A 56,004-nucleotide genomic window follows, 5' to 3' on the forward strand; every position below is an offset into this window, starting at 1 on the left:
GCGGTGGCAGCACTTGAGGGGTTTCGGGCCGACACATTCTATGGCGCGGCTGGCGATATCGGCAATCTGTGCGGCCCGGCCGAGGGGCGCGAGCGCCACCCGACGCTGACCATGACCGACAAGCGCGGCCGGGTGCGCGCGGTGACCGTGCCCGGGCCGCTGCCTAAGCAGGGGCTTGCGCCCGGCGAATGCCTAGATGCGCCAGACCATGTCGACGACCTGGTGCTTGTCGCCGATGGCGACAGCGAGCCGGTGGAAACCGCCTTTGCCATGGCGCGGGCGGAACGGCGGTTTACCCGGCCGGAGCGGGTGGTGGCGACCGCGTGGCCGCCTGAAGGGGCAGGGGACTTTTCAGAAGTGATGACGGAGGCCGATTTTGCCTGAGAACAAGAAGAAGAAGGGCGGGCTTTCGCCGGAGGCGGAAGAGGCGATTGCCAAGCGGGCGGCCGGCCGTGCTGCCTATCTGAAAAACCCGGACCCTTTGCCGGTGCTGGAGGCTGAGGAGGAGGACTCTGTCCTTGATCTCTCGGCCGAAGAGATCACCGAAGAATGCGCGGCGCTGCCCGAGACCGACATTGGCAATGCCAACCGGTTTTTGACGCGGTATGGCGATCGGGTTCGCCATGTCACGCATGTCGGCTGGCATGGCTATGATGGGCGGCGCTGGCTTGAGGATCAATCCGGCGCGAAGGTTCGGGTCTGGGCGCATCGCACGGCCGAGATGATCGATGAAGAGGCCATCAGCCTTGATTGTTCGGAGCGGGAACGCGCGGACATCGATGCCGGGCGGCATGCGCGCGAGGAAATGCGGGAGCTTGGCAAGCGCGGCAAGGACTGGGATGCCGAGAAGCTGGCGAAGTTCGACAAGCTCCAGAAACTCATCGACGCTGGCGATCTGGCGGACAAGGAACGGCGCGGGCGGCAATCATCCCGGCATAACCATGCCAAGAGCTCGGCGGGATCTTCGAAGATCAACAATATGCTTGCCGAGGCGGCTCCTTATTGCTCGCTCTCCGTCCAGGACCTGAATACCGATCTCTATGCGCTGAACACCGTCAACGGCACTCTGCGCTTCTTCACCGTCACCTCCGCTGCCGGAAAACCGGTCTGGCAGTGTCGTCTGGACAGGCATCGCGCGACGGACCTGATTTCGAAGCTGGCAGAGGCGCAGGTGTTCTCCGATGCGGGGTGCCCGACATTCCTCCAGTTCCTCATTCGCGTGATGCCGGACCCGGACAGGCGTGCTTTCCTGCAACGCTATATGGGCTATTGCCTGCTTGGACTGACCGGCGAGCAGTGCCTTGTGTTCTTCTACGGCGCAGGCCGGAACGGGAAATCCACCTTCGTCGACCTTATGGTGGAAATCCTTGGCGACTATGCCGTTTCAATGTCGATCGACAGCTTTGCGGGCGACAGCCGCAGGGGCGGGGCCGAGGCGACGCCTGACCTTGCCAGACTGCCGGGCGCGCGCCTGGTGGCGGCTTCAGAGCCGGAAATGGGCGTTCAGTTGAAGGATGCGCTGATCAAGACGCTGACCGGCGGCGAGCCTATCGCGGTGCGGCGGCTGCATCAGGACTTCTTCGAGCTGATACCGCATTTCAAGATCATCCTTTCCGGCAACCACAAACCGCAAATCCGCGATGACAGCGACGGCATATGGCGGCGCGTTCATCTGGTGCCTTGGGAAATCCAGATACCGGAGGAAGAGGTAGACCGCGATCTGCCGCGCAAGCTGCGGCAGGAGCGCGACGGGGTGCTGGCGTGGATGATCAAGGGCGCGCTCGACTATCTTCAGAACGGGCTTCAGGTGCCGGACAGCATACGGCTTGCGACTGCGGAATACCGGGAGGAGAGCGACCCGATCGGGGCGTTCCTGCGGAATGCGTGCGATATCACGGGCAAGGATGACGATACGGAGCGGCCGGACGTGCTCTATGAGGCTTATTGCCGATATGCGAGCCGAGAAGGCTTGTCCGAGTTCAAGAAGGCGACCTTCACCAAACGGCTTCCAGATCAGACCAGGAAGACCTGGAAGGGTCGCGATGGGATGATGCACTCGTTTAGGAGGGCCCGTTCCAACGGGACGGTCTACTACGGCATTCGCATTGGCGAGGAGTGGCGTTCTGGAAGCGATGGCGGTCCACATCCTCTAAACGATGATTGGCCCGATGCATTTTGAGCGTGAAACCCGGACCCTTCGAAGGGCAGGCTGGGCATGTGCCGCCTTACTTGCCCTTGAGTTCATATCTGAGGGTGCGGACTTCGGACACATAGGACAGCAAAATCAGAGTGCTGGACAGGAAAGCCTCTAACAGAAGGTTCGGAAAATTGAGGATAATCATGGGCTTGATGCGCGACGGACAGGTAGGACAGCAAATCTGCATGTTTATGTGATGCGCGCGTAAATGAGAGAAAGAAAGTGGTGGTGGCCTCATCACGTAAACCTCACAATTTGCTGTCCTACCTGTCCTCTTGTTCATAAGTATATGTATTTGTTTGATTTATACGTCCTTCTTAAGGGCGTTCTACCTGTCCATTCTAAATATCCATCTGTCCTAGATGTCCAAAACGGCAAAAGGAGCCTGAAAAATGAAGAAAATGACCATTCAGCAGTTGCTGACCTGGGCTTTCACGGAGGAGCTCTGCAAGACGGAAGCGACGGGCGGGCGGATGTCGCCACGGCTGAGCAGCGCGAATGCCGGGCTGAACGCTGCCGGCGAGCTTGGCACGATCATCGCCCGGACGCCGAACGAATGGGGCGTGGTGCCTACATGGGAGGAGGGCGTTGCGCCTGACCCCGATGCGCTGATCGTGGGCGATGCCGTGAAGGCGCTCACCGGAACGGGGTTCGACATTCCCGAAGGCTGGCAGCCGTTTCCGGAATGGGCGAATGACGAGCACGGGCTGATCGCCGGCGAGGTTGACAGGGTGCTTGCCGAGGAGCGCGGACATGGCGTGCGGCGCACGGGCTCGCATGCCTTCAGCCTGATCGTCACATGCGCGGTGCTGAAGCGCGGGCCGGACTGGTATGCCGAGCGGCCGAAGGTGCGGATGGTGGAAAGGCAGGGCAAGCCGGTCTGGTTCATCGCCAAGCGCCAGAAGGACAGCTTCGGGCGCTGGCATGAGGTGGAGACGGATGGCTATGACCGGAAGGCGAAGCGACCGAAGCGCGGGGCTTATCGGAAATACGTGCTGTCACACGGGTTGCGCGGCGAAATCCAGTCTCGGATCGACTGGATCGTGTGGCAGGCGGCGCTGCAGATGCTGGAACGGGAGCTTGCTGGCAGGCTGGGCGAAAAACAAATCACCCCTATGCGCTTCGACATGTCGCCGTGGATGAGGGAGGTTCGCGCGTGAAGCGTTCGTTTATCGTGTTGATTTAGAAGGGGAAATGCGGCCTCATTTTTCCCTTGATTTGCGGCAGTGAGTTGACATACCTTGATAGCATAGAAAAGGTTTACGTAGACCCGCCAGCGGATAGCCCGCTTGGCGGGTTTTTGTTTGGCGATGATCTCCGCACATATTGATATCGATCTCACCCGTTTCGAGGCAAAGCTGACCTCGGCGCAACGTCGCGACCTGCCCAAGGCGGAAGTGATGGCGCTGAACTGGCTTGCCTATGATGGCATGCGGGAGGTTCGCGGACAGATGAAGTCGATCTTCGACCGTCCGACGCCTTACGCCGTTCGCGGTGTGGTCTACGATCAGGCCCGGTTGGACAACCGGATCGCGGCAGTGACTGTCACCGGAGACCGGACCAATGGAGGATTGCCGGCAACGGCTTTCCTTGGGCCTCATATCGAAGGCGGCATGCGTCGGCACAAGGCGTTCGAGAAGCAGTTGATCGGACGCGGTCTGATGAGGAGCGGCGAGGTTGCCGTGCCCGCAAGGTCTGCGCCGCTCGATCGCTATGGCAATTTGACGCAAGGCTTTTTGAACAAGGTCATGCGGGATTTGCAGATTGACTATCGCGGTGCAGGCGCGACCCGCGTCGCCAAGGGCACAGGCCGCCGCAAGCGGAAGGTCAAGCCAAACCAGTATTTCGTGCCGATAGGTCGCCCAGATCTCATTCGCGGCATTTGGTTTTCGGGACGCGAGAAGCGCGAGTTCTATCCGGTGATCCTGTTCGTCAGGGCCACGCCCTATTCGAAGCGCTTCAAGCTGAATGACATCGTGGAAAATCTGGTGCGAGAGAAAAAGAACCGCACCTTCGCCCGGGCATTCCGCAAGGTGTTCCCAAATCGGTGACCCCAATGGGTCGCAAAACCTGCGGGTCCTTCCTGCGGCCGACCGCCGCGCGGGTATTTGGCACCGCGCGGGTTCGGTAGTCTGAGGCCGATTTTCAAGCCTTAATTTGGAGCCTTAATTTTAAATTTGAGGCAAGTTTAGCGACGATGCAAGAGCAAACGGGATCGGTGAGCAAAGGCGACTTCGCGGCGATGATCTCGGTCTCGCGCGCTCGCGTCTCCCAGTTTCTGAAGGATGGCAAGATCCATGGCCCGGCGCTGGACGGCGAGGGGCATCGATCGCGAATTCACCCCGATATCGCAATCCGCCAACTCGGGATTTCCATCGATCCCGCTCAAGGTTACGGGGCAAACGGGAAGGCGGCGCTGGCACGACCGGCGAAGCAGGAAGCATTCCCGGTACCGGCCGGGCCGACAGCCCCGGTCACGGATGTCTTCGCCGACAAGCTCGCCCAGGAGCGGCTGAAACAGCAGCAACTCAAAACCGCCCAGATGGAGCGGGCCGAGAAGGCAGAGGCCGGAATATACATGCTGACCGCCGCCGCGCGCGCCGAAATGACCGGCGCGGTCTCGGATGCGTTCAAAGTGATGGAACAGGGTATCCCGGACATGGCGACGGCGATCGCAGAGGAATTCGGAATTCCGCAGCGGGATGCCCAGAAGACGCTTCTGCGGAAGTGGCGCGATATTCGCGCCCGCGCCGCAAAGGATTTTCGTGAACAGAGCGAAGGCGTCGAAGATACGTTGGTCACCATGGATGAGGGTGAAGACGCATGACGATGCTCTTCAATCCGGAACGCTTGCGCTATGACATCCTGGCAAAGGTCTGCGAGCCTCCGCCGCCAGTGGACTATCTGAAGTGGGCAACAGAAAACGTTGTTTTCTCCGAACGGATCTCGGCCTTGCCGGGTCCGTATCGGGAGGACATGTTTCCGTTCTTCTCGGAAATCCTGCGGGCGCTGTCGCCGGATGACCCTTGTTCGATCGTAACGCTCGCAAAGTCCGCCCAGGTTGGCGGCACGGTGCTTGCGAATATATTCCTGCTCGGGACACTCCATCTCGACCCTTGCGATTTCCTCTATGTCCATCCGACTGAGGAAAACGCTTCGCGGTGGTCGAAAACAAAGTTGATGCCGCTGCTGCGGGAAACAGCAGCCGTCCGCGCCTTGTTTCCCGATGGCAGCCGCGATGGCGGTAACTCGATCCTCTACAAGGAGCGGATCGATCGCCGCGGCGCGGTGCAGGCGGCGGGGGCCAATTCCGCTGCCGGTCTGTCGATGATCTCGCCGCGTTCGCAGGTTCAGGATGACCTTGCGAAGTGGTTGACGAATGAGGCGGGCGACCCTGAGGATCAGGCCGACAGCCGGTCGAAGGCGTTCTTCAACCGCAAGGTTTTCAAGATATCGACGCCGTTGATCGCACCCGGCTGTCGGATCACGACAAACTACCTGGCAGGCACGCAGGAGCGATATCATGTGCCTTGCCCGCACTGTCACGAACTGCAACCGCTCGAATGGGAAAACATGCGCGATCACATCGATCCGCAGCATCCCGAGAAGGCGCATTTCGTTTGTGTTCATTGCGGCTGCGAGATTCATGAGCATCATCGCCAGTGGATGGTTGATCCCGCCAATGGCGCTTCATGGGTTGCCAAGTATCCCGATCGGGCGCGCTACCACCGCTCGTTTCATATTTGGGTACCGTACTCGCCGCTCGAAAGCTGGGAAGCGATCGCCAGGGCTTGGCTGAAAGTGCAGTCCGGCGCGCCCGACGACAAGAACAAGGGCGCGGGCGCCGAGCAGGTCTTCTTCAATGACATGCTCGGCCTTGCCTTCGAGGCCGACAACAAGGCAATCGACTGGGAGGATCTTCGCGACAGAGCGGAGGAGACCGGATTTCGGCGGGGCGTTGTTCCCGCGGATATGCTGGCGCTTACGATGGGGATCGATGTCCAGGGCGATCGCGTGGAATGGTTGCTGCGCGGCTGGGGCCGGAACAAGTCCAGCGCCGTCATTGACTTCGGCGCAATTGACAATCGTGCCGGCAGTCACCTTCCGGGCTTTCGTGAGCATACCGGCCACATTTCCGAGCCGGAGGTTATGGCGGCGCTGGATCGCTTGATCGCGCGGACATGGCCCGATGAGAACGGAAAGCGCCGCGAAATAGATAGAATTGGCATCGACGGCAACGCCTATACAGAGGATGTCTGGTTCTGGGCCCGCCGCCATCCGCGCTCGAAAGTTATCATGGTGCGCGGCGACAACCGGGACGCTGCTCCGATGCTCTCGCATGTTCGCGAATACGACAAGCGCGGCAAGCCGAAGAAGCAAAAGTGGTCGAGCCGGTTTTACAACTTCAACGCCTCGGTGATGAAGATGGGAGTCTATCGGGACTTTCGGAAGGAAGACCCGGAGCAGCCGGGTTACATTCGGTTCGCGATCGGTCTCGGCGATACGTTCTATCAGCAGGCGACTTCGGAAGTTCGGGTCAAGGAAACAGACAGAAACGGCTATCCGCGCTGGAAGTGGAAGCTGCCGGATGGCCAGCGCAACGAGGTTCTCGACATGCTGAACCAGTCGAGAGCTGCGGCCATTAGGCTCGGCGTGCCGTTCTGGACGGACGAGGAATGGGACTTGAGAGCAGAACTGCTCTCCCAGCAGGAACCGGCCGCGCAGGGCGATCTTGAAGATATGATTGACGGCCTCGCATCCGTCACCGCAGCGTTGACCAAGCGGTCGCCGGACGAGGTTCGTCCTTCAACAGAAGTCCCGGTTTCAGACAGGGTAGCGGCGGCGATGCGCCGTGCCGAACGCGCCGCTCAGCGCAACAGTCAGGATTGATCATGGCGCTTACGACGGAAGAACGGCTCGCACTGGAAACGCGCCTTGGCGAGGCGAAGCAGGCGTTGCATCAACTCGAGATTGGCCGAAGCATCGCGACGATCACCTACGACGGTGAAACGCAGAGCTATAGCGCCGCCGAGCGTGGATCATTGCGGGCTTATATTCGCCAGCTTGAGACCGAACTCGGTATCCGGACGGCGAGTCGTCCGCGTGGCCGGGGAGTGATCTTCGGATGACAGTCGAAATTTACGGACCAGACAACCAGCCTTTGCCGGCGGGTTTGCGGCAGGCTGCGCGCGCAAAGGCGGCAGACAATGTCGCGCAACAGCACAGAAGCCGGGGTATGGTGAGCGTTTCAGGAGCTGCGATTTCGCGGTCGGCCTATCAGGGCGCGTCCTATGCGCACCCGTCTTTCGCCAATTGGCATGCAGGCGGATTTTCCGGCCAGTCCGCACTATCCCTCTCGCGCTCGACGCTTGTCGATCGCCTCAATGATGTGGCGCGCAATGATGGCTGGGGTGCGGCCGGAACGACACGCCTGGTTGACAACATCATCGGGGCAGGCTGGAGGCTCGCCGCGCGACCGAACCATACGACACTCGGGCTGACGTTCGACCAGGCCGAAGAAATTGCCACCCAGATCGAGGGTCTTTGGCGCGACTACACGCAGGATGTCGACATGTGGTGCGATGCGGAGCGCACCAAGAATATGGCCGGGATCCTCGGCCTTGCAGCGCGCAACCGCTTCGGTCCCGAGGGAGAGGCATTCGGCGTGATCATCTGGCAGGACGATGCGCCGTTGTTTCAGACAGCGGTTCATATGATTGATCCGGCGCGATGCTCCAATCCGAAAGGAACGCTCGACGGCGAATTTATGCGAGATGGCGTCGCGATCGACGCCTATGGCGCGCCGCAGGGCTACCACTTCCGAAGGAGCCATCCTGGCGACATTTACGCCGGCAACACCAACCTTTGGTCATGGGAATATGTGGAGCGGTCGACCGAATGGGGCCGCCCGATCGTGGTTCACACCTTCGATCCGAAGCGGCCTGGCATGACGCGCGGCGCATCCGACTGGGCGCCGATCATGCGGTCGATCAAACAGTCGACGGATTACGAGGATTTCGAAAGTCAGGCCGCGATGCTCAATGCCATCATGGCGGCTTTCATCGAAACGCCCTTCGATCCCGAAGAGATGATGAACGCTCTCGACGCAGACGGCGGCGATGGCACGCTTGCCAAGATCTATGGCGAGATATCGGCCGCGCAGTCCGCCTACTACGGCACGGCTCCGATCAATCTGCCGGGCGTCCGGGTGAATACGCTGCTGCCAGGCGAGAAAGCGACACTGACGAAGCCCGAGCATCCGAACGCCAATTTCGAGGTGTTCGTGAATGCAGCCTTGCGCAAGGTCGCCTCCGCAGTGGGGCTTACCTATGAGCAGCTCACCATGGACTGGAGCCAGGTGAACTATTCCTCTGCCCGTGCCGCGCTTCTGGAAATCTGGCGCGGGTTCACGGCAAAGAAGGGCGGGTTTGCTGCCCAGTTCATGGCGCCGATCTATCGCGCGTGGCTGGAGGAAGTCTTTGACAAGGGATTGATCGATCTGCCGGAAGGGGCGCTTTCCTTCGAAGCGAACCCGTCCGCATGGTGCCATGCCGACTGGATCGGCCCGGGTCGCGGCTGGATTGATCCGCTGCGCGAAGCCCAGGCGGCGGGCGAACGGCTCGACCGCAAGTTGACCACGTTGCAGCAGGAATCTGCCGAGCAGGGCCGCGACTGGAAGATGGATGCTGACCAGCTTGCTCGTGAGGCTCGCTATTATCGCAGTCTTGGCCTTGTGCATCCGTCGCAGCAGTCCGACGTCCTCGGTCACAATGGCGGTTCGCCGCTCGATGATGTCGACCAAGATACAGAGATTGAGGAAAGCGTGAACGGGCGCTCCGGGCAATCGGCGCGTGCGTCGCGCCACCGGCTCGGCATTCCGCAGATCGGAAGGCAAAAACGATGAATTATCCCGAAATCGCAAGCCGGATGTTTAACACGCCGCTGATGCTGCAGCCGGCAAAGGCAGAGACGATCGCGCGCGCTTTCGGTCCGCGCGTTCTTGGCCTTGACGACGCTAATGGTCGGCAGATGGGGATCGTCGGCGAAGGGCTGCGCGAGGAGGTCGACTGGTACGGCGAAAAAATCTATCGCGGTGCGCATCGCATCCGTGACCAAATCGGGCTGATCGAGATCGAGGGTTCACTGATCAACAAGGGAAAGTGGATCGGTCAGTCCTGCGGCATGACCACTTATGAAGCGATCGGCATACAGGCCGACGACTGTCGAACGGATGATGCAATCAAGGGCGCGATTGTCGAGATCGACAGTTTCGGTGGCGAGGTGACGGGCGCATTTGATTGCGCCGAAAAGCTCTTTGAGCTTTCCGCCGTCAAGCCGACAATCGCGGTGCTCACCGATCACGCTTGTTCTGCCGGATACCTCCTCGCCTCTGCCTGCCAACAGATCATCGTCCCCGCATCGGGCCTTTGCGGCTCGATCGGCGTGGTTTCGCTCCATGTCGATGTCAGCGGCTGGCTGAAGAAGGAGGGGTTGAATGTCACCATCCTGAAAGCCGGCGCGCACAAGGCCGACTTGAACCCTTACGAGGCGATCCCCGAGGATGTTCTCGCCCGCGAACTGGCGGAGCTCGAGGAGATGCGGGTAGAATTTGCAGCGACCGTCGCGCGTTATCGCGCCGGACGGTTGTCGGTCGAACAGGCTCTTGCCACGGAAGCCAGAGTCTATCGTGGCGAAAAGGCGGTTGAGGCAGGGCTTGCCGATGCCGTTGCAAGACCCTCGCAGGTGCTTGACGCCTTCGAGGCACAACTGGGCCTTTCGGCCTGATCCACCAGCAAAGAAGGAAGACGATATGTCGAACCTGACGCGCGGCGTGTCCGCCGGCGTGCTCGCTGCCCTGCGCGGCGGGAAGGCCAAAAACCGTATGGAAGACGATCCCGAAGAGGAGCTTCCGCCGGAAGAGATCGAAGGCGAGGAAGAGCCGGTCGGCGAAGACGACCCCGACCCCGCCGCTGAAGAAGAAGGACAGGAGCCGGAAGCCGAAGGCGATGAGGAGGACGACAAGATGTCGGCCCGTCAGGCGCGCGGAGCCGAGCGGCGCCGTATTCAGGCGATCCTGACGCACCCGAAGGCCTCCGCCTCAGCAGACCTGGCGGCGCATCTCGCCTTTTCCACGACGCATTCCGCAGCGCATGCGGGCGCGATCCTGAATGCCGCCGGCAAATCCGGTGGCGGAAATCGTCTGGCTGACCGGATGGCCGGCAAGACGCCCAAGCTCGGCGGTGGCGGCGCGCCTTCCGCCAAAACCGAAAAGCAGTCGCTGCTTGCCGCTGTGGGCAGCGCCATGAACGCGCGGCATCGCCGCAAGAGCAACGGAGATTGATCCCATGGCAACTGCCACCTATGCCCCCAATGACCTGCTCGTTTCCGATGTTCAGGTCATCACCCGCACCGTGACAATCGCGAGCGGGCAGACGCTTTCTCGCGGCGCAGTGCTCGGCGAGATCACCGCCAGCGAAAAACACATCCTGTCTCTTGCCGCCGCCGAAGACGGATCGGAAGTGCCGGATTGCGTGCTGGCCTTCGACGTGGATGCCTCAGGCGGCGATGTCGAGGCGCAGGCCTATTTCGGCGGCGCTTTCGATGCGTCGAAGATGACGTTTGGCACCGGTCATACCGCTGCCGCCGTCGAACAGGCGTTCCGCCGCAACGGGGCCGCGCTCTACGTGCGAACGCTCGCCTAGGCGTGAAGCCGCCGGGCGGGACCGTTCCCGCCGCCTTCTTAGCCATATCAGGAAAGGTTTTGAAACATGGCTGATATCCTTCTCAATACGGCGGAGCTGCTTACGGTTCTGCCGCCGCGCGACCGGCCCGAAGCCTTTCTGCGCGATCGCTACTTCCCTACTGTCGCGCTCTCTGACCAGGAAGAGATTGTCTTTGACAAGATCCTGCCTGATCGCGAACTCGCGCCTTTCGTCCATCCGGACGTTCCGGGCAAGGACTCCGCTAATCGCGGCTTCAAGGCAACCAGCCTGAAGCCGGCCTATGTCAAGCCGCAGAATACGCTTCGCCCGTCCGGCAACATGATCCGGATGCCGGGCGAGCGTCTCAGCGGCGAAGTCACGGCCGAGGAGCGCTACGCCTATAATATCGCGCAGATCCTTGACGATCAGGATCAGCGCATCACCCGCCGCGAAGAATGGATGTGTTCGCAGGTGCTTCGAACCGGCCAGGTGGTCGTCGAGGGTGACGACTATCCGACGCAGACCGTGAACTATCAGCGCAACGCCGCGCTTACTATCGCGCTCACCGGCGGCGCTCGCTGGGGGGAGTCCGGCGTCGATCCCTACGACAACGTTGAAGAGTGGGTTGCTCTGCTCGCCGATACCGACGGGTTTTCGGCCCGGGAAGTTACGCTCGGGCCGTCCGCTGCGGTTCTGCTGAAGAAATCGCCGCGTTTCCTTGCCGCACTGGAGAATCGCCGGGCCGCCGGCGGTTCATTTGAACTCGGCCCCGTTTCGAACGGAGCCGAGGGGAAATACTCGACGGTGCTCGGCTCGATCGGGGAGGTTACCTTCATTCAGTACTCGCAGAGCTACACCATCAACGGCGTGAAGCAGAATTTCTGGCCATCCTACGGCGTCGGGATTTTCGATCCCGCCGGCTTCATGGGGCATTTCGCCTATGGCGCGATCCTCGACAATCAGGTGCTGCGGGCAATGGAGCGTTTCCCCGATATGTGGACCGAGCGTAACCCGTCCAGGACGATTGCTCAGACCCAGGCGGCCCCGCTTCCGATCGCGCCGGAGCCCAACGCGAGCCTCTTCGCGCTGGTGCGTTGATCACTGACCCGAATAGACCGGCCGCTTGATTGGCGACCGGTCTGTATTTCCTACCATCGGAGTTTTGAACATGGCGACGACGAAACTGAATGTCAGGGTGACGGTCGGTGAAAAGACCTATGATCCGGGCGAAGACGTGCCGATCAACAAGAGCTTCACCGAGGAAGACGTTGAACGGATCGAAGCTGTTTTCGGCAAGTGGCGGCCTGGCGAGGGCGCAGAGGCCGACAAGCGAATTGCCGCGCTGACGGCGGAGCGCGACCAGCTTGCGGAAGACCTCGCGACACTGGCCGATGAGGTCAAGGCGCTTAAGGGCGGCAATGGTTCGGGCGATGATGTGGCCAAGCAGCTTGCCGATGTCACCGCAGAGCGTGACGCCCTTTCTGCCGAAGTCGAGAAGCTCAAGACCTCGGCGAATGAGGCTGCGAAGAAGTCGGCTGACGATTTCGAAAATCTGAAATCCGAACGCGACCAGCTTGCCGAAGACAATGCGTTATTGGCGCAAGAGCTGCAAAAGCTTGAGACGGCTTCGGATGGACAGTCCAAGGCTGGTAAAGCTGACAAGAGCGCCAGCGAAAAGTAATGCCCGCAATCAATCGCCCACCGCAGTTTTCCTGCATGGGGGCGGGGTTTGTCTCCGCCTTCGGCAATGTCGATTGCCTGTTCACCGTCGATGGCGTTGCTCAGTCGGCATCTGTCCGCGGCATTCTTCGGCAGAAGCGTGAACTGGAAATCGCCGGCGAGTTCGGCGATCAGGACGTGGAGGCCGTCACCCATGTTCTGTCGGTGGCGGCTGTCGGCCTTGAGGGGCTGGAAGCCCAGCGCGACACCGTGACGATCGCCGGAACCACATACGACATCAAAAACCAGACGGATGACGGGCGGGCGATGCTGAAACTCTACCTGACCGGCGACATCTGATGGCCCATTATCGCACGTGGATTTTTGACGCCATCACGACGCGGCTCTCATCCATTCCGGATTTCAGCGGTGTTGGTCATGTCAGCAGAGCGCGTACTGCGGCGCTCACCGTTAAGCAACTGCCAGCGATCACCGCAACATGGTCGGAGCGGCAGGAAACGGTCACGGTGCGGCCCTGCGCCGATCTGAACGGTGAAGATGGCTACGATCGGCGATTGCCGATCGATCTGATCGTGCACTTCCAGCATCGCGATCCGGACGTCGAGTTCGACCGGTTGGCTGTGCTGATCGAAAAGGCTCTCGGTTCTGCGATCAAGCTCGACGGGCTTGTTATCGAACTGACGCTTTCGGAATGCCGTCATTATATCGACCGCGCCACCGGCATATCCATGGGCGTTGGCGCTCTCACCTACATCGCCGATTACAAAACCGTGGCCTCCGATCCCGAGGCTGCGGCGCTTTAAGGAAAGATGGATATGGACCCTACGTCGAAACCGGGCGGCCTCGACCAGCCCTTCTGGTTCGGGGCAGATGTTGTTCCGAATGACGATGATGATCTGCCGCGGGCCGCGACGCTCTACCTTGGAGCTAAAGGCGATATATGCGGCATCACTGCAGGCGGAACGGAAGTGACGCTTCGCAATCACCCTGTCGGATACGTTCTTGGCATTTACACCAGGGTCAAGGCCACCGGCACGACCGCCGACAACATCGTTGCGCTCTGGTGAGCGCGTATTCCCCGAAAGGATATTGATATGGCACTGTTGGGCCGCGAACTCATCATCAAGCGCGAAAACCCCTCCGAGACGTTCGACATAGTCTGCATTGTCGAGCAGCGTTCCCTCAACATCAATAACGAGGAAGTCGATATCACCAAGCCGGATTGCGACGATCCTGGCGGCGTGCTGAAATACGCCTCGATGGGCGGTATTCAGTCGGTCCGCTGGTCGGGGTCCGGTGCCTATATCAACAGCGCGACGCAGGCTCTGGTGCTTGGCGACATCCTGGGGCAGACCAAAGGGAACTATCAGGTCACGGTTCCAGGCGTCGGGACTTTCGAGGGCGCCATGCTAATGGTGTCCGCGAACTTCACCGGCGATAAAACGGGCGAACTCGCCTGCGATCTTGCTGGCACGTTTCAGGATGACGTAGCCTTCGTTGCGGCTTCCTGATGATCGATATAGCCAACCCGCTGCGCGGCGAGGCCGAAGTCCGGATCGGCAAGGAAACGATTATCCTTGCCGTCAGCTTCTCCGGCCTGATGCGTCTGTCGCAGGCGATCTCGGCGCGCACGATGGACGAACTCTATCAGCGCCTCCTGGGCTTCGAGCCCTTCGCAGTGTCCTGCGCGATCCGCTGTCTTGCCGTCGCCGACGATGATGACAGGCGCGCAGAACTCGCCGCCCGCATTCTCTCCGAAAAGAACATATCCGCCGCCGATCAGAGCAATTGGCGCGCCGGCATCGAAAAGGCGCTGACGGCGCATATCGAGGCCGGCCATCGGCTGCAGGACAAAACCTCCATCGTCGAAGATGTGGAGGCGGCCGTCACCGGAAAAAAAACAGAGACGTCCTGATCGCGGACCAGGTCAGGACGTATTTCCAGATTGCTGTCGTTTCCGAACGATTGCGCTGGTCGCCGGAAACATTCTGGTCGTCCACGATCGCCGAACTGACGATGGCGATCGATGCGATAGCCGGAAACACGAAGACGCAATCCCCTGTCAGCCGCGCCCGCATCCGTGAAATCGTCGCCGAACATGGCGCGCAACCCTCCATAAGAGCGAAAGCCAAAGCCTGATGAGCAGACCGGATATCCCCGTCACGATCAGCGGCGACGATCGTGAGTTCAAGGGCGCCATGACCCGCATTCGCATGCAGGCCCGGACGGCGGCTAATGACACGGCAGCTTCGTTCATGTCGATCAAGTCCAAGATCGGTGGCGCGGACTCTCTTTTTGGTATGCTTTCCGGAGGCCCGGGTGGCCTTGCTGCATCGCTGGGGATTGGTTCCTTCGTCGCCGCCACGCAGCAGGCTGTTGATGCGGTGGCTGATCTCGGTAAGGCCGCCAAAACCGCAGGCGTTGATTTTGAGGCATTTCAGGAGCTTCGTTATGCGGCGGTCAAAAACAAGGTCGAGGTGGACGCACTCACCGATGGCCTGAAGGAAATGCAGCTTCGCGCGGATGAGTTCATCAAGACCGGCGGCGGTGCGGGGGCAGAGTCGTTCGAACGCCTCGGCCTGTCAGCGCGCCAGTTGACGCGGATGCTCGAGGATCCTGCGACGATGTTTGAAACCCTGATCGGCAAGATCAGAGAGCTTGATCGCGCGGCCCAGATACGCGTCATGGACGAACTGTTCGGCGGTACCGCCGCCGAGCAGTTTTCGTCGCTAATGGATGATGCCGGACAGAGTATTGCCGACGCCCGTCGTGAGGCGCGCGAGATGGGCGCGGTCATGGAAGATGACATTCTGCGGAAGGCGGAGGATGTCAATGCGGAGTGGGAAGCGATGGCGCTTGTCATCGGCACTCGTGTCAAATCCAGCCTGGTTGAAGTCGGCGCCATGGTGTCGTCCCTCGTCACAAACCTGGGGTCGTTTCGGAAGTCCCTTGATGAGGCGCTCGAAACGGCCGGCAATGCTGGCATCTGGACCGGGCTTGGCAACATGCTCGGCATCGACATGGGTCAGAAGATGGTCTGGCGCGACGGAGCTTGGGTCGCCGACGACGGTAGCGGCACGACCACGCTTGATCCGATCAGCGTTGAAACGTCCCGCAGCGTTGCCGACGACTATGCTGATTATAATGCTGGTCGTGAAATCCTGGAAGAAAAGCTTGCGGCCAACCGCGCGGTCACGGCCGAAATCCAGCGCCAGAACGGGCTGACGTCCGACCAGCTTGCGCTTGAAAAGGAAATGGCGGCGGTTCGCAAGCTCTATGAAGATGCAGGCGGCGCACCGACCGAAGAGATGATCCGGGCGCAGGCTGCGGCACGTCTTGCCGCGAGGGCCTCGCGCGATGCCAGCGAGAAGTCACGCAGGTCGTCTGCCTCTGAAGCCGCCAAGGAACGGGAAGCGGTCGAAGACCTTATTCAGAAGCTTCAGGACGAGCTGAAAATGCTCGACATGGTCGCCGACGAAAAGAAGGTGTTCGAAAATCTGCGTCGCGCGGGAGCGGCCGCGACCGACGCCGAGCGGGACTCTATCCGCGAGTTGACGCTTGCGATCGAAGACCAGAAGGACAAGCAGGAGCAGGCCGCCGAGACGGCCGATTTTTTTCGCGACAGCGCCAGAGACAGTTTCCTGTCTCTGATACCGGTGATCGAAACCGGCAACGACGCGCTCGACAGACTGATCAGCCGGCTGATCGAGGCTGCCGCGCAAGCGGCGCTGTTCGGCGACGGCCCCTTCGGCGGCTTGTTCGGCGGAGGTCTGCTCGGCGGGCTCTTTCCCGCGCATGCAACCGGCACCAATTTCACGCAGCGCGGCATGGCGCTTGTCGGTGAGCGCGGGCCGGAACTGGTGAACCTGCCGCGCGGCGGCGAGGTGATACCGCGTCACCGGGTTTCCGCCGCGCTCTCCGCGGGCGCTTCCGCTGGCAGTGCTACGGTCAACCATATCAGCCTCGGCGGGATCAGCATTGCGGTTCCGGAGGGAACGAGCCCTCAGGATGCCGGAGCGATAGCGCGCGAAGTCAGTCAGCAGATTGACCGCTGGTCGCGGTATTCGTTGCCGCAGCGCTTGCAGCAAATTCAGCGCAACCCGAACAGGGTGGGCTGATGAGGACACTTGCGCAGTTTTTTGACCATTTGCCGCTGCAGCCAATGCGTTGGGATATTCAGCGAAACGACGAGTTGTCCGGTATCGGCTCAGGCGTGGTGTTCCAGGCCGAGCTTGCTCCGCCACTATGGATGGCCGCGATTGCGCTCCAACCTGTTCGCCTGCCGCAATCGAATGAGATTTCAGCTCTGGTGAACGGGCTTTCCGGCGCACAGGAGACGTTTCTATTTCGCGACCCGTATATCTGCGCCCCAAGGCTCGACCCGCAGGGATCGGGACTGGTCGGATCGACAGTAACCGTCGCGGCCGCCGCCGGTCGATCGCTGTCCCTCCAGGGGCTTCCGTCAGGGTACAGGCTTTCCATCGGCGACAAGATTCAAATTGTCGCATCCGGCGGGGCGTATACTTTTGTGGAAGTCTCCGACAACGTGGTTGCAACGGCGGGCGGGACGACTGGGCCGTTTCAGGTGTTTCCGCGCCTTCCGGCGTCCGTTTCAGCCGGAGCGGTTTGCACGCTGACGCGGCCGTCTTGCCCTTGCATCATATTGCCTGGTTCATTCCAGCCTGGAACGCCATCCGGCAATATCGTTCCCGGTATTTCATTCCGCATCATGCAGAAGCGGGGCGTGTGATGAAAAGCGTTTCTGCGGCTTTTATCGCGGCGCTTGTCGGTGCGCGGGAGAAGGGACTTGTGGCGCGGTCGCTGGTTTATGTGACGGCGCGGGACCGGGCGACGGGCGTTCCGGTCTCGCTCGGTTTCTGGACCGGGGGCGAGGATCTGGATATCGACGTGATCGACGGGTCGAGCGGCGGGATCGTGACGCGGACCTATCTTGGCGATGTCAATCTTGAGGTTCCGGAAATCCCGCGGGTTTCCGACATGACGATCCAGACGGTCGATATCGAGCTGTCGCAGATCGCGGCCGCCGTGCAGCAGCTTGTGCGCGGCTGGGATGCGCGGCTTGCGTCTGTCGAGGTGCATCAATTGCTGATCGATCCGGCGACGGGGCAGGCGGCGGGGCCGGCTGAGGTTACATTTCTCGGCATTGTCGACGGCGAGCCGGTGGAAACGCCGGCGGCTGGCGAGGAGGGCGGGATTACGCTTCATCTGATCTCGGCCGCGATCGCCATGCTGGCGCGCACCAATCCCCTGAAATCCTCCTATGAGGGGCAGAAGCGCCGACAGGATGATCAATGGGGCCGGTATTCCGGCGTTGTCGAGAACTGGGATATTCCATGGGGGCGGGACGCATGAGCGATCTTATCCGCATCGATGGCTGGCGGGCGCGGTTTGATGCCGCCTGCGATGCCATGCGCCGCAAGCCGTTTTCCTGGGGCGATCATGACTGCCTTGTCGGGCTTGTCGGCGACAGCGTGGAAGCGTTGACCGGCACGGATATCGTGTCGCCCTGGCGCGATCGCTACACCACCGGCGTCGGCGCGCTGCGCGTGTTGCGCAATGACGGGTTTACCGATCTTTCCGACCTGGTCGCGACGATCCTGCCGGAAAACCATATCTCCCGCGCCCGCCTCGGTGACATCGCGGCCATTCCGTCCGATGACGGTTTCGGCTCCGCGCTCGGCGTTGTCAATGGCGAGCGCATCTTTGTTCTGAGGCCGGAGGGCTTCGGGACTGTCGATCTCTTCAGCGCAACGCGCGCTTACCGCGTCGGGTGACATGATCAGACTCCTGTTTCTTACGCTCGCTGCCTTTCTCACGGCGGCGACATCGGCGCATGCCGGTTTTCTATTCGGCGCGATCGGCGCTGTTGCCGGATGGATCGGCTCGCTTGGCGTTATCGGTCAGGCGATCGTCGGCATTGGCCTGAGCGTCGGCGCGAGCCTGATCCAGCGGGCGATCAACGGAAAGCAGCAGAAGACCGAGACGCGCGACCCGGGCGTCAACCTGTCGATCCGGATGGGCGACAACGAGCCGGTCACCTTTATCGCCGGCGACTATGCGACGGCCGGTCGGCGCAAATATGCGGGCACCTGGGGCGAGGTCGACGGCACGCCGAACGCCTATTTCGTCGACGTGATCGAACTCAGCAGCCTGCCGCAATCCGGGCTCAATGGCGTATGGGTTGATGACCAGAAGGTGACGCTCTTAACCGGCGAGGCGCATGGCGAGTTCGGTTTTCCGGTCGCCGAATACCGCAGCGGCGGCGCGGACTATATGTGGGTCAAATTCTATGGTGGCTCGCAGACGGTGGCGGACGGCTATCTTCTGTCGCGGTTCGGGAGCAATGCCGACCGGCCTTTTACCGCGGCGATGATCGGTCGCGGCGTGACCTATGCGATCGTCACCTGCCGCTATGATCGCGACCTGTTTTCGAGCGCGCCGAGCATGCTGTTCGAGCTGGGATCGATCCCGCTTTACGACCCGCGCAAGGATAGCACTGTCGGCGGCAGCGGGGCGCATCGCTGGGATAATCCCGCCACGTGGGAGCCGTCGAACAACCTGCCGGTGATCATCTACAACATCATTCGCGGCGTCTATTACGGCGATCAGTGGATATATGGCGGGCAGGACCTTGCCGCCTATCGCCTGCCTGTCGCCAACTGGATGACGGCCATGAATGAGGCCGATGCCTCGGTCGATGACGGCGCGGGCGCGGTTCCGGCGTTTCGGGGCGGCTACGAGTTTCGCGGCGATGAGCGGCCGCTCGACGCGATCGAAGAGTTGCGGCTTGCCTGCAATGCGCGGCTTGCCGAAGTCGGCGGTATATTCAAAATCTCGGTCGGCGCGCCGGGCAGCGCGGTCTATGCGTTTTCCGACAGCGATATCGTCATCACGAAAGGTCAGGCGCTCGACCCGCACGGCTCGTTTGATGACACTGTCAATGCCGTCGAGGCGATCTATCCCGAGCCGGCGGAAAAATGGACGATGAAGGATGCTCCTGCGCGCTATGACAGCGCACTGGAGGTGCTGGATGGTGACAATCGCCTGCCGCAGGCGGTGAGCTTCGAGGCCTGCCCCTATGGCGGGCAGGTGCAGCGGCTGATGCTGGCGATGCTGAACGATGCGCGCCGGTTCCGGACGCACCAGATATGCCTGCCGCCGGATGCCTGGCCGCTGGAGCCCAATGACGTCGTGTCATGGACCAGCACGCGCAACGGCTATGCGGACAAGAAATTCCTGGTCGTGGCGCTCGCCGCGCCGATGAGCGCCAACGTCATCGTCTCGCTCAAGGAAATCGACCCGGCCGATTATGACTGGTCGGCGGCCGACGCCTTGCCGACAGCGGTGGGCTGGATCGGGCGAATCGGCGTGCCTGCGCAGATCATGACCGGCTGGACGGTGGAGCCGGCAACGCTTTATGACGCCGCCGGAAACGCCTGGCGGCCGACGATAAAGGTTTCGTGGGCCGGCGGGCTGGAGGATGTCGAGCGGGTATGGGTGCAGGTGCGGCTCGCGGCCTCCGGCGCCGTTGTGTTCGACAGCGACAGCACCCGCTATGCCAGCCCCTATTCAGCGCTGCTGCAGCCGGTGTTCCGCCATAACACGGAATACGAGGTTCGCGGGCGCTATGTCCCGATCTCGCGCCGCCCGACGGAATGGTCGGCATGGCTGGCCGTCACGACGCCGGATGTCTCGACCGATCTCGATGTTACGCTGGATACGGTCGGCGAGGATGTGCGCAAAAGGTTCGAAGAGCTTCAGGCCGATTACGACTATCAGAATTTGCGGATCGCCGATATCGCCACCTCGATCTCGCTTCAGGGCTCCGTCGGTCTGCTCGATCGGCAGGAGCTGCGGCAGCAGACCGGCAGCGCGCTCGCCCAGATCACCGAGGAGCGCCTGGTGCGCGCCACGGAAAACGAGGCGCTGGCGCAAGAGATCGTCTTCATCGGCGCGGAGCTGGATGAGGCGACGGCGGCGATCGTCAATGAGACGATTGCCCGCGTCACCGCAGACGAGGCGCTTGCGGAGCAGACGACGGAACTCCTGGCGCAGCTCAATGACAATTTTGCCAGCGGGCAGATCAAGTTTTCGGCGGCCGCCAATCAGTCCGGCGTCACTGCCCGGTTTTCGGTGCTTGTCCGCGCTGGAACGGGCGGCAGCTTTATCGAAAGCGGCTTCTATCTCGAAATCTACACCGAGGGCGGGGTGCAGAAATCGCGCTTTGCCGTCAACGCCGATCAGTTCGTGGTGCTGAACAATGGGCAGCGGCCGCTGTTGTTCGAAGGCGGCGAGCTGAAGTTGAATGTCGCCAATATCGGCACGGTGAATTCCGGGCTGATCAACAGCCTGAACGGCAAGATGACCATCAGCCTGAATGCCGGGAGCATCGTGATCCGGTCATGACCCAGACTCTGATCGGCATTGACAGCCAAGGCGCGGCGGCGGTCAAGATTTCGACCGATGCCTATGATCCTGTCACCACGCCAGACACGACCTATGGCGCGTGGCTCTACAACTCGAAATTCGACCCGATCCGGTATTGGGGCGATTACACCGCGGTTGACATGGATGGCGCGCCCGCCGTGCAATATCTGCCATCCGGCACGAACCAGGGCAATTATCAACTGGCGATCACGGGCGGGACGGTCACCCGGTACTGGTTTCGAAACTCCTATTTCGGGGGGCTGCATTACACCCAGCCGGTGTTTCAGAAGAAGATCAAGACATTCTCGGGGCGGTTTTCCGGGCGGGTCGTGCAGGGCTATCACGGCTATCAGGATCGCAGCGGATATTTCGCTTCGTCTGGCGCGTGGTCGGAGCCCTGGCATACGGATTGGAGCCGCGTTAGTCCGACGACGGTGGGCTATCTTGGCAACGGCACGCTGCTGGACCCGAACTACAACCAGAACGCCGACCCGGAAAGCAACTCTGTCCTGCAGGTCTGGGACCTGCCGGGCAATGCCGATCCGATCCTCGACCCGCCGCTTTCACCGGTCTCGGGCCAGACATCGGTGATCATCAACAGTTCCACCTGCCGGGTGGCGAAACCGGGCTATGACGCCTACACCGCGACCGAAACCCAGCTTGCCTTCGACAGCGCGGTGCTGCCGATCAAGGTGGTTGCTGCCGGCGACGTTGCGGTGCCTTCTGGCGTCAGCTCCGTCTCTGTCGGGGCGATACCGGATGATTGCCTTGTCGACGTGCATTTCTACACCGGCTCCGACATCTGGTATCCGATCTCGCCGCTCACCAGCGGGAGCTACAATCTCGGCGCGGAATACTGGATTTCAGGCGGGCAGTTGTTTTTCGACAACCCCTATGGGGCCTGCCGGGCGCGGTATATGGTCTATGCCAGCAACGGCGCCGGGCCGACCTATGGCGCGAATGACGTGCTGCGGCGGTTCAATGACGGTTCGCAGAATGTTGTGCAGTTCCTGCGGCCCGGAGCGAGCGCAAGCCCGAGCTTTCGCGACATCATTCTGGACAGCCGCTGGCCGGCCGTCAGGATCATCAAGCAGGGCTATATCCCGATCACGGCCGACGGCAACCAGCAATGGCCGGTGGCGTTCGACGCGGGCGGGGCATGGCCGTTCGTCAAGTTCATGACGGTTCACGGCGGGGCCACCACGGCCAGCGAAAGCTATTCCTCGGCGGTGCGGGAGCCGTTTTCGAAGATCCTCTACATCAACATGCCGGGCTCCGGCGGCGGAACGGCCGGCGATACCAGCTATTGCAAGCTGACGAACTCCGAAGCCCGGTTCTACACGTTCCGGGGATCGCCGGTGCTGAGCTACTACGCCAACGCCTCCGACTATTCCAGCGGCACGCTGACGCACCGCTATGACGACAGCCCGATCCAGGGCATCCGCTACTACATTTTCGGGATACCGCAGCCATGAATTACACGACTGGCACAATCACGCTCACCAATGGCTCATCGGCCGTGACCGGCAATGGCACCGGCTGGGCAACGGCCGTCATCGGCGGCGGGGTGATCTATCCGCAGGCGGCGGGCAACCCGCTGCTGATCGCAAGCGTCGACAGCAATACCGCGATCACGGCCGCGACCGAATGGACGGGCGCGAGCGGCACCTATGCCTATGCCCTGGCGCGGCAGGATGACGCCAACCAGGTGATCGCCAATGCGGTGGCGCTGGCGGATTATATCCAGCGGCTCGACAATGAGACGCTCTCCGCCCTGGCCGGGCTGACGCCCGCGGCTGACAAGCTTGCCTATTTCAGCGGGGCGAGCACCGCAGCATTGACCACGCTGACGAGCTTCGCGCGGTCGCTGCTGGATGACGCGAATGCGAGCACCGCTTTGACGACGCTCGGCGTCTCGACTTTCGCAAAAACCTTGCTGGACGACGCCGACGCATCGGCCGCACTGACGACGCTGGGCGTCTCGGCGTTCGCGCAAACGCTGCTGGACGACGTCGACGCATCAGCGGCGCTGACAACGCTCGGCATTTCAGCTTTCGCGAAAACCCTGCTGGACGATGTCGATGGGGCGGCGGCGCGTGGGACGCTCGGTGCAGCCAGCAAGGGCGGCGACGTCTTTGCCGGTGACGTCACCGTGCGGCGAAATTCCGCCGACCCCTCATCGGGAGGGTTCAAAAACAGTCTGCTGCTCAGGGCCTCGCTTTTCGGCGGCGCTTTTGCCGCAATCTACTTCCAGGAGGTGGCCGGGGTAGGGGAAAGGGCGGTGCTGGAATGCCGCGATGGCGCGGGCAACAGCAAATTCATGTTGTTCGACTCCGGCGGCAGTCTGACAGTGCCGGGATCGATCAACGGGGCTTCCAAAAACTTCATCATTGACCATCCGCTTGACCCCTTCAATCGCGACCTGATCTTCGCCTCGACGGAAAGCCCGCATTACGGCGTCGAGGCCTGGGGCGTTGCGCGCCTTGAGGGCGGGCGGGCCACGGTCGATATCGACGCCGCCAGCAATCTGACGGCCGGCACATGGGCGGCGCTGGCGCAGAACACCATCGTCACCTCACTTCAGAACCAGGAGGGTTTCGCGCGGTTGAGGCCCGGCCCCGTTGCCGGAGGGCAGTTCGAGATCATCGCCGATGACGAAGCCAGCGGCGACCTCGTTGCATGGCGCGTGGTTGCCGACCGCAACGACCCTGTCGTCAAGACGCTCGGCAATGCTGATCCTGAAACGGGCCTGTTGATCCCTGAAGCAGACAAGGAGGAACTGGCATGAGCGATCCGGCAAAAATGGTGATCGACGCCAATCGCGTCGGCACGAAGGGTTTTCCGCGCCACTATCAGGCCTATGGCGTCGAACCGCCGATGAAATACGAGGAGAGCGGGACGGCCGTCCCGACCGTGCCGGCCGATCCGACAAAAGCCGATCTCTCCGCCTATGCCCGCGACCTGTCATGGCGCACCCGGGTTGCCGGCGTCGACATCGACGGCGTGAGGGTGAAGTGCGATGACGGCGCGATCGCGCTGATCAACGGCATGGCCATGCTCGCCCAGCAGGACGCGGCGCGGACCTTCAACTTCGACGCCGGCGACGGGATGGTAAGCCTGACGGCCGCCGACGCGATTGCGCTGGCGACGGCCGTCGGCGAATTCGTGCAATCGACCTTCGACCGCCGGGCGGCGGCGCTTGCCGCGATCGCGGACGGCTCCGTTGCCGACACGGCGGCGATCGATGCCGCCTTTGCCGACCTGATGCCGGAGGCGCTGCAATGATGGGGTTTAGACTTGGCCTGAGCTATGGGTTTGGGGCTGGGGGGGGAGGGGGCCGCCACGACCCGGATGCGCCAATCAAAAATCTTGATTTATGGGGCGGAGGAGCGCCCGGGGCGTGGTGGGATGTGTCTGATCTCGCCACGCTGTTTCAAACCGCAGACGAGAGTACGCCAGCATCGTCGACTAATGATCCTGTATATCGGGTTAATGACAAATCGGGGAATGGCAATAATTTCATCGCTTCAGGCGGTTCAAAGCGGCCTCTTTTGTTGGCTTCCAACGCGACCTGCTTAGCGTTTGACGACTTGGATGACAATTTTGTTGCGCCCCTTTCAGGGCCACCAGGAATGAGCGTTTACATCGCTTTCAACCGATTGACAGATGCTCAGTTTTTACTGGGGTATGACGCCACGCCGCAGAACTTTGGGGTGGCCCAGTCCGGTTCTTCGAGCGCAAGTTATAATACGGTCGGGACACCTACAATCAGGGTCAATGGTGTGACCGTAGGGTCAACGCGCAATGAATTACTCGCAGCTTGCCCGCCCAACACACCTGTCGTTATGACCCTGGAAGGGCTGGATTTCTCGGGCTGGTCCGCAATGAGGTTCGGCGGCTATCCCTCATATCAGTTTGGCGGCCGGCTTTTCGGTTTCTTGATCTGCGCTGACCAAAGCGCGGGCAACCGAAACATCATTGAGCAATGGCTGTCCGGCAAGGCAGGAATTGCAATCTAAAAGGAGCGCTATCATGGCATCAGTATATGCGATTATCCCAATGACGCATCACGTCATTATGAACAAAATCGGGCAGGCAATGCTGCGCGGCGAAATGTTCACCCCCGCGCTCACAACAGACAATCCATCAACTCCATCGTCTCCGATTACGCATGCGCAGATGTACGACGCCACGGCGAACACGACAGACTTTGCGAACTACTCTGCAGCCAAGGCCGGGACGGCTCTGCCTCCGGATGTCAACGGTGATCCCGTAGCTTGGGGTACTGGTGACATACCGACAGAGGCAGAGGCATTCGCTGCGTTTGCGGTGTGGGAGCTGTGGGCTAATGACAGCTCGCGCAGCCCATCTGTCTTCGCGGCGGAGCAACGTTCAGGTTTAGGGCTTAGCGAATGGTCCCCGATGTAATTTAAGTCATTCATCACAGAAATCCACAACCCAACCACCCGCACCGCCTCCGCTCTGAGGCGGGCGGCGGAGCTTTGCCCATTTCCGGAGGCTATAATGAAAGTGACAATCGATCTGATCAGACGCATCGCCCGCCGTCCGCTGACGGGCAGGCAGGTGGCGAATGCCGAATCGGTGATTACGGCGCTTGATCGCTATGGCGTACGCGCCGGCCTCGACCTGCCGCACCGGCTGGCGCAGTATCTGCCGCAGGTCATGCATGAGAGCGGCGAGTTTCGCTATGACCGCGAAGTTTGGGGGCCGACGCCGGCGCAGGCGCGCTATGACACGCGCATCGATCTCGGCAACACGCCGGAGCGGGACGGCGACGGCAAGAAGAATGCCGGCCGTGGTCCGCTGCAGGTGACTGGCGGTTACAATATCGGCGAATTCCAGGACTGGTGCGTTGAAAACATTGGCGGCAACGTCCCGAATTTTCGCGAGAACCCCGACCTGATCAATACGGACCCTTGGGAAGGTCTTTCGGCCATCTGGTATTGGGAGACGCTCGGGCTGAACCGCTATGCCGACGCCGGCGATATCGAGATGATCACCAAGCGGATCAATGGCGGGCTGAATGGCTATGCCGACCGCCTGGCACTTTATGTCCGCACGGCACTGGTCATGCTCGGCTACGAGCCCGACGCGATCCGCGCTTTCCAGATCGATGCCAAGGCGAAGGGGCTCTACACCCGGGCGATCGACGGCGATGCGGGGCCGGGCACGCGCGCGGCGCTGCACAAGTCCCTTGCAGCCCTTTCGAAATCGCGCGTGGATGCCGCGCCGGTGACCCAGCGGGAACCCTCCGGAAGCTCGGTCGCGATCGCGGCCGGCGGCGCCGCACCTGCAACGGCCCTGGCGGCGCCATCGATCGAGGACGTGGTGCGGGCGGTTACCGATCAGCAGCATGAACTGACAAGCGGGGACATCGCGCGGATCCTCGTTGCCGCGGTGATCGTCGGGCTGACCGTCTGGCTGGCAATGAGGCGGCGGTGATGTTTGACCAGATCAAGAACTGGTCGCTGGCGATCGCCGGCGGCCTCGTAGGCGTGGCGATCGTCATTGTGGTGGTCTGGGCGTTTGTTCTGCCCGCCGCCCGCCGTGATGGCCGACAGGACGAAAAGGCGGATCGGGCGCGCGACACGCTCGACCAGGTGCAGGAAAGGACAAGAGACGATGCGACACGCGAGCAGATGGACAGCGCTGATCTTTGTGTTCAGTATTTCCGCGATCGCGGCAGGGTGCCAGAGTGCGACACTCTCCGGCTGCGGTCCATTCAGAAAGAATAACCTTTCCCCGGCCGGGTTCGTCGCGCTCGCCAATGCCGACCGCAACGGGCTGAACAACGTCACCGGCAATGATGCCGCCGGCGAAAGGCTGGGCTGCTGGTGACCGACGACCCTTTGAGGATCAACGCGCTCATACTCCAGCGCATCGAAGACGTCGGCAAGAGCGTTGACCGGGTCGAGCGACGGCTCGAGGCATCCGAGGCAAGCGCCAGCGAAAGCCGTCGCGGCATGCACCAGCGGCAGGAGCAGCACGAGCGCGAGCTGCTGAAGATCAATCACCGGCTGGAAAATGTAGAAAAGGCCGTCAGCGAGGCAGCGCCGACGCTGGAGGATTACGCGCTCAAGAAAGCGCAGGTGGAAGGGGCGGGCCGTCTCGGCAAGCTCCTATGGGTCGCCGGCGGCTTCATGCTGGCGCTCGCCGTCTGGCTGGTCGGGCAGAAGGAAAACATATGGAGCTGGCTGTCGAGCCGCTGAAAGCCGCCTCGGGAAACCGGGGCGGCTTTTGTGGTGTAATGGTGATGAAGTATGGGTTCGTTCAGCTGGGGGTGCTTGCTATCTTCAGACGATCGATCACATCGTCAAGCAATGCGCTTCTCTCCAGGCATATGCGCCAGAGATCAACCGCAACACCAGAAGGCAAATCATCCACTCCGGAGACCCAACGCCGAATGGTTCGGTCAGAGACATCCAGGTCTTTTGCGAGGTCGGTCTGCCAGCGAGGTCCGTAAAGGGCCTCGCCTGCGTCTTTCAGAAGCTTGTTGCTCATCGTGCCCCCGCTGTGGTGTCGAGCACATCACGGATGGCAACTTCGCGGCCTCGCGCGGCTTTTTCGGCGAGATCGTAAGTCTTGTGCTTCGAGATAACTTGACCGATGTTCTCACCGCGCGGAATGGTCGTAACCCATTTGAACCCCTTTGCTTCGAGTTCTGCGCGGTCTGCTTCGCGGCGGATGTTGTAAGTCTTTGCCATTGTTTCAGGGCCTCCTTGCCCATTTTGCAGCGGAGCTAATCCCCATCTGCTTATGTCCTAAATATAGGACAAACCGTTTGATCCGTCAAGGAGCATTTCGACATTTATGGCAAAAGCCGCCTCGGGAAACCGGGGCGGCTTTTTTTTTGTTCGTGAAAGACGAGTTTGTTCCATGTATGTTCCCTCGCTTGCAGGACTGTATTTTGGAGCGCGATATGTCAGAAGATCAGCAGCGTCGCAGGGTCAAGGTGGAATGCAGTCTTTGCGAGCGATATGGGGAATATCGGGAAGACCGGTTCTTCAGCATCGCCGGAACGCATAGCGCGCCGGCCGCGCTGACAGCGTTTGCAAGGCAGATGGGTTGCCCGCGCGCGATGCGGCAAACCGAAAACCATTTCGATGACCGCTGCAAAATCCACTACCGCTCCGACGGCCTGCCGAGCGCCAGATATCTCGCGGGCGAGCGGCGCGATTAAGCCGCTCTTGTCCGGAACCTTCGGGGAACATCTGGTGGGAGTTTCGTGGGACTTCTGTTCCCGCCGTCTGCTTTCCGGGCCAAATTTTCCGTTTTTGTTTCAGAAATGCTTTTTGGCCCTTGCGCGACAAACGCCGAAAGTCTAATGGGGACGGGCCGTAACGGTTGGTCGGGGTGTAGCGCAGCCCGGTAGCGCACTTGACTGGGGGTCAAGGGGTCGTGGGTTCGAATCCCGCCACCCCGACCATTTTTCCGAAATTTTCTTCTCGATTTTGATCGTTTCCCGCATCCCCCCGCCCGGAGGACTGCGACAACACGGCGTTGGCAATCTCCGGCGGGAATTGCTACAGGGAGCGTGGTAAAACGACGACAGCAGGACTGGGAGCGGATCGATGAGCGTTGAGGGCAAGGGGAGCTGCTGTGCGGTATCGCGCAACAGCGAAAGGCCGGCAGATGATGCGGCTCCGGTCATCACCACCGCCGGCGGTGAACGTTCCAACGCGATTGCCCTACCCGGCGGGCGCAGCCATGTGGGCATTGATAATCCCGCAATCCCGCAGGATGGCGAGGGCCCGGCGCGTTTCGTCAAGCTCAATCCCTTCGCCCTTGAAGCGCAGACCGTGACCAACCGCCGCTTCGCCGAATTCGTCGAGGCGACCGGCTATGTCAGCGAGGCCGAGCGCTTCGGCTGGTCGGCGGTGTTTGCCGGCCTGGTATCGAAAGACACCGAGGTCACGGGCAACGCCCCGGATACGCCGTGGTGGTGGAAGATCGACGGCGCGGACTGGGCTCATCCCGAAGGGCCGGGCAGCAGCGTCGAGGACAGGCTGGATCACCCCGTCACCCAGGTCTCCCACGCCGATGCCGTGGCCTTTGCAACCTGGGTTGGCGGCAGGCTGCCGAGTGAGGCGGAATGGGAACGGGCGGCCCATGGCGGCGTTGTCGGCCGCAAATTCGTCTGGGGCGATGAGGAGCCGACCGACACCAAGATCTTCTGCAATATCTGGCAGGGGCGGTTTCCCGACCACAACACCATGGCCGATGGCTATATGGGCACCGCGCCGGCGCAATCCTTCGAGCCGAACGAGGGCGGGTTCTACAACATGGCCGGCAATGTCTGGGAGTGGACAGCTGATCCCTATCGCATCCGCTCGCTCTCCCGCCATGCCAAGCAGCGCAACGCCGCCGCCGTGGCCGCCGATGAGCGCCTGCTCAAGGGCGGCTCGTTCCTTTGCCATTACAGCTATTGCTATCGCTACCGGATCGCCGCGCGCATGGCGTTGACGCCGGACAGCGCCGCCAGCAATGTCGGCTTCCGCGTCGCCTACGACGCTTGAGGCCCTGGCATTAGCCGAGTTCGCTTTCGGGCCGGTGCGGCATGCGTTCCGGGTGAACACCGGCCTGTTTCAAAGTCCGCTCCAGCAATTGCTCGTAGATCGGCTGTCCGCCAAGCCAGCGGGCCGCGATATTGGCGGTGACGCAGGTGGCGATCAGCGGCAGCGTCATGGTGTAGGCGCCCGTCAGTTCCAGCGTCAGCGCAACGCCCACCACCGGCGCGCGCACCGAAGCTGAAAACAGACCGCCCATGGCGGCGATGCCGAAGGCAAGCGGGATGGCGGCGCCTTCCGGCAGCAGGCCTTCCAGGATTGTTCCGAAGGCGAGGCCGATTGCGATCGCCAGCGCCAGCATGGGCGCGAAAATGCCGCCGGGCGTGCCGGCGGAATAGCTCACCACCATGGTGGCGAACCGCAACACCGCAAGCAGCAGAAGCGCGCTCAGCACGACATGGTCGCGGGCGAGCGCGACGATGACATTCTCGCCGCCGGTGACCGCGCGCGGAAACAGGATGAACAGCGCCCCGATCGCAAGCCCGATCATCGCCGGCATCAGGTAGGGAATGCGCTTGTGCATCGCGATGGTGAAGCCGGAAACGCTCATCAGGCTGGCGTTGAGCGCCACGCCGACGAAGCCGAGAAGCGCGCCGAGAACGATGAAGGCGGGCAGCAGGGCAAGTGCAGGTGTCGCGACCGACATGGAGAAATCCGGCGCGGTGCCGCCGATCACCTCCGTCATCACGGTGGAGAAGAAGGCGGCGACGATGACGCCCATATAGCTGCGGAAGTTATAGGGAAACTGGTTGTGGGTTTCCTCGATGATGAACAACACGGCGGCGAGCGGGGCGTTGAAGGCGCAGGCAAGGCCGGCGGCGGCACCCGCGCCCAGCAGGCCGCGCCGTTCCGTATCGGAAACCTTGAAGAAATCCGTGGTCGCCGCGGCGATCGACGCGCCGATATGGATCGTCGGCCCCTCTCGCCCGAGCACCAGGCCGGAAGAAAGCGCGCCGATGCCGGTGAGGAACTTGACCGGCAGAACCCGGCGCCAGCGCACGTTGCGCAGATTGCTCATCGCGCCTTCGATTTCCTGCACGCCGCTGCCGGCGGCCTCCGGCGCATAGCGACGCACCACGGCGACCATGGCGACCGTGACGATCATGGTGATCAGCGCCGCCGCCAGGACGAGCCAGGGCCCCTGCAGCAGACGTCCCAGCGCCTGCGGCCATGTCGATAGCCGGTCGATCGCAAGGTGGAAAAACGACCCGATCGTGCCCGTGACAATGCCGGTCACGGCGGCCATGACGATAAAGCGGTTCTCCGCGCGCCGGTCGCGCTGCTCAAGCGCTGCGTCTTCCTGTTCGCTCATCAGGCTCGCACCGCTATGAGGCGCGCCGGAGTTGGTCTGTGCATGGATGGCCCCTCTTTCTGATTGCACTATGCAGACTGAAAATCTCTTGTCCAGAGCGGCGCCAGCCGCTGGCGTCCCCATTCAGCGACATAGTTTGCTGTTGATTGCATTCGGCTTTCGGGCAAGACTCCGGCCCGATCGAAATCGGCCTGCAAAGAGGGGAACTGAATGGACCGCGAACACGATCCCAGCCAGCTTGAAATGGTGGTGCTGATGACGCCGGACATGGCGAATTTTTCCGGCAAGGTGCATGGCGGCGCGCTGCTGAACCTGCTCGATCGCGTGGCCTATTCCTGCGCTGCGCGGTATTCACAGGATTATGCGGTCACGCTGTCGGTGGATCAGGTGACGTTTCGCGAGCCGATCAATGTCGGCGAACTCGTCACCTTCCGGGCATCGGTGAACTATACCGGCCGCACCTCGATGGAGATCGGCATCAGGGTCGAGGCGGAGGAGGTGCGCAGCGGACACCGCCGGCACACCAATTCCTGTTATTTCACCATGGTTGCCGTGGACGAACACGGCAAGCCGACGCCGATCCCCAAGCTCGATCTCAGCACGCCGGACAAGGAGCGCCGCTTCAAGGAGGCGCAGATGCGCCACCAGTTGCGCCGCGAATATGAAAGCCGGTTCAAGGAGTTGAAGGCCGATTAGGGACCTTCCGGCTCTGGCGCAATAATGCCCCGCAACGGCATGGAGCCGGCGCGGGGCATCTCCTTCCCCTCAGTAATACGGCGAAACGCACTGCTGCCGCGGCCCGTGATAGGGTTGGTAGGTATTGTCCGAGACGCGGTACGATTTGTAGTGATCCTCGCACCACTGATAGTGCTTCGGATTGATCGTGGGCGTTGTCGCCGTGTTGACCGTGCCGTTGTTGGTTGCCGCCACGACGCCGCCGCCGATCAGCGCGCCTGCCGCAAACGGGACCCAGGCGGTGCCGTTCCAGCCCCAGCCCGGACCATAGGGACCATAGGGCGGACCGTACCAGTAGGGGCCAAGTGCTGCCGGTCCGTCATAGGGGCCCCAATTGGGCGGCGGCGGACCATGCCAGTGCGGCGGCGGCGGGCCGTGCCAATGCGGGGGCGGGCCGCCATGCCAGGGCTGACCATAGGGCGCGCGAACCGGGCCGGGGCCGCGCGGGACGCCGCCATGCGGGCCATTGTGCCAGTAGGGCGGAGGGCCCTGCCAGTGCGGATTGCCGCCGCCGTGAAAGGCCGGTCCATGCGGCGCAAACCCGCCATGGAACCCGCCACCATGAAAACCACCGCCGTGAAAGCCGCCTGCCGGGTGGGCAAGGGCCGCCATCGGCGAAAGAGCAAGCGCCGCCGCCATCGCGAGGGCCACAAGTTTACTGCGTGCAAGTCCGAACATCGCATTCCTCCTGCATCAAGGAGATCATCGCCGTGCAGGCGCCATGATCCTAAACCGCAGGTAGCATCGTCTTGCTGAACGCAAGCTGAATAATCCGGCTTCGGCAGACGAGGCTCTCAGCCGTCCTCCATGCCCAGCAGCACATTCGCGACATTGTGTCCGATCTCGGTGACGCCGTAGCCGCCTTCCATGACGGTGACGATCGGCAGGCCCGATGCCGCCAGCATCGCGCCCATGCGCCGGAAATCGGGCGTGGTCAGCCGGAAGAAGGAGATCGGATCCTTCTCGAAGGTATCGACGCCGAGCGAGACCACCAGCGCCTCCGCGCCGAAGGCTGCGATCCGCTGCATCGCTCGCTCCAATGCCTCGCGATAGGCGCTCCACGCCGTGTTGCGGGGGAGGGGGAAATTGGCATTGAAGCCTTCGCCCCTGCCTTTGCCGGTTTCCTCCGCATGGCCCCAGAAATAGGGGAAGGCATCGTCCGGATGGCCGTGGATCGAGGCGAAGAGGATATCGTCGCGCTCATAGGTAATGTCCTGCGTGCCGTTGCCGTGGTGGAAATCGACATCGAGGATCGCGACCTTCGCCGCGCCGTGGTCGATGAGGCGTTGGGCCGCGATCGCGGCATTGTTGAGGAAGCAATAGCCGCCGAAGAGATCGATGCCGGCATGGTGACCGGGCGGGCGGCAGAGCGCGAAGGCATGGCGATGGCCGGCCGTGACATGGTCGGTCGCCGAAATCGCGCAGTCATTGGCGGCAACGGCCGCCCGGTAGGTGCCGTCGGTAATCGAAGTCTCGACCGAATTGGCGTAATAGCCTAGCAGCCCGTCGATATTCTTCGGCGGGCGGGCGTGGTAGGAGCGGCGCACCGGCAGCGAGATTGGGATCGCCTCGCTGGTGAAGCCGGCCGCGGTCCACCGCTCCCATATGGTTTCCAGAAATTCGAGATAGCCGGCATCGTGAAGCTTGCCCGCGACCGAAAGGCCATGCGCCTCGGGCGCGACAATGTCCGAAAACCCGTTCTCCTGCAGCGCCGCCAATATCCATTCCGCCCGGAACGGCCCCTCGAACGGCTTCACCAGTTCGCCGCCATGCAGCTCCGTTTTGGCATCGCGGAACTTGTGGTCTTCGGAATATATAATGCGCATGGAGCCTCCAGCCTTTCGGGCGGCAAAGGTGCTGCCGCATCTGTGCAAGCATTAGCAAAAATACCGATCAACGACACTCGTCCTTGTCCAAAACAATCGTAATGTAAAGTTAACTTTACAGGGCGCGCAATATGAGCTATGTAAAACTAACTTTACTTCTGTGGGGCGGTATGTATGACAAACGCAAAAGCGACCCGTCGATTTTTCCTGGCAATGGGGTCCGGGCTGGTGGTGTTCATCGCTGCGTCGGTCGCGCTTTCAAATGTGCGGGAGACAGCAGGCACGGCGCTTATCATCACCTTGGTCACAATCGCCATACTGGCGCTTGCATCGTTTTTCTGGGCTCATTTGCGTTTTGTAAGCGAGGTCGATGAGTTCTTGAGATTCATCCAGATACGCGCGATTATTTTCGGTCTTACTGTGGTCTTTTGCCTGTTCACCGCGCTGGGCTATCTCGCGCTTTTCCTCGACAAGGAAACGATTTCGCTGTTCTGGCTGAACCCGACCTACTGGCTTTCATACGGTGCCGCCTCCCTGTTTCTGTCTTGGCGCGAGACTGGCACGCTTGGATGAAAAACCGCGTACGGGAGCTGAGGAGCAAACGAGGCTGGTCGCAGGCGGTTCTCGGCGAAAAGCTCGAAATCTCGAGGCAGAGCGTGATTGCGATAGAGGCGGGGCGTTACGATCCGTCATTGCCGCTGGCCTTCCGCATTGCCATGTTGTTCGACCTGCAGATCGAGGCGGTGTTTTTTCCCGATGGCGGGTCAGATCGTGTCTGATGCGTCTCGGGCCGCTTGCAAGGACGTTGATTTGCCAGTGTCGCACAAGGCCTCGCAATCCCACATCCGAGCGGACAATAGGCAGACGCCATAAAACAAGGCGCAGCCGCTCAATGCGGGAAACCGCCTTGAAGGTGCCTGAGCTTGTCGGGATTGCGCATCACGTAGATCGCCGCGATCTTTCCGTCGCGGGGCAGGAGCGCGGTAACTTGAAACTCGTCGTCGGCTTCGCGCGTGATGAAACCCGGCAGGCCGTTGACATAGCATAGCCGCACCAGCGCGCAGTCCTGTTTCCAGGCGATCTCGGCAAGTCTTTTGTGAATGGTGATGATATCCTCGACGCCGGTGACAATCCGGAAGGCGGCGGAACGCTTGCCGCCGCCATCGGAGTGGAAGGCGGCATCGGCGGCCAGCATGTCGCGCAAGGCTGCGATATCGCCGCTGCGCGAGGCGGCGTGAAAGGCGCGGGCGACGTCGAGCCCCAACTGGGGTTCAACCGGAAAGCGCGGCGCTTCCTCGCGAACGTGGTCGCGGGCGCGGGCCGCAAGCTTTCGGGCCGCCTCGGGGCTGCGCTCCAGCGCATCGCCGACGGCGGCAAAATCCATTCCGAACACGTCGTGCAGCAGGAAGGCCGCCCGCTCCAGCGGCGACAGCCTTTCGAGCGCCAGCATCAGCGGCAGGGTGAAATCGACCTCCGGCTCCTCCTCGATCGCCGGCTCGGGCAGCCAGGGACCGATATAGGTCTCGCGTTGCGTGCGCGCCGATTTCAGCTGGTCGAGGCAGAGCCGGGCAATCATGCGCCGCAGGAATGCCTCGTCCGAGCGCACGGTGTCGTGATCAACCTTCATCCAGCGGATGAAGGCCTCCTGAACCATGTCCTCTGCATCGGCGTGGGAGCCGAGCATGCGGTAGGCGATGCGACGCATGAGGGGACGGAGCGACTCAAACCGCTCCGCCGCACTGGCGTCACCGCGCATCATGCCGCAGCCTTTGGCTCGAACCACATCTGAAAGCCGACTGCGATGCGGTTCCAGCCATTGATCACATTGATTGCCATGGTCAGGCTCACCTGTTCCTCCGCGCTGAAATGGCGCGCCAGTTCATCATAGATGTCCGCAGGGATCGGCGCCTGTGAAATCCGCGTCAGGGCATCGGTCCAGGCGAGCGCCGCGCGTTCGCGCTCGCTGTAGCACGGCGCCTCCTGCCAAGCGGAAAGAAGATAGATGCGCTGCTCGCTCTCGCCTGTCTGGCGGGCGTCGATCGTGTGCATGTTGATGCAGTTGGCGCAGCCATTGATCTGCGAGGCGCGGATTTTGACAAGCTCCAGCAGGCTATGCTCGAGCCGGCCGCTGACGTCGTTGGACAAGGCGTGCCACTGGCGCGCCAGTTCGGGGCCGGCGGCGTAGAAGTCTATGCGTGCAGTCATGGGAAACCTCTTTCGATGTGTTGCATCTCCATGACGAGCGAGGACTGCCGATTGTGACATCCCACCAAAAGAAAAGCCGGCTCACATGCGGCTGTCGATCAATCGCTTGTAGAAAAACGTCGTGCCGCAATAATCCCCATCGGGGTAGAGCGCGTATTCCGGCACCACGCCGACGCGCTGCCAGCCGAGACGGGGATAGATCGCTTCGGCAGCACTTCCGGTCGCGGTGTCGAGCACCATCAGCCAACGGTCGCGTTGCAGGCATTCCGCCTCCAGCCGCTCCATCAACTGGCGGGCGATGCCCCGGCCGCGCATGTCGCGGCGCACGATCAGCTTCATCACATCGCCGCGATGCGGCTGATTGGTCTTGCGCGCAAAGCCGGCCTGCACCGTGCCGACGATATCGTCTCCGTCCGCCGCCACAGCGAGCACGGTAAAGCCGTCCGCCACCCCGTCGGCGACGCCCTGCCAGAAGGCGCGGGCTTGTTCCGGATCATAGGGCGCCATGAAGCCCATCGAGGCATTGTCCTCGATACTGTCGCGCAGCAGGTCGCAGAGCGCCGGTATCGCGGCAACGGCCTCTTCGGCGGATAGAAATCTGATGGTTGTCATGACGCTCCTTATCGCGTTCGCTCGATGATGACGGCGTAGAGCACGTCGGTATCGCCGGCATTGGTAAAGCTGTGCGGATCGGCGACCGGCATATAGAGGCAGTCCCCCTTGAAAAGGAGATGGGTCTCCTCGCCGATCTCGACTTGCAGCGTCCCGCTCATGATCCAGATATGCTGGCTCAGTCCGTCCGCGCCGTGTTTCGGCGGATAGGAGATGCCGCCGCCGACCGGAAAGCGGATCAGCACGATATCCACCCCGGAGCCGGTGCCGGAGGGAGAGACCGAGCGGCGCGAATAGCCGGTTTCCGGATCGCGCCACACCGGCTGGTCGACCCGGCGCGACAGCGGATCGACGGGCCGGTCGGCATCGGCGAAAAACGCCGACAGCGTGGTGCCGAGCGCGGCGCAGAGCTTCGCCAGAATGAGCGCCGACGGCGAGGCCTCCGCCCGCTCGATCCGTGAGATCATCGCACGGCTGACACCCGAGGCTTCCGCAAGCCCATCCAGCGTGAAGCCGCCGGCGGTGCGCAGGCGCTTGAGGTTGACGGCAATGGCGTGGTCGAAGGTGAGATCGAGGTTTTCCATGATGCGATCATGGAATTCTACTATCAGAGAGTCAAGGGTTTTTTGAGCACATCCTCGGGTATCGCCGGCGGGGGATTTCAAGGATAGGAATACCTCCCCGGTCCGCCATTGAAGCGCGTCATGCTGCCATCATCAGGAAACTGCGAAACGAGGTTGATGGTGTCGCCTTCTATGTAGGCACCAGGAAACAGATACGGCGCTTCAAAACTTGTTCCGGCAACAGGATAGTTGACAACCAATTTTCCGTCGCTTGACCGCCAGCCCTTGATGACCTGGCCAGGTAGCGGGGCGTATCCGGAAACACCTTCCGACGTGACGTCGCGGATGAGAAGATTATTGCCGTCTTGCGATTGACCGATGACCCAGACAAAGGCATCCGACTGCGGCCCATATTCTTCAAAGGACGCAGTGGCTTCCACCCGATCTCCATTTTTCAGGTTTGCATAGAAGCCCATGGACCAGGCGCCGTTGCTGTCAGCGCGCACAGGAGGATAATATCGTGTCGTCAAACTTTCTGATGCAGAGACCGTCACATAAGTTCCCGGAATTGCGGCGCCCGTCACCCAATAATCTTTCCCACCGTCAATACTGTGACTGATTGTCATTATGCCGCCAGGATAGGAGGTTATCCAAACCACTCTGAAGCCGGAAAAGTCGCCATACATTCCGGGTGAATAAAGTGCACATGCTCTGTTGAAATATCCGGCGGCGCTCCAGCCCGAATTCCTCGCCCAGGTCGACGTCAATGCCTGTGTGTTTAAATAGCCGTTCCAGGTCATCCGCAGTTCTGCACCATTGCTTGCAAGAGCAGGCCCGTACTCAGAAATATAGCTATCCTTGGTTGTTTGCGGCGCCGACAATATGCCGTTTGCGTACCGCAGATAGGTAATTGGCGCGTTGATGCCTTGAGCACAGGCAAAGAATAATTCGCCGCCATGCGCCGCAATCGCCGGGCTACCAGAGACTGAATAGCGCGTACTAAGCAGTGCCGACCATTTCGTTCCTTCAAACCAGCAAAACGAGAGCGTGGGTGCACTGTCTTTCGTGCTCCATGCAAGAACAAGTTGATCTTTATAGACAGCAAGCGCCGGAGAAGCATTGGTGAAAGCGCTCGAGATCTGTATCTTGTCGCTCCAATTCCCGTCATAAACCGACCAATAGATCGCGCCGGAACCGGGGTCTTTGTAGACAGCGTGAATCTGGTTTCTATAGGTCGCCACGCCGGGAACCTCATCCGAGGAGAACCTGAACGTGTATGTATAGGGAGGCCAAGCTTGGTCTTTTCCAAACTTGTAGAAGATACGATTGGAGCCCGCGTCCTTCCAGAACACCCAGTCTTCGCCATTGAGGCGGGTACAACGTGCCCCCGAATTCCCTTGATACTGGGTAGGTGCAACAGTGATCGGGCTACCCCAGTCGATTGGCGTGCCATAAACATATCCGCGCATTCCGGGTTGCATGTCGTTATCCATCGTCCTAGGTAGGCTCATAAATGCAATCTATAATTGTATTATTACCAATTTTCGCAACTAATCCATATCTCGCAAAGCAGTTGGCATCGCTATTTGGTTAACCCCTTGCCATTAATGTCGATTTCAACCCCTGCAAATGACATCCCGGTCCGACGCGTTTTCTGGGCCCTTGGCGGTCGACAATCAAAACATGAAGCCGGTAGTCCTTCCGGCCTTGTCGAGTCAGCTTGAGCAAGGTTGATGATCAGCCGGTTTCCGTACTTGGTAAGGTTTCTGACCTGATGGCTATTAATGCGCCGTCTCGTGCAATTTCGCTTTCAGGAAGCCGCGTGCGCTGCTATATGCGCGCGCATGAGCACAAATGAAGATCGCGTTCCACTCGACCATATCCGCAACTTTTCCATCGTGGCCCATATCGACCACGGCAAGTCGACGCTTGCCGACCGGCTGATCCAGACCTGCGGGGGGCTGGCCGAGCGCGAGATGTCGGCGCAGGTGCTCGACAACATGGATATCGAGCGCGAGCGCGGCATCACCATCAAGGCCCAGACCGTGCGCCTGCACTACAAGGCGAAGAACGGCGAGACCTATGTGCTGAACCTTATCGACACGCCCGGCCATGTCGACTTCGCCTACGAAGTCTCGCGCTCGCTGTCGGCCTGCGAGGGCTCGTTGCTGGTCGTCGACGCTTCCCAGGGCGTGGAGGCCCAGACGCTCGCCAATGTCTATCAGGCGATCGACAACGACCATGAACTGGTCACCGTGCTGAACAAGGCCGACCTGCCCGCAGCCGACCCGGAACGGGTGAAGGAGCAGATCGAGGACGTGATCGGCATCGATGCCTCCGACGCGCTGCTGATCTCCGCCAAGACCGGCATGGGCGTGCCGGATGTTCTGGAAGCCATCGTCCACAAGCTGCCGCCGCCGAAGACTGAAAAGGGCGCGGACGCGCCGCTGAAGGCGCTTCTGGTCGATAGCTGGTACGATACCTATCTCGGCGTCATGGTTCTTGTGCGCGTCATCGACGGCGTGCTGAAGAAGGGCCAGACCATCCGGATGATGGGCACGGATGCCAAATATCCGGTCGACCGCGTCGGCGTGCTGACCCCGAAAATGCTGGTGGTCGACGAACTCGGCCCCGGCGAAATCGGCGTCATCACCGCCTCGATCAAGGAAGTTGCAGATACCCGCGTCGGCGACACGATCACCGAGGACAAGCGCCCGACCGAGAAGATGCTGCCGGGCTTCAAGCCGGCGCAGCCGGTGGTGTTCTGCGGGTTGTTTCCGGTCGATGCCAATGATTTCGAGGACCTGCGCGCCGCCGTCGGCAAGCTGCGCCTCAACGACGCGTCGTTCTCGTTCGAAATGGAAAGTTCGGCGGCCCTCGGCTTCGGCTTCCGCTGCGGCTTTCTCGGCCTGCTGCATCTGGAAATCATCCAGGAGCGTTTGGAGCGCGAATTCGATCTCGATCTGATCGCGACTGCCCCGTCCGTGGTCTACGAACTGACGATGACCGACGGCAAGGAAATCGAACTCCACAATCCCGCCGACATGCCGGATGTGGTCAAGATCGCCGAAATCCGCGAGCCCTGGATCAAGGCCTCGATCCTGACGCCGGATGAATATCTCGGCGGCATTCTGAAGCTCTGCCAGGACCGTCGCGGCATCCAGACCGACCTTACCTATGTGGGCAACCGCGCGATGCTGGCCTATGAACTGCCGCTCAACGAGGTGGTGTTCGATTTCTACGACCGGCTGAAGTCGATCTCCAAGGGCTATGCCTCGTTCGACTATCATCTCGCCGATTACCGCGCCGGCAATCTCGTCAAAATGTCGATCCTCGTCAACGGCGAGCCGGTCGATGCGCTGTCGATGCTGGTGCACCGCACCGCCGCCGAAAAGCGCGGCCGCGACATGTGCGAGAAGCTGAAGGAGCTGATCCCGAAGCACATGTTCAAGATCCCGATCCAGGCCGCGATCGGCGGCAATGTGATCGCGCGCGAGACCATCTCGGCGCTGCGCAAGGACGTGACCGCCAAGTGCTATGGCGGCGATGCCTCGCGCAAGCGCAAGCTGCTCGACAAGCAGAAGGCCGGCAAGAAGCGCATGCGCCAGTTCGGCAAGGTCGAAATCCCCCAGGAAGCCTTCATCGCCGCGCTGAAGATGAGCGACGAGTAGGCGCGCCAGGGCAATCAGTCCGAGCCGAAATTCAGTTGAATTCCGGCTGTCGGTGTCTCGGCGGACCCATCGACATCCAATCTCCCCTCAAGAGGGGAGATTGACGGCTGGGAGGCTGTCGCAAACCGGCAGAGGGCCAAAAACGGAAAAGCTCTATCCGCGAAACCGCATCATGCCGACGAGCTTTGCTTCCACGCCTTCGACCAGCGGCGCGGCCAGGACGCGGCGGGGATCGACGGGTCCCGGCAGTTGCAGCGTGGGCGGGACGATCGGCAGGAAACCGAGCGGGCTGTAATAGGGCGGATCGCCGACCAGGATCACGACTTCCGACCCGGCGTCGCGCGCCGCCTGAACGGCGACTTTGACCAGATGGCGGCCGATGCCGCGGTTCTTGTGCGACGGCTTGACGGCGAGCGGTCCCAGCATATGCCCCTCCGCCTCACCGGCGAAAACCGGCGTCATCCGCACCGAGGCGATGACCTCTTCGCCATCGAGACAGATGAAGGACAGCGCGGGATCATGAGGCCCCTGCTCGCGGATGCGGGCGGCGGCGCGCACGAAACGGGCGGGGCCGAAGGCTTCGGCGTTGATGTCTTCGATGGCAGCGTCGTGGGAGGCCTCTTCGGGGAGGTAACGCAATTCACTCGTCATAGATGTCTGAACCTGTCTGGAGAACGCATGATGTCGGGGCCGGAGAAAATCCGGTCTGAACTTCCAATCAGCGTCGTCGCAGGTTCCGCATGACATTTTCCAAATTTGCGTTTCGTCGGCCACTAGCAGGAAACGCAGCGGCCGTCCAGCCTGCGGGGAGCGAAAACGACGGGACCGATGGTATGCAACACACTGTCAATGGTTTCGGGGGTGGCAAAGCGGGAGGCGCGCCGTATGTAAATGGGCACAACGAATGAAAGGAGCAGGCCATGGGTATGCTGGTAGACGGCGTCTGGAAGGACGTCTGGTACGACACCGACAAGACGGGCGGCAAGTTCAAGCGCGAAAGCTCGAAATTCAGGAACTGGATCACCGCCGACGGCAGCGCCGGTCCCGAGGGCGATGGCGGTTTTGAGGCCGAAAAAGGCCGCTACCACCTCTATGTGGCCCTTGCCTGTCCCTGGGCGCACCGCACGCTGATCTTCCGCAAGCTCAAGGGGCTCGAGGACTATATCGATGTCTCGATCGTCGACCCGCTGATGCTGGAAAACGGTTGGGAGTTCAAGAACCGCGACGGCGGCACCGCCGACAAGGTGAACGGCGCCGACTATCTCTGGCAGGTCTATACCAAGGCCGACCCGAAATATTCAGGCCGCGTGACCGTGCCGGTCGTCTGGGACAAGAAGCGCGAGACCATCGTCTCGAACGAATCGGCGGAAATCATCCGCATGTTCAACAGCGCTTTCGATCACCTGACCGGCAATGATGTCGATTTCTACCCCGAGGACCTGCGCGAAGGGATCGAGGAGATCAACGCGGTGGTCTACAACACCGTCAACAACGGCGTCTACAAGGCCGGTTTCGCGACCACCCAGGAAGCCTATTCGGAAAACGTGCTGAAGCTGTTCGAAACGCTCGACATGCTGGAAAAGCGCCTCGGCGAAAACCGCTATTTGATGGGCGACCGGCTGACGGAGGCCGACTGGCGGCTGTTCACCACGCTGGTCCGCTTCGATCCGGTCTATGTCGGCCACTTCAAGTGCAATCTGAGGCGGATTGCCGACTATCCCAATCTCTCCGGCTATCTCAGAGAACTTTATCAGGTCCCGGGCGTTAAGGAGACAGTCAATATCGACCACATCAAGCGCCACTATTACGGCTCGCACAAGACGATCAACCCGACGGGCATCGTGCCCGAAGGCCCTCTGTTCGATCTCGACGCGCCGCACGGGCGCGGCTGAAAAGGCGGCGCTTGTTCGGCGGGCGTTGGAAAGCTAAGAAGACTGTATGTACACAATCGCCCATATTTCCGATGTCCATCTCGGGCCACTGCCGCAACTGTCGCCGAAGGAGCTGTTTTCCAAACGGATCACCGGCTTCTTCAACTGGCATCGCAACCGCCGCAAGCACCTCGGCAAGGATACGCTGGAAAACCTGTTGCTGGCGATCGCGGACGAGAATCCGGACCACCTCGCGATCACCGGCGATCTGGTCAATCTCGCCACCACCAAGGAAATCGATATCGCCGCCGACTGGCTGAAAAGCGTCGGCCCCGCGCATGAGGTATCGCTGGTGCCGGGCAATCACGATGCCTATGTCGGCGGTGCCTACGCCAAGATCGCCAGGGCCTGGGGCGACTACATGCAGGGCGATGATCACGAGGGGGCGCATCTGGGCAAGATGACCTTCCCCTATCTCCGCAGGCGCGGCCCGGTTGCCATCATCGGCTGCTCATCGGCCATTCCGTCACCGCCATTCCTGGCGATCGGCTCGTTCGAGGCGAAACAGGCACGCAAGACCGCCGAGCTTCTACGCCAGGCCGGCGAGGAAGGCCTGTTCCGGATCCTGATGATCCATCATCCGCCCGTGCGCAACGCGGCTGCCCGCCACAAACGGCTGATCGGCATTCGCCGGTTCAAGGCAACGATTGCCACCGGCGGCTGCGAACTGGTGCTGCACGGCCATACCCACCTCAACACCGTGAATTTCATCGAGACGCGGCAGGGCAAGACGCCGGTGATCGGCATCGCCGCCGCGGGCCAGGGCGCCAACGGCAAGAAGCCGCCGTCCGGCTTCAACCTCATCTCCGTCAGCGGCAGGTCCGGCTCATATGAAATGCAATGCCGCCGCCACGCTTTGAGCGCGGCGAGCGGCCTCATAGAACCGGAAAGCGAATTCAGCTTCTCTTATACCAACGACCGGTAACTGGCCTCGGCGCTACACCGCGTCCTCGTGCACGAGGTTCCGGCGCAAAGCCGGGGTAGCGCTGGCATCAACGATCGCGTTGACGTTGAACCGGACGGCGTTGCGCAGTTTCAGGCACTCGTTCTGGCCGATCCCGTCCCAATCAAGGCTGCGCTGGACGATGTGGCGACAGATCTTGAAATACTGCGCCTGGCCGAGCAGCGTGAAGGTCAGGATCGCCAGATCCTCGGCATTCTCGTCCCGTCCGGTGGCCCGCGCCAGCAATTGCCGCAAGTGCTTGTGCAGCGGCTCGATAAACTCGTTGAAGAGTAGGTCGAAAGCTTCGCTCGGAAGCGAGATATAGCGCATGATGAAGGCCGAAATCTCGTCCTCGTCGTAATTGGGCGTCAGGGGCTGCACCAGAAGAACCATGAGCTCCACCAGTTCTTCCCGCGCCTCGGCCGGCGTCATCTTCGCCGATATCGGCTCCAGCATCGCGCTGCCGATGTTGTTCTTGGCAATATCGATCACGTAAAGCGCACAGGCGCGCATCAACCCTGGCTTGCCGCCGAAATGATAGGCGATACTACCGATATTCGCGCCCGACAATTCCGCGATTTTACGTGTGGAAACAGCGTTATAACCATATTCTCCAAAAAGCCGGAGGGCCGCGGAGATAATCGCCTGCCTCGTTGCTGCTGCACCGCTTTGATTTTCGATCATGGCTCTTTTTATTACTCTGTTTTTGGCCAAACGTTGATCATAGAATAAATCCTCCCCGTCATTCTATTTTCTCGTTGGCATGCAAGATAAAGCAACGCGCGCGCAAGCGCCAGCCATATTTCAGCCATATTTTCCGAGCTGCACGGCTGGATCGACTGCAACAGACGGTTGCGATCCAAGTAAATTAGCTTTCCGGCTGGAGAAACGCTGCACGCCCCTTGTTTCCGCCATTTACACAAGGCAATATCGCGCCGGCATGCTGGCCGGCGAAGGGGTTGACCGGCCATTATTATATCGCGTATGCGATCGAGAGTTTCAAGGTCGTTATGGATTCCGCAGTCATCAAGAGCAGACCGAAAAGGGCAGTCGACCGTCGCCGCTGGATGGCGGGAGCGGCCTGCGCGGTATTTCTCGGCATCGGCGTGGCCGTCGGCGCCAGCCTGTCGCGGGATACCGGCGCCTCCCAGGTTGTCGATCTCTCGCTCGACCAGTCAAACGACTGGATCGATGACGTTTGCGCGAATTTCAGGGTTTTCGGCCGCAAGTATCAGCCGCTGGTGGATGTCGGCCCGGGCGAAGACGCTGCCTTCGCCGAACTCGTGCAGCGCACGATCGGCATCGACATGGCCGTCCCCACTTTCGATGAAGGCGCTTCGATCTTCGAGGGCGCCAGGGTCGTCGCGATCGACCGCGCACCGGGCATCGAGCTATTCTACCGCAACACCGCCGGCGACCTGCTGTCCGTGTTCGTGCTGGCCCGCCCCGCTTCGCCCGACAATCAGGTGACGGACGTGCAGGAGACCATTCGCGACGATCTCATCGTCTCGTGGTGGCAGGGCGAACGCACGCTGGTTGCCGTCGTCGGCCCGTCTTCCGATGCCAACATGCCCGACCTTGCCCAGGCCGCCTATCTCAAGCTTTGATAAAACGAAAGCCGGCCGCGTTGAGCGCGACCGGCCTTCTTCAGAGTCGTAAGGCGGGCGTTACCGCGCCGCCAGGATCTGGTTCGCCGCCGATACGATCGCTTCCAGCGATGCGGCAACGATATTGGTGTTGATGCCGACGCCATAGATCTTGCCGCCGTCATAGGCGACCTCGACATAGGCAATGGCCTTGGCGTCGGACCCGTGGTTCAGCGAATGCTCGGAATAATCCTCGACCGACAGCGCAATGCCGAGATAATCGGACAGCGCATTGATGAACCCGTCGACGGGGCCGTTGCCCTTGGCCTCGATGCGCTTGGAAACGCCATTATCCTCGATCTCCGCCGTCACCACGCGCTGGCCCTTGGCCTGACCCTGCGGATAGGTTTGGTGATCGACGAATTTGATGCGGCCGTTGGGCTGCTCGACATATTTCTCCATGAACACGTCATAGATCCGCTTCGAAGGGAGCTCGCGTCCCTCTTCATCGGTGATCTTCTGAACGTGCTCGCGGAAGGCGACCTGCAGGGCGCGCGGCATGTTGATGCCGTAGTCGGACTGCATGATATAGGCGATGCCGCCCTTGCCGGACTGCGAATTGATGCGAATGATCGCCTCGTATGTGCGGCCGACATCCTGCGGGTCGATCGGCAGATAGGGCACTTCCCACTGCGGCTTGTTGGCGACCTTGATCGCCTTCATGCCCTTGTTGATCGCATCCTGATGCGAGCCGGAGAAGGCGGTGTAGACCAGTTCGCCGACATAGGGGTGGCGCTCCGGAATGACCATCTGGTTGGAATACTCGTAGACCGCCTTGATCCGCTCGATGTCCGAGCAGTCCAGTTCCGGATCCACGCCCTGCGTAAACATGTTCAGCGCCAACGTGACGATATCGACATTGCCGGTGCGCTCGCCATTGCCGAACAGCGTGCCCTCGATCCGGTCCGCGCCGGCCAGCACGCCCATTTCGGCGGCGGCAATACCCGTGCCGCGGTCATTATGCGGATGGACGGAGACGATCAGGTTCTCGCGATTGTCGAGATTGCGGCACATCCACTCGATCTGGTCGGCATAGATGTTGGGCGTCGACATTTCCACGGTCGAGGGCAGATTGATGATCAACTTGTTGTCGGGCGTCGGTTTGACCACCTCGATCACCGCGTTGCAGATCTCCAGCGCAACGTCCAACTCGGTCCCGGTAAAGCTTTCCGGAGAATATTCGAAACGGTAGCCGCCGCCGGCCTTGGCCGCCATATCGGTGATCATCTTGGCGGCATCGACGGCGATCTGGCGGATGCCCGCCACATCCTTGCCGAACACGACGCGGCGCTGCAACTCGCTGGTGGAATTATAGAAATGCACGATCGGGCGGTGCGCACCTTCCAGCGCCTCGAAGGTGCGGGTGATCAGTTCCGGACGGCACTGCACCAGCACCTGCAGCGAGACATCGTCGCCGACATTGCCGTTTTCGACGCACCAGCGGGCGAAGTCGAAATCGGTCTGCGATGCGGAAGGAAAGCCGATTTCGATTTCCTTGAAGCCCATGTCGAGCAACAGCTGGAACATGCGGGCCTTGCGGTCGTGCCCCATCGGGTCGACCAGCGCCTGGTTGCCGTCGCGCAGATCGACCGAGCACCAGATCGGCGCCTTCTCGATGCGTTTCGACGGCCATTGCCGGTCTGTCAGATTGATCTGCTGATAGGCCTGGTATTTCTGAGCCGCGAACGGCATGCCCTTGTTGGCTGTGGTTTTCACGTCCATTTTTCCTCACTCCGGCGCGCATCCGTGTTCCACGCGATGGCCGCCTTGATCTTCAATTTCAGGGATTTTTCAGGAGCGCTTGTGCCAGACGGCTTTCCGGCCGCCGGGCGCTCCTCAAAGGACCCGGCAACCGCCGTTAAGGCCGAGAAGAAGAAGCGAGTTTAGGTCGCGCAGGACGGACGCCGCGGCAGTGGCACCGCGCGTGGACTTCGCCTGAAAATTGTTCGCAAACCTGATCATGAGCGTTCCTTAGCGGCATCGGCGGCAAATTGCAATCGCAAATAGCGCCTCCTCATGCCGACCGGCGGGAGCGGCCTGCCGCCCAGGCCTTGATGCCGTGCACCAGCAGACCCGCGAGCAACCCCCAGAAGGCTCCGGAAACGCCGAAAAAGCCGACCCCGGAAGCTGCGACCAGAAAGGTGATCGCCGCCGCTTCCCGCGCTTCCGGCTCCTTGAACGCGCCAAGAACCGCGCCGCCGAAAGCGCCGATCAGCGCAAGGCCGGCAACGGCCTCGATCAGCACCGGCGGCGCCAGCGAGACGGTTGCCACCACAAGGCCGCTGAACAGGCCGAGCACGATATAGCCGATCCCGGCGATGATCGCCGACCAGTAGCGCCGTTTCGGGTCGGGATGAGCGTCCGGACCCGCGCACATCGCCGCCGTGATCGCCGCCAGGTTGACCCCGTGCCCGCCGAAGGGCGTAATAAGCAGCGTCGCCAAGCCGGTTACCGAAAACATCCGACCGGCGGAGGGACGGTAATTGTTGATGTTGAGGATCGCGACGCCCGGAATGTTCTGCGAGGCCATGGTGACGATGAAGAGCGGCAGCGCCATCGAGACCGCGCCCTGAAGCGAAAAATGGGGCGTCACCCAGACCGGCGCGGCGAAGGCATTGCGAAATACGTCCGACCAGGCCCCCGATTCGATATCAACGCCAAAGATCAGAACCGCCACGAAGGCGAGAAAGGCGGCAGGCACCGCCATAAGCCGGTTAAACGCGCCGACGATCACCCAGGTCGCCACGATCGGCAGCGCGAGCAGCGGCGAGAACTTCACCGCCTCCACCGGCGCGAAACAGAGTGCCAGCAGCACGCCGGCAAGCATCGCATTGGCCAGCGGCGCCGGAATGGCGGAAATCGCCCGCCCGACCGGCTTCACCATTCCGGCGAGGATGATCAGCACCGCCGCAATAACAAAAGCCCCGACCGCCGCGTTGAAGCCCCCGGGCAAGGCGCCGCTGGTCGCAAGCAGCGCGGCGCCCGGCGTTGACCAGGCGATGCTTACCGGCATGCGCGTGACGATGGATATGATGATGCCACACACCCCCATGCCGATCGACAGCGCCATCAGGCCCGAGGCCGATTGGGCGTGCGTTGCGCCGGCCCCCTCAAGCCCCTGCAAAATCACCGAAAAAGAACTCGCGAAGCCGACAAAGGCGACCAGAAGCCCCATGAACAGGCTCTGCAGTGAAAAATCTCGCAGCATGGCGAATCCCTTTATCAACGCCGGCCCGCGCGCGGCGGCATCAGGCTTTTGCAGCGTAATTGGAGGATTCAGTCAAGGGCGACGACGAAAGGTCGGGTACGATGCGACAGGCCTCGCTTTGTGCCGCAACCTGCCAGCCTCAATCTCCTCCCTTGAGGGGAGAGATTGTGGGCTGCGAGGCCAGCTTTTCAAAGCGGCCCTTTTGCTTTCTGAACAGCTCAGCTCCGCCCCTCGCGCCACCATGTCGCGGAGATCAGGGCGAGGAGGGCTGCAAGGCCGAGGAGGCCATTGAAGAGCGGCAGGGAGCGGATGCTTTCGAGCCTTGTGTCGGCGGTTTCCACGATCGGCATGTAGCTGTCATTGCCGGGTCGGACCGGGCCACTCACAAGGCGGACTGGCGGCATGCCGTCGGCTATGCGTTGGGTCAGTCCGCCGGTTTGCGCTGAAAGCGGGGCGAGGGTGTCGGTCGTCGAGATCATGCCCTTGAACTCCGGCGCATCCGGATCGCCGACATTGACAAGGCGCTGAAGATCGCCGTTCGCAACGGTGAACAGTCCCATCTCATCGACCCGGGTTTCACCCCGGAAAAGGCCCGGCTCCGTTTCCGTGAGCGGGACCGTGATGCTCCGGCCCGAAGGCGTGGTCACGGTTGCGTCCGGCGCGCCGGCCTCCATGGTCTGGCGGGTGATCTCAAGCGTCTCGCCATCGACGGCAGCGGAAAGCGTTTCCTCCTCCAGCGCCGGCTCCTTCATCAGCCAGTGGGCGATGCGGCGGTAGAGCGGAACATAGGGGCCGCCGCCCTCGAAGCCGCGCGCCCAGAGCCAGCCCTGGTCGGAGAGGAATTCGGCGACGCGGCCTTCACCTTCGCGCGAAAGCACCAGCAGCGGCGCGCCATCGGCGGCCGTCATCACGGTTTCCCCGCGCGCCGGGCCGACCGGGATCGAGCGGAACCACCGCCCCCAGGCCGGCGGCTCGGAGCCGCTGCCGGGCAGATCGCGGGTGACGGGATGGCGCTCGCCGGTCTCGGAGATCTCGGGAAAGTAGCCGCCCTCGGCAAGATCTCCGGTCGGGATTGCCGGCAGCACGGCAGAAAGCGGCGTGTCGGCGATCGATTCCGGCCCCGCGATCTCCGGTCCAGCCGCCACCAGCAGCGCGCCGCCATTCAGCACATATTGGGCGATATTGTCATAGTAGAGCAGGGGCAGCACGCCGCGGTTCTGGTAGCGGTCGAAGATGATCAGGTCGAAATCGTCGATCTTGTCGACGAACAGTTCGCGCGTCGGAAAGGCGATCAGCGAAAGCTCGTTGATCGGCGTGCCGTCCTGTTTTTCCGGCGGGCGCAGAATGGTGAAATGCACGAGATCTACGGAGGCGTCGGATTTCAAGAGGTTGCGCCACGTGCGCTCGCCCGAATGCGGCGAGCCCGAGACCAGCAGCACGCGCAGGTTCTCGCGGATGCCCTCGACGATCTGGACGGCGCGGTTGTTGATAGTAGTCAGCTCGCCATCGACCGGCGCGACGGAGAGCTCGAGAATGTTCTCGCCGCCATTGTCGATGTCGAAGACATAGCGCGTCGGCAGGTTGGTGCCGACCAGCATCTCGGCCGCGATCTGGCCGTTGATGCGCGCCGTCACCTTGGCCGGTCCGCTTGTGTGTTCGTCCACCGGCCCGTCATCGACCACGGTGAATTCCACCGGCAGGCTGTCGCCGACAAGGCCGAAGCGCGGCGCCTCGTTTATTTCGATCCGGCGGTCATATTCGCTGTCGGTCCCGGTCACCAGAGCGTTGAGCGGCATTGCGCCGGGCAGACCCTCGGCATTGTCCGGCAGGTCATGGATCTGGCCGTCGGTGATCAGGAAGGCCGCGCCCAGCCGGCTCGGCGGCACATCGCGCACGGCCTCGGAGAGGGCTTGGAAGGCAAGCGTTTCGGCGCGGCCGTTCTCGTCGGCGGTCGCGACATCGACCACCCGCGGCTCCACCATCGGATCGTCGGCGAGCCGCGCCTGAAGGGCGGCCAAGGCCGCGTCGGTCTGGCCTTCGCGCTCGCCGGTCAACTGGCTCTGGCTGCGGTCGACCACGATCGGCACGATGGTCGTGAGCGCCGAGCGTTCCTCGCGGCTGATGGTCGGATTGGCAAGCGCCGTCACCAGCAGCAGGCCGGCGGCGGCGCGCAGCGTGGTTGCCCGCATGCGAGTGAGGTAGCCCGCGGCCATCAGCGCAAGCACGAGGGCGAGCGCGGTATAGATCGCCCAGAGCGGCAGAAGCGGTGCGAAGGTCAGCGCCATTATTGCCCCAGCCTTTCCAGGAGGGCAGGGACATGCACCTGGTCGGCCTTGTAGTTGCCGGTCAGCATGTACATCACGATGTTGACGCCGGTGCGATAGGCATATTGGCGCTGCATCGGGCTCTCCGGCACGGTTGGCAGCATCGGCGTCGAATCGGGATTGGTGGCCCAGGCGCCGGCGAAGTCATTGCCGGTGATCAGGATCGGTGATACCCCGTCGCCGCCGCTCGTGACGATGTTGCCCACCGCATCCTCGCCGGCGCGCGCCTCGACCCAGAGCGGCGAGCCGTCATAGCGGCCGGGGAAATCGGAAAGCAGGTAGAACGAGCGCGTCAGCACATGGTCTTCCGGCACGGGTTCCAGCGGCGGCACGTCGATATTGTCGAGGATCTGGCGCAGCCGCGCCGTATTCGGGCTGACGGCGTTCTGGCCAAGCGGCGAATACTGGTCGCGGGTGTCAAACAGCACGGTGCCGCCATTGCGCATATAGGCCTCGATCCCGGCAATCGCCTCTTCGGAGGGCATCGGCGCCGTGGCGGAGATCGGCCAGTAGATCAGGGGATAGAAGGCCAGTTCCTCGCTCGCCGGATCGACGCCGACGGGGTCGCCGGGCTCCAGCGCCGTGCGGTAGGAGATATAGTCGGAAAGGCCCTTCAGCCCGCGCTCGGAGATGCGGTCGACCTCGTCCTCGCCGGTGACGACATAGGCGAGGTGGGTTTCGTAGAGCAGATCGGCGATCGCCGCATCGTCCATCTGCGCGCGAGCCGGCGGCGCCGCGCCGAGATAAAGCGGGATCGCCAGGGCGCAGGCCGCGAGGATCGCAGCCGACATCGCGGTGCGGCGCGGGCGCAAGGCCCGGAACGCGCCGTTCATGGCCAGCATGATGATGCCGTCGATAATCAGCAGAGCCATCGCGGCGGCCAGCAGCCAGGGTTTCAGGCTGAAGGCGCGGGCATCGCCGATTTGCACAATCCTGACCCCATCGCCAAAGCCGGAAATGTCGACCGGCGCAAGCTGATCGCCCGCCTCAAACAGGTTCAGCGCCGTGAAGCCGTCCGGCGAGCCATAGAGGCCGGGCGGGTGTTCCGCCGTTGCCGAGGTCGGTCCGCCCGGAACGGCAAGCGGCTTGGCGTCGGCCACATCGCTGGTGAGCGTGCCGTTGGCGGCTAGCAGCCGATAGGGGGAAAGCAGAACCTCAGCGCCCCCTTCGCCCTCTTCGGCCTGTCCCGCCCGCGACAGGTTGACGATCCGGCGCAGCATCTCGACGAAATAGCCGGAGATCGGCAGGTTCGACCAGTTGGGATCGGCGGAGGTATGAAACAGCACGATTCGGCCCTCGCCGAGCGTCCCTTCCGTCACCAGCGGCGTGCCGTCGGCAAGGCTTGCCCAGGTGTGCTCGGAAAGGGTGGGCGCGGGTTCGGCCAGCACCTGGCGGGTGACGGTGATGTCGTCGGGCACCGGCAGGCCGTAGAACGGGCTTTCGGGCGGAAACGGCGCCAGCGGCTGCGGCTCGCTCCAGCTCATCGCGCCGCCAAAGGCGCGCGCGCCGGAGCGAAGGCGCACCGGCAGAAGGCTGTCATCGCCCGAGGCAGCGGCAAGCCGTGGGCCGGCAAAGCGGATCAGCGTGCCGCCGGCCTCGACCCATTGCTGAAGCGCGGCATGGGCCTCCTCAGGCAGCGTGCCGACATCGCTCAGGATCAGGACGGAGGGGTTGCGATCGGTAAGTGCCGCGATCTCCTCGGGCAGCGTCGCCGCATCGCTCGTGATCAGGTCGGCATAGGGCGAGAGCGCCTGCTGCAGGTAGTAGCCGGAGGAGAGGAGCGGTTGTGCATCGTTCGCCGGACTGCCCGATATCAGCCCCACCCGCCGCCGCTTGAAGCCGTCATCGAGCAGATGGACAGCGCCGGCATTGGCCGCGCCATCGATCGCGACCCGGGCGAAGTCGTTGCGGACCTCAAACGGCGCGCGGATTTCGGCGGAAGCGGCCCCGGCACCGGCCTCGAAGACCAGCGGGGCGGAGGCGATCACCCGGCCCTGAAGGTCGTAGGCGTTGACCGTCATTTCCGCCGGCGAAGCGGTTTCCGCGCGGCTTGCGGTGATGCGGCTCGCGGTTGCGTCATTCTCGACATCGGTGAGGGCAGCGGGCAGGGCGCGCGGGGCGCTCAACACGATATTGTCCTCGGCGGAGGAAAGCATGGAAAATGCCGCCGCGTCATCGGGGCCTGCGAGGCCATCGCTGATGAAGGCGACGGTTGCCGGCGGGGTCTCGCCGAAGGCTTCGGAAAGCGCGGTCGCGGCGGCGAGCCGGTCGGGGCGCGCGGCGCGCGGTTCTGCGGCGGCAAGGCGCTGGCGCGCCTCGGTCGCGGAAACCGGCGTCGGATCATTCACGGGCTCTGCGGTGAACGCCATCATGATCGGCTGGTCGGCGTCGGCGGCCGCATCGATCAGGTTTTCGGCCGCGCGGGTGCGCGCCCGCCAGTCCTCGGCGCTGGCCCAGCCATTGTCGATCATCAGCGCCAGCGGGCCGCCGGTCGCGATCGTCGTACGTTCGGGGTCGATCACCGGATTGGCGATCGCGAGGATCACCAGCGCGGCGAGCGCCATGCGCAGCAATGTCAGCCACCACGGGCTTTTCGCCGGCGTCTCGTCGCGTTTGGCAAGCCGGAGCAGGATCGCAAGCGGCGGAAACACCTCGCGGCGCGGGCGCGGCGGCGTCAGCTTCAACAGCCACCAGATTGCCGGCAGAACCACCAGCGCGGCCAGGATGAGCGGGCTTGCGAATTCCATCACCGCACCCCTCTGCCGAGGCCGGCGAGACGCGTATGGATCGCGGTCAGCGCTTCGGAGGCGGGATGATCGGTATGATGGGTCACGAACGACCAGCCGGCATGGCGCGCGGTATCGGCGAGCACCGCCCGGCGGGCATGATATTCGGCGAGATAGGCGTCCTTCAGGCTTTCGGCCCGGCCGAGCGTCAGTTCGCGTCCGGTTTCGGGATCGGCGAATGCGGTACGGCCGCTATAGGGGAAGCTCTCCTCCGCCGGGTCCGCCACCTCGATGAGATGTGCCCTGAGCCCGCGTTCGGAAAGCGGCATGACTTGCGAAAACAGGGTATCCGGCTGATCCAGAAAATCGCCGATCATCACCAGTTCCGACGGGCCGCGCATCATCCGGGTCTGCGGCAGTTCAACGGGCAGATCGGTTGCCGATGCCAGCGCATGGGCAAGCTTTTCGGCGCCATTGCGGTTGGAGACCGGCTCCATAAGGCCGGGATAGCCGACGCGTTCGCCGGAGCGCAGCAGGGTCTCGGCAAGCGCCAGCAGGATCACCAGCGCGCGATGTTCCTTGGAAACCGGCGCAAGCTCCGAGCGGAAATGCATGGACGGGCTGAGATCGGCGAACAGCCAGACGGTGTGCGCGGCCTCCCATTCCATGTCGCGGACATAGGTGTGGTCGTCGCGCGCCGAGCGCCGCCAGTCGATGCGCGCCATTGATTCGCCCTGCGAATAGGGCCTGAACTGCCAGAAATTCTCGCCCGGACCCCGCCGCCTGCGCCCGTGCCAGCCGGTTATCACCGTGTTGGCGATCCGCCTTGCCTCGATCAGGCAATCCGGCAGCAGAGCGGCGCGCCGCCGGCCCTCGGCAAGGGCCGAGTTGCGGGCGGTCGGCGGTGTCGTTTGTCCGATTGCAGCCAATGGCAAGCCTGTCAGTTGAAATCGCGCTGGGCGATTGCGGCGATGACGTCGGTCACGGTCTTTCCTTCCGCGCGGGCGGAGAAGGTCAGCGCCATGCGGTGCTGCAGCACGGGGCCCGCAAGCGCGCGCACATCATCGACGGATGGCGCGAGCCGGCCCTGGTAAAGCGCGCGGGCGCGGGCCGTCAGCATCAGCGACTGGCCGGCGCGCGGGCCGGGTCCCCAGGCGACATCGCGATCGGTATCGGCGTGGCCTTCGCCGGGGCGTGCCGCGCGCACCAGCGCAAGGATCGCTTCCAGCACGCTTTCGCTGACCGGCATCTTGCGGATCAGCGTCTGGATTTCCATGAGCCGCGCGGCGCTCAGCACCGGGCTTGCTGTTCCCTCTTCAGCGCCCGTGGTTTCCAGCAGGATGCGGCGTTCGGATACGATGTCGGGATAATCGACATTGACCTGCAGCAGGAACCGGTCGAGCTGGGCTTCCGGCAGCGGATAGGTGCCTTCCTGCTCCAGCGGGTTCTGGGTGGCAAGCACGTGGAACGGGCGCGGCAGGTCGTAATGCTGGCCGGCTATGGTGACGGCATATTCCTGCATCGACTGCAGCAGCGCCGACTGGGTGCGCGGCGAGGCGCGGTTGATTTCATCGGCCATCAGCAATTGCGCGAACACCGGGCCCTTGATGAAGCGGAAGGCGCGGCGGCCGGCCTCGCTTTCCTCCAGTACTTCGGAGCCCAGAATATCGGAGGGCATCAGGTCGGGCGTGAACTGGATGCGGTTGCCGTCAAGACCGAGCACGGTGCCGAGTGTTGCGACAAGCTTGGTCTTGGCAAGCCCCGGCACGCCGACCAGCAGCGCGTGGCCGCCGGACAGGATCGAAAGCAGCACGTTTTCGACAACGCTTTCCTGCCCGTAGATGACTTTCGACACTTCCTCGCGCACGATCCTGATGTCGGCGAGCGCCTTTTCGGCCTCCGCCACGATCTCGTGCGTTTCCTTCGTGTCAATCGCGCCCATTTACATGTCTCCAAGGCCCATGGCCGGTTCGGGTCTCAGGCGGCGAAAAGGTGGAACGCTGCCTGTCGGGAAAGGATAATCACCTGCGGACGGCTGACAAGCCGGTTTGAAATGACTATTTCGAGAGGTGGCCATTTTGGTCCTGAAAGTGAGACGGAAAGATGACGCAAGGCAATATGGCGGGCGATGTCGGCGGGCTGGCTTCGGCCATTACGCGCCAGCTTGATGGCGGCAAATTGCGCAAGCCCGCGCCTGTGGACCGTTGGGAGCCGGACTTTTGCGGCGAGATCGACATGGAAATCAAGGCGGACGGGACCTGGTTCTATCAGGGCAGCCCCATCGGCCGCGCGGCCATGGCCCAGCTTTTTTCGACGGTCTTGCGCAAGGACGAGGACGGCGAGACCTATCTGGTAACGCCGGTGGAAAAGCTCAGGATCAGGGTGGAGGATGCGCCGTTCATCGCCGTCGGCATGGAAATCGAGGGGGAGGGGGACAGCCGGACGCTCGTGATTCGCACCAATATGGGTGATGTGGTGAAGGCCGGCCCCGATCATCCTCTGCGCTTTGCCGTCGGCGACGGTGATGACGGGCTGAGACCCTATGTACTGGTGCGCGGGCGTCTCGAGGCGCTGTTTTCGCGGGCGCTGACCTATGATCTGATGGCGCTGGGAGAGGAGATCGAGATCGACGGCAAGGCCATGTTCGCGATCCGCGCCGGCGGCATGGCATTTCCGGTGATGGCGAT

At 62.1% G+C, this 56,004-nt stretch carries 60 protein-coding genes and 1 tRNA gene (2 of these 61 cut by a window edge); 43 read left to right on the forward strand and 18 right to left on the reverse strand.

Features of this window, described 5'->3' with window-relative positions; genetic code table 11:
- The 32 genes from V6765_RS06185 to V6765_RS06340 form a co-directional block, all read left to right on the forward strand.
- Positions 1-384, forward strand: partial view of a DUF7146 domain-containing protein gene (locus tag V6765_RS06185; protein ID WP_448427264.1) — the 3' end only. The gene continues 864 nt to the left of window position 1, outside the view; the window shows 384 of its 1,248 coding nt (coding positions 865-1,248); its start codon lies beyond the left edge, outside the window; it ends in the stop codon at positions 382-384.
- Positions 377-2,179: a phage/plasmid primase, P4 family gene (locus V6765_RS06190; RefSeq protein ID WP_448427265.1), complete on the forward strand. Its 1,803-nt coding sequence runs from the start codon at positions 377-379 to the stop codon at positions 2,177-2,179. Before V6765_RS06185 ends, V6765_RS06190 begins: the two co-directional genes overlap by 8 nt.
- A 410-nt stretch (positions 2,180-2,589) precedes the next feature.
- Entirely contained in the window at positions 2,590-3,357 is a 768-nt protein-coding gene (locus V6765_RS06195) for a hypothetical protein (RefSeq protein WP_448427266.1), read from the forward strand.
- A 291-nt stretch (positions 3,358-3,648) separates the two neighbouring features.
- Entirely contained in the window at positions 3,649-4,248 is a 600-nt protein-coding gene (locus V6765_RS06200; RefSeq protein ID WP_448427267.1) for a hypothetical protein, read from the forward strand.
- 167 nt (positions 4,249-4,415) lie between these two features.
- A complete protein-coding gene (locus tag V6765_RS06205) occupies positions 4,416-5,024 on the forward strand; it encodes a hypothetical protein (RefSeq protein ID WP_448427268.1) in 609 nt (202 codons plus the stop codon).
- The gene (locus tag V6765_RS06210; RefSeq protein ID WP_448427269.1) at positions 5,021-7,087 is read left to right on the forward strand and encodes a phage terminase large subunit family protein; all 2,067 of its coding nucleotides are present in this window, start codon (positions 5,021-5,023) and stop codon (positions 7,085-7,087) included. The genes V6765_RS06205 and V6765_RS06210 overlap by 4 nt, the downstream gene beginning before the upstream one ends.
- A 2-nt stretch (positions 7,088-7,089) precedes the next feature.
- Positions 7,090-7,326 carry a gpW family head-tail joining protein gene (gene gpW, locus V6765_RS06215; protein ID WP_347445876.1) on the forward strand — a complete coding sequence of 79 codons (237 nt, stop codon included), beginning with the start codon at positions 7,090-7,092 and terminating at the stop codon, positions 7,324-7,326.
- Entirely contained in the window at positions 7,323-9,101 is a 1,779-nt protein-coding gene (locus V6765_RS06220) for a phage portal protein (protein ID WP_448427270.1), read from the forward strand. Before gpW ends, V6765_RS06220 begins: the two co-directional genes overlap by 4 nt.
- Positions 9,098-9,982, forward strand: a complete 885-nt coding sequence (locus V6765_RS06225) for a S49 family peptidase (RefSeq protein ID WP_448427271.1) — start codon at positions 9,098-9,100, stop codon at positions 9,980-9,982. Before V6765_RS06220 ends, V6765_RS06225 begins: the two co-directional genes overlap by 4 nt.
- Positions 9,983-10,007: 25 nt before the next feature.
- Complete coding sequence (locus tag V6765_RS06230; protein ID WP_448427272.1) at positions 10,008-10,538, forward strand: hypothetical protein; 531 nt, start codon at positions 10,008-10,010, stop codon at positions 10,536-10,538.
- 4 nt (positions 10,539-10,542) lie between these two features.
- Positions 10,543-10,899, forward strand: a complete 357-nt coding sequence (locus tag V6765_RS06235) for a head decoration protein (RefSeq protein ID WP_448427273.1) — start codon at positions 10,543-10,545, stop codon at positions 10,897-10,899.
- A gap of 66 nt (positions 10,900-10,965) precedes the next feature.
- A complete protein-coding gene (locus V6765_RS06240; protein ID WP_448427274.1) occupies positions 10,966-11,997 on the forward strand; it encodes a major capsid protein in 1,032 nt (343 codons plus the stop codon).
- A gap of 70 nt (positions 11,998-12,067) precedes the next feature.
- A complete protein-coding gene (locus tag V6765_RS06245) occupies positions 12,068-12,580 on the forward strand; it encodes a hypothetical protein (RefSeq protein ID WP_448427275.1) in 513 nt (170 codons plus the stop codon).
- Positions 12,580-12,918, forward strand: coding sequence for a head-tail joining protein (locus tag V6765_RS06250; RefSeq protein WP_448427276.1), 339 nt, complete (start codon positions 12,580-12,582; stop codon positions 12,916-12,918). The genes V6765_RS06245 and V6765_RS06250 overlap by 1 nt, the downstream gene beginning before the upstream one ends.
- Positions 12,918-13,382 (forward strand): hypothetical protein, encoded by a 465-nt coding sequence (locus V6765_RS06255; protein WP_448427277.1) that lies wholly within the window; start codon positions 12,918-12,920, stop codon positions 13,380-13,382. Before V6765_RS06250 ends, V6765_RS06255 begins: the two co-directional genes overlap by 1 nt.
- Before the next feature lie 12 nt (positions 13,383-13,394).
- The gene (locus V6765_RS06260) at positions 13,395-13,646 is read left to right on the forward strand and encodes a spike base protein, RCAP_Rcc01079 family (RefSeq protein WP_448427278.1); all 252 of its coding nucleotides are present in this window, start codon (positions 13,395-13,397) and stop codon (positions 13,644-13,646) included.
- A gap of 27 nt (positions 13,647-13,673) precedes the next feature.
- A complete protein-coding gene (locus V6765_RS06265; RefSeq protein ID WP_448427279.1) occupies positions 13,674-14,090 on the forward strand; it encodes a phage tail tube protein in 417 nt (138 codons plus the stop codon).
- On the forward strand, positions 14,090-14,494 hold the full coding sequence (locus tag V6765_RS06270) for a hypothetical protein (protein WP_448427280.1): 405 nt from the start codon (positions 14,090-14,092) through the stop codon (positions 14,492-14,494). Before V6765_RS06265 ends, V6765_RS06270 begins: the two co-directional genes overlap by 1 nt.
- Positions 14,495-14,544: 50 nt before the next feature.
- Positions 14,545-14,718 carry a phage tail assembly chaperone gene (locus tag V6765_RS06275; protein ID WP_448427281.1) on the forward strand — a complete coding sequence of 58 codons (174 nt, stop codon included), beginning with the start codon at positions 14,545-14,547 and terminating at the stop codon, positions 14,716-14,718.
- Complete coding sequence (locus tag V6765_RS06280; protein ID WP_448427282.1) at positions 14,718-16,697, forward strand: hypothetical protein; 1,980 nt, start codon at positions 14,718-14,720, stop codon at positions 16,695-16,697. Before V6765_RS06275 ends, V6765_RS06280 begins: the two co-directional genes overlap by 1 nt.
- Positions 16,697-17,329: a hypothetical protein gene (locus tag V6765_RS06285; protein WP_448427283.1), complete on the forward strand. Its 633-nt coding sequence runs from the start codon at positions 16,697-16,699 to the stop codon at positions 17,327-17,329. Before V6765_RS06280 ends, V6765_RS06285 begins: the two co-directional genes overlap by 1 nt.
- Positions 17,329-17,952 (forward strand): hypothetical protein, encoded by a 624-nt coding sequence (locus V6765_RS06290; RefSeq protein ID WP_448427284.1) that lies wholly within the window; start codon positions 17,329-17,331, stop codon positions 17,950-17,952. Before V6765_RS06285 ends, V6765_RS06290 begins: the two co-directional genes overlap by 1 nt.
- Positions 17,949-18,374 carry a DUF6950 family protein gene (locus tag V6765_RS06295; protein WP_448427285.1) on the forward strand — a complete coding sequence of 142 codons (426 nt, stop codon included), beginning with the start codon at positions 17,949-17,951 and terminating at the stop codon, positions 18,372-18,374. The genes V6765_RS06290 and V6765_RS06295 overlap by 4 nt, the downstream gene beginning before the upstream one ends.
- Position 18,375: 1 nt before the next feature.
- Positions 18,376-21,006, forward strand: a complete 2,631-nt coding sequence (locus V6765_RS06300) for a phage tail protein (protein ID WP_448427286.1) — start codon at positions 18,376-18,378, stop codon at positions 21,004-21,006.
- Positions 21,003-22,502, forward strand: coding sequence for a hypothetical protein (locus V6765_RS06305; RefSeq protein ID WP_448427287.1), 1,500 nt, complete (start codon positions 21,003-21,005; stop codon positions 22,500-22,502). The genes V6765_RS06300 and V6765_RS06305 overlap by 4 nt, the downstream gene beginning before the upstream one ends.
- Positions 22,499-23,815 (forward strand): hypothetical protein, encoded by a 1,317-nt coding sequence (locus V6765_RS06310; RefSeq protein ID WP_448427288.1) that lies wholly within the window; start codon positions 22,499-22,501, stop codon positions 23,813-23,815. The genes V6765_RS06305 and V6765_RS06310 overlap by 4 nt, the downstream gene beginning before the upstream one ends.
- Entirely contained in the window at positions 23,812-24,312 is a 501-nt protein-coding gene (locus tag V6765_RS06315) for a DUF4376 domain-containing protein (protein WP_448427289.1), read from the forward strand. Before V6765_RS06310 ends, V6765_RS06315 begins: the two co-directional genes overlap by 4 nt.
- On the forward strand, positions 24,309-25,046 hold the full coding sequence (locus V6765_RS06320; RefSeq protein WP_448427290.1) for a hypothetical protein: 738 nt from the start codon (positions 24,309-24,311) through the stop codon (positions 25,044-25,046). Before V6765_RS06315 ends, V6765_RS06320 begins: the two co-directional genes overlap by 4 nt.
- A gap of 13 nt (positions 25,047-25,059) precedes the next feature.
- Positions 25,060-25,455 (forward strand): hypothetical protein, encoded by a 396-nt coding sequence (locus V6765_RS06325; RefSeq protein ID WP_448427291.1) that lies wholly within the window; start codon positions 25,060-25,062, stop codon positions 25,453-25,455.
- Between the two features lie 96 nt (positions 25,456-25,551).
- The gene (locus V6765_RS06330; RefSeq protein ID WP_448427292.1) at positions 25,552-26,490 is read left to right on the forward strand and encodes a glycoside hydrolase family 19 protein; all 939 of its coding nucleotides are present in this window, start codon (positions 25,552-25,554) and stop codon (positions 26,488-26,490) included.
- Positions 26,490-26,783, forward strand: coding sequence for a hypothetical protein (locus V6765_RS06335; protein WP_448427293.1), 294 nt, complete (start codon positions 26,490-26,492; stop codon positions 26,781-26,783). Before V6765_RS06330 ends, V6765_RS06335 begins: the two co-directional genes overlap by 1 nt.
- Positions 26,784-26,882: 99 nt before the next feature.
- The gene (locus V6765_RS06340; RefSeq protein WP_448427294.1) at positions 26,883-27,257 is read left to right on the forward strand and encodes a hypothetical protein; all 375 of its coding nucleotides are present in this window, start codon (positions 26,883-26,885) and stop codon (positions 27,255-27,257) included.
- 61 nt (positions 27,258-27,318) lie between these two features.
- Here V6765_RS06340 and V6765_RS06345 read toward each other — a convergent pair whose 3' ends face one another.
- Both V6765_RS06345 and V6765_RS06350 read right to left on the reverse strand, forming a co-directional pair.
- Entirely contained in the window at positions 27,319-27,549 is a 231-nt protein-coding gene (locus tag V6765_RS06345; protein ID WP_448427295.1) for a hypothetical protein, read from the reverse strand.
- A complete protein-coding gene (locus tag V6765_RS06350; protein WP_448427296.1) occupies positions 27,546-27,752 on the reverse strand; it encodes a hypothetical protein in 207 nt (68 codons plus the stop codon). Before V6765_RS06350 ends, V6765_RS06345 begins: the two co-directional genes overlap by 4 nt.
- Positions 27,753-27,829: 77 nt before the next feature.
- Here V6765_RS06350 and V6765_RS06355 point away from each other — a divergent pair, with 77 nt between their 5' ends.
- From V6765_RS06355 to V6765_RS06365, 3 genes are all read left to right on the forward strand, one after another.
- Positions 27,830-28,228, forward strand: a complete 399-nt coding sequence (locus V6765_RS06355; RefSeq protein ID WP_448427297.1) for a hypothetical protein — start codon at positions 27,830-27,832, stop codon at positions 28,226-28,228.
- A 169-nt stretch (positions 28,229-28,397) separates the two neighbouring features.
- Positions 28,398-28,474: transfer RNA gene (locus V6765_RS06360), tRNA-Pro, on the forward strand.
- 145 nt (positions 28,475-28,619) lie between these two features.
- Positions 28,620-29,564, forward strand: a complete 945-nt coding sequence (locus V6765_RS06365; RefSeq protein ID WP_448427298.1) for a formylglycine-generating enzyme family protein — start codon at positions 28,620-28,622, stop codon at positions 29,562-29,564.
- A gap of 10 nt (positions 29,565-29,574) precedes the next feature.
- On the opposite strand, the gene clcA is transcribed toward V6765_RS06365, so the two are convergent.
- Positions 29,575-30,927 (reverse strand): H(+)/Cl(-) exchange transporter ClcA, encoded by a 1,353-nt coding sequence (gene clcA, locus V6765_RS06370; protein WP_448427299.1) that lies wholly within the window; start codon positions 30,925-30,927, stop codon positions 29,575-29,577.
- 210 nt (positions 30,928-31,137) lie between these two features.
- On the opposite strand from clcA, the gene V6765_RS06375 reads away from it, so the two are divergent.
- Positions 31,138-31,623, forward strand: a complete 486-nt coding sequence (locus tag V6765_RS06375) for an acyl-CoA thioesterase (RefSeq protein ID WP_448427300.1) — start codon at positions 31,138-31,140, stop codon at positions 31,621-31,623.
- 69 nt (positions 31,624-31,692) lie between these two features.
- Here the strand turns inward: V6765_RS06375 and V6765_RS06380 are convergent, their stop codons facing one another.
- Positions 31,693-32,340 carry a BA14K family protein gene (locus V6765_RS06380; protein ID WP_448427301.1) on the reverse strand — a complete coding sequence of 216 codons (648 nt, stop codon included), beginning with the start codon at positions 32,338-32,340 and terminating at the stop codon, positions 31,693-31,695.
- A gap of 116 nt (positions 32,341-32,456) precedes the next feature.
- On the reverse strand, positions 32,457-33,488 hold the full coding sequence (locus V6765_RS06385; protein WP_448427302.1) for a histone deacetylase family protein: 1,032 nt from the start codon (positions 33,486-33,488) through the stop codon (positions 32,457-32,459).
- A 174-nt stretch (positions 33,489-33,662) separates the two neighbouring features.
- Here V6765_RS06385 and V6765_RS06390 point away from each other — a divergent pair, with 174 nt between their 5' ends.
- Complete coding sequence (locus tag V6765_RS06390; RefSeq protein ID WP_448427303.1) at positions 33,663-34,061, forward strand: hypothetical protein; 399 nt, start codon at positions 33,663-33,665, stop codon at positions 34,059-34,061.
- Positions 34,058-34,267: a helix-turn-helix transcriptional regulator gene (locus V6765_RS06395; RefSeq protein WP_448427304.1), complete on the forward strand. Its 210-nt coding sequence runs from the start codon at positions 34,058-34,060 to the stop codon at positions 34,265-34,267. Before V6765_RS06390 ends, V6765_RS06395 begins: the two co-directional genes overlap by 4 nt.
- Positions 34,268-34,377: 110 nt before the next feature.
- On the opposite strand, the gene sigJ is transcribed toward V6765_RS06395, so the two are convergent.
- The 5 genes from sigJ to V6765_RS06420 form a co-directional block, all read right to left on the reverse strand.
- Entirely contained in the window at positions 34,378-35,247 is an 870-nt protein-coding gene (sigJ, locus tag V6765_RS06400; RefSeq protein ID WP_448427305.1) for an RNA polymerase sigma factor SigJ, read from the reverse strand.
- Positions 35,244-35,693 (reverse strand): carboxymuconolactone decarboxylase family protein, encoded by a 450-nt coding sequence (locus tag V6765_RS06405; RefSeq protein WP_448427306.1) that lies wholly within the window; start codon positions 35,691-35,693, stop codon positions 35,244-35,246. The genes sigJ and V6765_RS06405 overlap by 4 nt, the downstream gene beginning before the upstream one ends.
- Positions 35,694-35,774: 81 nt before the next feature.
- Positions 35,775-36,305, reverse strand: coding sequence for an N-acetyltransferase family protein (locus tag V6765_RS06410; protein ID WP_448427307.1), 531 nt, complete (start codon positions 36,303-36,305; stop codon positions 35,775-35,777).
- An 8-nt stretch (positions 36,306-36,313) separates the two neighbouring features.
- Positions 36,314-36,889, reverse strand: coding sequence for a helix-turn-helix domain-containing protein (locus V6765_RS06415; RefSeq protein WP_448427308.1), 576 nt, complete (start codon positions 36,887-36,889; stop codon positions 36,314-36,316).
- A gap of 77 nt (positions 36,890-36,966) precedes the next feature.
- On the reverse strand, positions 36,967-38,349 hold the full coding sequence (locus tag V6765_RS06420; RefSeq protein WP_448427309.1) for a hypothetical protein: 1,383 nt from the start codon (positions 38,347-38,349) through the stop codon (positions 36,967-36,969).
- 363 nt (positions 38,350-38,712) lie between these two features.
- Between V6765_RS06420 and lepA the strand changes: the two genes are divergently transcribed.
- Complete coding sequence (gene lepA / locus V6765_RS06425; RefSeq protein WP_448427310.1) at positions 38,713-40,539, forward strand: translation elongation factor 4; 1,827 nt, start codon at positions 38,713-38,715, stop codon at positions 40,537-40,539.
- Between the two features lie 153 nt (positions 40,540-40,692).
- On the opposite strand, the gene V6765_RS06430 is transcribed toward lepA, so the two are convergent.
- Positions 40,693-41,190: a GNAT family N-acetyltransferase gene (locus tag V6765_RS06430; RefSeq protein WP_448427311.1), complete on the reverse strand. Its 498-nt coding sequence runs from the start codon at positions 41,188-41,190 to the stop codon at positions 40,693-40,695.
- A gap of 269 nt (positions 41,191-41,459) precedes the next feature.
- Here V6765_RS06430 and V6765_RS06435 point away from each other — a divergent pair, with 269 nt between their 5' ends.
- On the forward strand, positions 41,460-42,431 hold the full coding sequence (locus V6765_RS06435) for a glutathione S-transferase family protein (RefSeq protein ID WP_448427312.1): 972 nt from the start codon (positions 41,460-41,462) through the stop codon (positions 42,429-42,431).
- Between the two features lie 46 nt (positions 42,432-42,477).
- On the forward strand, positions 42,478-43,395 hold the full coding sequence (locus V6765_RS06440) for a metallophosphoesterase family protein (RefSeq protein WP_448427313.1): 918 nt from the start codon (positions 42,478-42,480) through the stop codon (positions 43,393-43,395).
- 12 nt (positions 43,396-43,407) lie between these two features.
- Here V6765_RS06440 and V6765_RS06445 read toward each other — a convergent pair whose 3' ends face one another.
- Positions 43,408-44,097, reverse strand: a complete 690-nt coding sequence (locus V6765_RS06445) for a CerR family C-terminal domain-containing protein (protein ID WP_448427314.1) — start codon at positions 44,095-44,097, stop codon at positions 43,408-43,410.
- Between the two features lie 326 nt (positions 44,098-44,423).
- Between V6765_RS06445 and V6765_RS06450 the strand changes: the two genes are divergently transcribed.
- On the forward strand, positions 44,424-45,020 hold the full coding sequence (locus V6765_RS06450) for a hypothetical protein (RefSeq protein ID WP_448427315.1): 597 nt from the start codon (positions 44,424-44,426) through the stop codon (positions 45,018-45,020).
- Between the two features lie 60 nt (positions 45,021-45,080).
- On the opposite strand, the gene leuA is transcribed toward V6765_RS06450, so the two are convergent.
- The 6 genes from leuA to V6765_RS06480 all read right to left on the reverse strand — a co-directional run bounded on the left by leuA (position 45,081) and on the right by V6765_RS06480 (position 55,259).
- A complete protein-coding gene (gene leuA, locus V6765_RS06455) occupies positions 45,081-46,781 on the reverse strand; it encodes a 2-isopropylmalate synthase (protein WP_448427316.1) in 1,701 nt (566 codons plus the stop codon).
- Between the two features lie 292 nt (positions 46,782-47,073).
- Positions 47,074-48,267 carry a benzoate/H(+) symporter BenE family transporter gene (locus tag V6765_RS06460; protein WP_448427317.1) on the reverse strand — a complete coding sequence of 398 codons (1,194 nt, stop codon included), beginning with the start codon at positions 48,265-48,267 and terminating at the stop codon, positions 47,074-47,076.
- A 218-nt stretch (positions 48,268-48,485) separates the two neighbouring features.
- Positions 48,486-50,552: a hypothetical protein gene (locus tag V6765_RS06465; protein ID WP_448427318.1), complete on the reverse strand. Its 2,067-nt coding sequence runs from the start codon at positions 50,550-50,552 to the stop codon at positions 48,486-48,488.
- Positions 50,552-53,338 (reverse strand): DUF4159 domain-containing protein, encoded by a 2,787-nt coding sequence (locus tag V6765_RS06470; RefSeq protein WP_448427319.1) that lies wholly within the window; start codon positions 53,336-53,338, stop codon positions 50,552-50,554. The genes V6765_RS06465 and V6765_RS06470 overlap by 1 nt, the downstream gene beginning before the upstream one ends.
- Positions 53,338-54,246 carry a DUF58 domain-containing protein gene (locus V6765_RS06475; protein ID WP_448427320.1) on the reverse strand — a complete coding sequence of 303 codons (909 nt, stop codon included), beginning with the start codon at positions 54,244-54,246 and terminating at the stop codon, positions 53,338-53,340. Before V6765_RS06475 ends, V6765_RS06470 begins: the two co-directional genes overlap by 1 nt.
- Positions 54,247-54,257: 11 nt before the next feature.
- Positions 54,258-55,259 carry an AAA family ATPase gene (locus V6765_RS06480; RefSeq protein WP_448427321.1) on the reverse strand — a complete coding sequence of 334 codons (1,002 nt, stop codon included), beginning with the start codon at positions 55,257-55,259 and terminating at the stop codon, positions 54,258-54,260.
- Between the two features lie 161 nt (positions 55,260-55,420).
- Here V6765_RS06480 and V6765_RS06485 point away from each other — a divergent pair, with 161 nt between their 5' ends.
- Positions 55,421-56,004, forward strand: partial view of a DUF1285 domain-containing protein gene (locus V6765_RS06485; protein ID WP_448427322.1) — the 5' portion only. It continues 25 nt past the right edge of the window; the window shows 584 of its 609 coding nt (coding positions 1-584); its start codon is at positions 55,421-55,423; its stop codon lies beyond the right edge, outside the window.

The organism is Martelella sp. FOR1707 (genome assembly GCF_053484265.1).

Coding starts and splice junctions, on each gene's coding strand:
- V6765_RS06195 (WP_448427266.1), top strand. CDS start 2,590: ATGAAGAAAATGACCATTCAGCAGTTGCTGACCTGGGCTTTCACGGAG.
- V6765_RS06200 (WP_448427267.1), top strand. CDS start 3,649: ATGAAGTCGATCTTCGACCGTCCGACGCCTTACGCCGTTCGCGGTGTG.
- V6765_RS06210 (WP_448427269.1), top strand. CDS start 5,021: ATGACGATGCTCTTCAATCCGGAACGCTTGCGCTATGACATCCTGGCA.
- gpW (WP_347445876.1), top strand. CDS start 7,090: ATGGCGCTTACGACGGAAGAACGGCTCGCACTGGAAACGCGCCTTGGC.
- V6765_RS06220 (WP_448427270.1), top strand. CDS start 7,323: ATGACAGTCGAAATTTACGGACCAGACAACCAGCCTTTGCCGGCGGGT.
- V6765_RS06225 (WP_448427271.1), top strand. CDS start 9,098: ATGAATTATCCCGAAATCGCAAGCCGGATGTTTAACACGCCGCTGATG.
- V6765_RS06230 (WP_448427272.1), top strand. CDS start 10,008: ATGTCGAACCTGACGCGCGGCGTGTCCGCCGGCGTGCTCGCTGCCCTG.
- V6765_RS06235 (WP_448427273.1), top strand. CDS start 10,543: ATGGCAACTGCCACCTATGCCCCCAATGACCTGCTCGTTTCCGATGTT.
- V6765_RS06240 (WP_448427274.1), top strand. CDS start 10,966: ATGGCTGATATCCTTCTCAATACGGCGGAGCTGCTTACGGTTCTGCCG.
- V6765_RS06245 (WP_448427275.1), top strand. CDS start 12,068: ATGGCGACGACGAAACTGAATGTCAGGGTGACGGTCGGTGAAAAGACC.
- V6765_RS06250 (WP_448427276.1), top strand. CDS start 12,580: ATGCCCGCAATCAATCGCCCACCGCAGTTTTCCTGCATGGGGGCGGGG.
- V6765_RS06255 (WP_448427277.1), top strand. CDS start 12,918: ATGGCCCATTATCGCACGTGGATTTTTGACGCCATCACGACGCGGCTC.
- V6765_RS06260 (WP_448427278.1), top strand. CDS start 13,395: ATGGACCCTACGTCGAAACCGGGCGGCCTCGACCAGCCCTTCTGGTTC.
- V6765_RS06265 (WP_448427279.1), top strand. CDS start 13,674: ATGGCACTGTTGGGCCGCGAACTCATCATCAAGCGCGAAAACCCCTCC.
- V6765_RS06270 (WP_448427280.1), top strand. CDS start 14,090: ATGATCGATATAGCCAACCCGCTGCGCGGCGAGGCCGAAGTCCGGATC.
- V6765_RS06280 (WP_448427282.1), top strand. CDS start 14,718: ATGAGCAGACCGGATATCCCCGTCACGATCAGCGGCGACGATCGTGAG.
- V6765_RS06285 (WP_448427283.1), top strand. CDS start 16,697: ATGAGGACACTTGCGCAGTTTTTTGACCATTTGCCGCTGCAGCCAATG.
- V6765_RS06290 (WP_448427284.1), top strand. CDS start 17,329: ATGAAAAGCGTTTCTGCGGCTTTTATCGCGGCGCTTGTCGGTGCGCGG.
- V6765_RS06295 (WP_448427285.1), top strand. CDS start 17,949: ATGAGCGATCTTATCCGCATCGATGGCTGGCGGGCGCGGTTTGATGCC.
- V6765_RS06300 (WP_448427286.1), top strand. CDS start 18,376: ATGATCAGACTCCTGTTTCTTACGCTCGCTGCCTTTCTCACGGCGGCG.
- V6765_RS06305 (WP_448427287.1), top strand. CDS start 21,003: ATGACCCAGACTCTGATCGGCATTGACAGCCAAGGCGCGGCGGCGGTC.
- V6765_RS06310 (WP_448427288.1), top strand. CDS start 22,499: ATGAATTACACGACTGGCACAATCACGCTCACCAATGGCTCATCGGCC.
- V6765_RS06315 (WP_448427289.1), top strand. CDS start 23,812: ATGAGCGATCCGGCAAAAATGGTGATCGACGCCAATCGCGTCGGCACG.
- V6765_RS06320 (WP_448427290.1), top strand. CDS start 24,309: ATGATGGGGTTTAGACTTGGCCTGAGCTATGGGTTTGGGGCTGGGGGG.
- V6765_RS06325 (WP_448427291.1), top strand. CDS start 25,060: ATGGCATCAGTATATGCGATTATCCCAATGACGCATCACGTCATTATG.
- V6765_RS06330 (WP_448427292.1), top strand. CDS start 25,552: ATGAAAGTGACAATCGATCTGATCAGACGCATCGCCCGCCGTCCGCTG.
- V6765_RS06335 (WP_448427293.1), top strand. CDS start 26,490: ATGTTTGACCAGATCAAGAACTGGTCGCTGGCGATCGCCGGCGGCCTC.
- V6765_RS06345 (WP_448427295.1), bottom strand. CDS start 27,549: ATGAGCAACAAGCTTCTGAAAGACGCAGGCGAGGCCCTTTACGGACCT.
- V6765_RS06350 (WP_448427296.1), bottom strand. CDS start 27,752: ATGGCAAAGACTTACAACATCCGCCGCGAAGCAGACCGCGCAGAACTC.
- V6765_RS06365 (WP_448427298.1), top strand. CDS start 28,620: ATGAGCGTTGAGGGCAAGGGGAGCTGCTGTGCGGTATCGCGCAACAGC.
- clcA (WP_448427299.1), bottom strand. CDS start 30,927: ATGAGCGAACAGGAAGACGCAGCGCTTGAGCAGCGCGACCGGCGCGCG.
- V6765_RS06375 (WP_448427300.1), top strand. CDS start 31,138: ATGGACCGCGAACACGATCCCAGCCAGCTTGAAATGGTGGTGCTGATG.
- V6765_RS06380 (WP_448427301.1), bottom strand. CDS start 32,340: ATGTTCGGACTTGCACGCAGTAAACTTGTGGCCCTCGCGATGGCGGCG.
- V6765_RS06385 (WP_448427302.1), bottom strand. CDS start 33,488: ATGCGCATTATATATTCCGAAGACCACAAGTTCCGCGATGCCAAAACG.
- V6765_RS06390 (WP_448427303.1), top strand. CDS start 33,663: ATGACAAACGCAAAAGCGACCCGTCGATTTTTCCTGGCAATGGGGTCC.
- V6765_RS06395 (WP_448427304.1), top strand. CDS start 34,058: ATGAAAAACCGCGTACGGGAGCTGAGGAGCAAACGAGGCTGGTCGCAG.
- sigJ (WP_448427305.1), bottom strand. CDS start 35,247: ATGATGCGCGGTGACGCCAGTGCGGCGGAGCGGTTTGAGTCGCTCCGT.
- V6765_RS06405 (WP_448427306.1), bottom strand. CDS start 35,693: ATGACTGCACGCATAGACTTCTACGCCGCCGGCCCCGAACTGGCGCGC.
- V6765_RS06410 (WP_448427307.1), bottom strand. CDS start 36,305: ATGACAACCATCAGATTTCTATCCGCCGAAGAGGCCGTTGCCGCGATA.
- V6765_RS06415 (WP_448427308.1), bottom strand. CDS start 36,889: ATGGAAAACCTCGATCTCACCTTCGACCACGCCATTGCCGTCAACCTC.
- V6765_RS06420 (WP_448427309.1), bottom strand. CDS start 38,349: ATGCAACCCGGAATGCGCGGATATGTTTATGGCACGCCAATCGACTGG.
- lepA (WP_448427310.1), top strand. CDS start 38,713: ATGAGCACAAATGAAGATCGCGTTCCACTCGACCATATCCGCAACTTT.
- V6765_RS06430 (WP_448427311.1), bottom strand. CDS start 41,190: ATGACGAGTGAATTGCGTTACCTCCCCGAAGAGGCCTCCCACGACGCT.
- V6765_RS06435 (WP_448427312.1), top strand. CDS start 41,460: ATGGGTATGCTGGTAGACGGCGTCTGGAAGGACGTCTGGTACGACACC.
- V6765_RS06440 (WP_448427313.1), top strand. CDS start 42,478: ATGTACACAATCGCCCATATTTCCGATGTCCATCTCGGGCCACTGCCG.
- V6765_RS06445 (WP_448427314.1), bottom strand. CDS start 44,097: ATGATCGAAAATCAAAGCGGTGCAGCAGCAACGAGGCAGGCGATTATC.
- V6765_RS06450 (WP_448427315.1), top strand. CDS start 44,424: ATGGATTCCGCAGTCATCAAGAGCAGACCGAAAAGGGCAGTCGACCGT.
- leuA (WP_448427316.1), bottom strand. CDS start 46,781: ATGGACGTGAAAACCACAGCCAACAAGGGCATGCCGTTCGCGGCTCAG.
- V6765_RS06460 (WP_448427317.1), bottom strand. CDS start 48,267: ATGCTGCGAGATTTTTCACTGCAGAGCCTGTTCATGGGGCTTCTGGTC.
- V6765_RS06465 (WP_448427318.1), bottom strand. CDS start 50,552: ATGGCGCTGACCTTCGCACCGCTTCTGCCGCTCTGGGCGATCTATACC.
- V6765_RS06470 (WP_448427319.1), bottom strand. CDS start 53,338: ATGGAATTCGCAAGCCCGCTCATCCTGGCCGCGCTGGTGGTTCTGCCG.
- V6765_RS06480 (WP_448427321.1), bottom strand. CDS start 55,259: ATGGGCGCGATTGACACGAAGGAAACGCACGAGATCGTGGCGGAGGCC.